Source organism: Wolbachia endosymbiont (group A) of Norellia spinipes (genome assembly GCF_964273535.1).
This window is the reverse complement of record NZ_OZ187006.1, coordinates 922,744-980,414: the sequence shown is the minus strand read 5'-3', so window position 1 is coordinate 980,414 and position 57,671 is coordinate 922,744. Positions and strand designations below refer to the sequence as shown.

At 35.4% G+C, this 57,671-nt stretch carries 59 protein-coding genes, 1 tRNA gene, 1 rRNA gene and 4 pseudogenes (2 of these 65 only partly in view); 29 read left to right on the top strand and 36 right to left on the bottom strand.

The window, feature by feature from the left end:
- Positions 1–905, top strand: the 3' end of a protein-coding gene (locus ACFZP3_RS04820; RefSeq protein WP_386086967.1) for an ankyrin repeat domain-containing protein. It extends 2,011 nt beyond the left edge of the window; 905 of the gene's 2,916 nt are visible here — the last part of the coding sequence; its start codon lies off the left edge, out of view; the stop codon is at positions 903–905.
- A gap of 621 nt (positions 906–1,526) precedes the next feature.
- On the opposite strand, the gene ACFZP3_RS04815 is transcribed toward ACFZP3_RS04820, so the two are convergent.
- From ACFZP3_RS04815 to ACFZP3_RS04735, 17 genes are all read right to left on the bottom strand, one after another.
- The gene (locus ACFZP3_RS04815) at positions 1,527–3,014 is read right to left on the bottom strand and encodes a recombinase family protein (protein WP_264706140.1); all 1,488 of its coding nucleotides are present in this window, start codon (positions 3,012–3,014) and stop codon (positions 1,527–1,529) included.
- Positions 3,008–3,442, bottom strand: coding sequence for a DUF2924 domain-containing protein (locus ACFZP3_RS04810; protein WP_386086966.1), 435 nt, complete (start codon positions 3,440–3,442; stop codon positions 3,008–3,010). The genes ACFZP3_RS04815 and ACFZP3_RS04810 overlap by 7 nt, the downstream gene beginning before the upstream one ends.
- Positions 3,443–3,446: 4 nt before the next feature.
- Positions 3,447–3,911 carry an ankyrin repeat domain-containing protein gene (locus ACFZP3_RS04805; RefSeq protein WP_386086965.1) on the bottom strand — a complete coding sequence of 155 codons (465 nt, stop codon included), beginning with the start codon at positions 3,909–3,911 and terminating at the stop codon, positions 3,447–3,449.
- A 33-nt stretch (positions 3,912–3,944) separates the two neighbouring features.
- Positions 3,945–4,598 (bottom strand): ankyrin repeat domain-containing protein, encoded by a 654-nt coding sequence (locus tag ACFZP3_RS04800; RefSeq protein WP_386087114.1) that lies wholly within the window; start codon positions 4,596–4,598, stop codon positions 3,945–3,947.
- Positions 4,599–4,777: 179 nt separating this feature from the next.
- A complete protein-coding gene (ltrA, locus tag ACFZP3_RS04795; RefSeq protein WP_386086776.1) occupies positions 4,778–6,079 on the bottom strand; it encodes a group II intron reverse transcriptase/maturase in 1,302 nt (433 codons plus the stop codon).
- 26 nt (positions 6,080–6,105) lie between these two features.
- Entirely contained in the window at positions 6,106–6,576 is a 471-nt protein-coding gene (locus ACFZP3_RS04790; protein WP_386086775.1) for a hypothetical protein, read from the bottom strand.
- A gap of 168 nt (positions 6,577–6,744) precedes the next feature.
- A complete protein-coding gene (locus ACFZP3_RS04785; RefSeq protein WP_386086964.1) occupies positions 6,745–7,905 on the bottom strand; it encodes a phage tail protein in 1,161 nt (386 codons plus the stop codon).
- Positions 7,905–8,705, bottom strand: a complete 801-nt coding sequence (locus ACFZP3_RS04780; RefSeq protein ID WP_386086963.1) for a baseplate J/gp47 family protein — start codon at positions 8,703–8,705, stop codon at positions 7,905–7,907. Before ACFZP3_RS04780 ends, ACFZP3_RS04785 begins: the two co-directional genes overlap by 1 nt.
- Before the next feature lie 2 nt (positions 8,706–8,707).
- On the bottom strand, positions 8,708–9,043 hold the full coding sequence (locus ACFZP3_RS04775) for a GPW/gp25 family protein (RefSeq protein ID WP_264735441.1): 336 nt from the start codon (positions 9,041–9,043) through the stop codon (positions 8,708–8,710).
- A gap of 7 nt (positions 9,044–9,050) precedes the next feature.
- Positions 9,051–10,142 (bottom strand): YhcG family protein, encoded by a 1,092-nt coding sequence (locus ACFZP3_RS04770; RefSeq protein WP_264735442.1) that lies wholly within the window; start codon positions 10,140–10,142, stop codon positions 9,051–9,053.
- Positions 10,126–10,380 carry a PAAR domain-containing protein gene (locus tag ACFZP3_RS04765; protein ID WP_226080738.1) on the bottom strand — a complete coding sequence of 85 codons (255 nt, stop codon included), beginning with the start codon at positions 10,378–10,380 and terminating at the stop codon, positions 10,126–10,128. The genes ACFZP3_RS04770 and ACFZP3_RS04765 overlap by 17 nt, the downstream gene beginning before the upstream one ends.
- Positions 10,377–10,841 (bottom strand): phage baseplate assembly protein V, encoded by a 465-nt coding sequence (locus ACFZP3_RS04760; RefSeq protein WP_047759504.1) that lies wholly within the window; start codon positions 10,839–10,841, stop codon positions 10,377–10,379. Before ACFZP3_RS04760 ends, ACFZP3_RS04765 begins: the two co-directional genes overlap by 4 nt.
- Entirely contained in the window at positions 10,828–11,307 is a 480-nt protein-coding gene (locus ACFZP3_RS04755) for a hypothetical protein (RefSeq protein ID WP_386086962.1), read from the bottom strand. Before ACFZP3_RS04755 ends, ACFZP3_RS04760 begins: the two co-directional genes overlap by 14 nt.
- A gap of 9 nt (positions 11,308–11,316) precedes the next feature.
- The gene (locus ACFZP3_RS04750; RefSeq protein ID WP_386086961.1) at positions 11,317–11,808 is read right to left on the bottom strand and encodes a phage tail protein; all 492 of its coding nucleotides are present in this window, start codon (positions 11,806–11,808) and stop codon (positions 11,317–11,319) included.
- A complete protein-coding gene (locus tag ACFZP3_RS04745; RefSeq protein ID WP_264378242.1) occupies positions 11,805–12,116 on the bottom strand; it encodes a hypothetical protein in 312 nt (103 codons plus the stop codon). The genes ACFZP3_RS04750 and ACFZP3_RS04745 overlap by 4 nt, the downstream gene beginning before the upstream one ends.
- Positions 12,116–13,120, bottom strand: coding sequence for a major capsid protein (locus ACFZP3_RS04740; RefSeq protein WP_386086960.1), 1,005 nt, complete (start codon positions 13,118–13,120; stop codon positions 12,116–12,118). Before ACFZP3_RS04740 ends, ACFZP3_RS04745 begins: the two co-directional genes overlap by 1 nt.
- A gap of 24 nt (positions 13,121–13,144) precedes the next feature.
- Positions 13,145–13,540 carry a head decoration protein gene (locus ACFZP3_RS04735; RefSeq protein ID WP_386086959.1) on the bottom strand — a complete coding sequence of 132 codons (396 nt, stop codon included), beginning with the start codon at positions 13,538–13,540 and terminating at the stop codon, positions 13,145–13,147.
- A gap of 164 nt (positions 13,541–13,704) precedes the next feature.
- On the opposite strand from ACFZP3_RS04735, the gene ACFZP3_RS04730 reads away from it, so the two are divergent.
- Positions 13,705–14,664, top strand: coding sequence for an IS110 family transposase (locus tag ACFZP3_RS04730; protein WP_253308968.1), 960 nt, complete (start codon positions 13,705–13,707; stop codon positions 14,662–14,664).
- A gap of 112 nt (positions 14,665–14,776) precedes the next feature.
- On the opposite strand, the pseudogene ACFZP3_RS04725 reads toward ACFZP3_RS04730, so the two are convergent.
- From ACFZP3_RS04725 to ACFZP3_RS04710, 4 genes and pseudogenes are all read right to left on the bottom strand, one after another.
- Positions 14,777–14,986: pseudogene (locus tag ACFZP3_RS04725) on the bottom strand (major capsid protein); the annotation flags it as partial.
- A 34-nt stretch (positions 14,987–15,020) separates the two neighbouring features.
- On the bottom strand, positions 15,021–15,398 hold the full coding sequence (locus tag ACFZP3_RS04720) for a head decoration protein (RefSeq protein ID WP_386086958.1): 378 nt from the start codon (positions 15,396–15,398) through the stop codon (positions 15,021–15,023).
- Between the two features lie 204 nt (positions 15,399–15,602).
- Complete coding sequence (locus tag ACFZP3_RS04715; protein ID WP_386086957.1) at positions 15,603–16,091, bottom strand: hypothetical protein; 489 nt, start codon at positions 16,089–16,091, stop codon at positions 15,603–15,605.
- Positions 16,092–16,149: 58 nt separating this feature from the next.
- Positions 16,150–17,337: a phosphoglycerate kinase gene (locus ACFZP3_RS04710; RefSeq protein ID WP_386086956.1), complete on the bottom strand. Its 1,188-nt coding sequence runs from the start codon at positions 17,335–17,337 to the stop codon at positions 16,150–16,152.
- A gap of 80 nt (positions 17,338–17,417) precedes the next feature.
- Here ACFZP3_RS04710 and ACFZP3_RS04705 point away from each other — a divergent pair, with 80 nt between their 5' ends.
- Together ACFZP3_RS04705 and lepB are read left to right on the top strand one after the other, a co-directional pair.
- Entirely contained in the window at positions 17,418–17,726 is a 309-nt protein-coding gene (locus ACFZP3_RS04705) for a hypothetical protein (protein ID WP_264688372.1), read from the top strand.
- A 94-nt stretch (positions 17,727–17,820) separates the two neighbouring features.
- Positions 17,821–18,567: a signal peptidase I gene (gene lepB, locus ACFZP3_RS04700; RefSeq protein WP_253309972.1), complete on the top strand. Its 747-nt coding sequence runs from the start codon at positions 17,821–17,823 to the stop codon at positions 18,565–18,567.
- Between the two features lie 7 nt (positions 18,568–18,574).
- Here the strand turns inward: lepB and hscA are convergent, their stop codons facing one another.
- Genes hscA through iscU form a run of 4 tightly spaced genes read right to left on the bottom strand, consistent with a single transcriptional unit; the run spans position 18,575 to position 21,595 of the window.
- Positions 18,575–20,359 carry a Fe-S protein assembly chaperone HscA gene (gene hscA, locus ACFZP3_RS04695; protein WP_386086955.1) on the bottom strand — a complete coding sequence of 595 codons (1,785 nt, stop codon included), beginning with the start codon at positions 20,357–20,359 and terminating at the stop codon, positions 18,575–18,577.
- Positions 20,337–20,795 (bottom strand): iron-sulfur cluster co-chaperone HscB C-terminal domain-containing protein, encoded by a 459-nt coding sequence (locus tag ACFZP3_RS04690; RefSeq protein ID WP_253309542.1) that lies wholly within the window; start codon positions 20,793–20,795, stop codon positions 20,337–20,339. Before ACFZP3_RS04690 ends, hscA begins: the two co-directional genes overlap by 23 nt.
- Positions 20,788–21,192 carry a HesB/IscA family protein gene (locus ACFZP3_RS04685; protein ID WP_264328899.1) on the bottom strand — a complete coding sequence of 135 codons (405 nt, stop codon included), beginning with the start codon at positions 21,190–21,192 and terminating at the stop codon, positions 20,788–20,790. The genes ACFZP3_RS04690 and ACFZP3_RS04685 overlap by 8 nt, the downstream gene beginning before the upstream one ends.
- 10 nt (positions 21,193–21,202) lie before the next feature.
- Positions 21,203–21,595, bottom strand: a complete 393-nt coding sequence (gene iscU / locus ACFZP3_RS04680) for a Fe-S cluster assembly scaffold IscU (protein ID WP_114516867.1) — start codon at positions 21,593–21,595, stop codon at positions 21,203–21,205.
- A gap of 190 nt (positions 21,596–21,785) precedes the next feature.
- Here iscU and ftsY point away from each other — a divergent pair, with 190 nt between their 5' ends.
- Positions 21,786–22,697, top strand: coding sequence for a signal recognition particle-docking protein FtsY (ftsY, locus tag ACFZP3_RS04675; protein ID WP_253309540.1), 912 nt, complete (start codon positions 21,786–21,788; stop codon positions 22,695–22,697).
- Here ftsY and radA read toward each other — a convergent pair.
- Positions 22,684–24,027 carry a DNA repair protein RadA gene (gene radA, locus ACFZP3_RS04670; RefSeq protein ID WP_386086954.1) on the bottom strand — a complete coding sequence of 448 codons (1,344 nt, stop codon included), beginning with the start codon at positions 24,025–24,027 and terminating at the stop codon, positions 22,684–22,686. The genes ftsY and radA overlap by 14 nt on opposite strands.
- A gap of 205 nt (positions 24,028–24,232) precedes the next feature.
- Between radA and ACFZP3_RS04665 the strand changes: the two genes are divergently transcribed.
- Positions 24,233–24,412, top strand: a complete 180-nt coding sequence (locus ACFZP3_RS04665) for a hypothetical protein (RefSeq protein ID WP_265016489.1) — start codon at positions 24,233–24,235, stop codon at positions 24,410–24,412.
- A 558-nt stretch (positions 24,413–24,970) separates the two neighbouring features.
- On the opposite strand, the gene ACFZP3_RS04660 is transcribed toward ACFZP3_RS04665, so the two are convergent.
- Positions 24,971–25,585: a hypothetical protein gene (locus tag ACFZP3_RS04660; protein WP_253309859.1), complete on the bottom strand. Its 615-nt coding sequence runs from the start codon at positions 25,583–25,585 to the stop codon at positions 24,971–24,973.
- A gap of 153 nt (positions 25,586–25,738) precedes the next feature.
- Between ACFZP3_RS04660 and ACFZP3_RS04655 the strand changes: the two genes are divergently transcribed.
- The 18 genes and pseudogenes from ACFZP3_RS04655 to ACFZP3_RS04570 form a co-directional block, all read left to right on the top strand.
- Positions 25,739–27,242: ribosomal RNA gene (locus ACFZP3_RS04655) — 16S ribosomal RNA — on the top strand.
- A gap of 100 nt (positions 27,243–27,342) precedes the next feature.
- A complete protein-coding gene (gene sdhC / locus ACFZP3_RS04650; RefSeq protein WP_253309858.1) occupies positions 27,343–27,720 on the top strand; it encodes a succinate dehydrogenase, cytochrome b556 subunit in 378 nt (125 codons plus the stop codon).
- Entirely contained in the window at positions 27,717–28,073 is a 357-nt protein-coding gene (gene sdhD, locus ACFZP3_RS04645) for a succinate dehydrogenase, hydrophobic membrane anchor protein (RefSeq protein WP_253309857.1), read from the top strand. Before sdhC ends, sdhD begins: the two co-directional genes overlap by 4 nt.
- 76 nt (positions 28,074–28,149) lie before the next feature.
- Entirely contained in the window at positions 28,150–29,412 is a 1,263-nt protein-coding gene (locus ACFZP3_RS04640; RefSeq protein ID WP_386086953.1) for a hypothetical protein, read from the top strand.
- Positions 29,413–29,529: 117 nt separating this feature from the next.
- Positions 29,530–30,819 (top strand): sugar phosphate nucleotidyltransferase, encoded by a 1,290-nt coding sequence (locus ACFZP3_RS04635; protein WP_265016488.1) that lies wholly within the window; start codon positions 29,530–29,532, stop codon positions 30,817–30,819.
- 133 nt (positions 30,820–30,952) lie between these two features.
- Positions 30,953–32,182: a lipoprotein-releasing ABC transporter permease subunit gene (locus ACFZP3_RS04630; protein WP_265017656.1), complete on the top strand. Its 1,230-nt coding sequence runs from the start codon at positions 30,953–30,955 to the stop codon at positions 32,180–32,182.
- Entirely contained in the window at positions 32,175–32,906 is a 732-nt protein-coding gene (locus tag ACFZP3_RS04625; protein WP_253309852.1) for a hypothetical protein, read from the top strand. The genes ACFZP3_RS04630 and ACFZP3_RS04625 overlap by 8 nt, the downstream gene beginning before the upstream one ends.
- Positions 32,903–34,123 (top strand): heme biosynthesis protein HemY, encoded by a 1,221-nt coding sequence (locus ACFZP3_RS04620; RefSeq protein WP_253309851.1) that lies wholly within the window; start codon positions 32,903–32,905, stop codon positions 34,121–34,123. The genes ACFZP3_RS04625 and ACFZP3_RS04620 overlap by 4 nt, the downstream gene beginning before the upstream one ends.
- A 209-nt stretch (positions 34,124–34,332) precedes the next feature.
- Positions 34,333–35,205: an ATP synthase F1 subunit gamma gene (gene atpG, locus ACFZP3_RS04615; RefSeq protein WP_386086952.1), complete on the top strand. Its 873-nt coding sequence runs from the start codon at positions 34,333–34,335 to the stop codon at positions 35,203–35,205.
- Positions 35,206–35,223: 18 nt separating this feature from the next.
- The gene (locus ACFZP3_RS04610) at positions 35,224–36,558 is read left to right on the top strand and encodes a TldD/PmbA family protein (protein ID WP_253309849.1); all 1,335 of its coding nucleotides are present in this window, start codon (positions 35,224–35,226) and stop codon (positions 36,556–36,558) included.
- Between the two features lie 174 nt (positions 36,559–36,732).
- Positions 36,733–36,984 carry a cold-shock protein gene (locus ACFZP3_RS04605; RefSeq protein WP_064124857.1) on the top strand — a complete coding sequence of 84 codons (252 nt, stop codon included), beginning with the start codon at positions 36,733–36,735 and terminating at the stop codon, positions 36,982–36,984.
- Positions 36,985–37,019: 35 nt separating this feature from the next.
- A complete protein-coding gene (locus ACFZP3_RS04600) occupies positions 37,020–38,246 on the top strand; it encodes a DEAD/DEAH box helicase (RefSeq protein WP_386086951.1) in 1,227 nt (408 codons plus the stop codon).
- Between the two features lie 204 nt (positions 38,247–38,450).
- Entirely contained in the window at positions 38,451–40,757 is a 2,307-nt protein-coding gene (locus ACFZP3_RS04595; RefSeq protein ID WP_386086950.1) for an AAA family ATPase, read from the top strand.
- 64 nt (positions 40,758–40,821) lie between these two features.
- Complete coding sequence (locus tag ACFZP3_RS04590) at positions 40,822–41,718, top strand: class I fructose-bisphosphate aldolase (RefSeq protein WP_253309992.1); 897 nt, start codon at positions 40,822–40,824, stop codon at positions 41,716–41,718.
- Positions 41,719–41,723: 5 nt separating this feature from the next.
- Positions 41,724–41,795 (top strand) — tRNA-Cys (locus ACFZP3_RS04585).
- Between the two features lie 138 nt (positions 41,796–41,933).
- Positions 41,934–43,001: a quinone-dependent dihydroorotate dehydrogenase gene (locus ACFZP3_RS04580; protein ID WP_386086949.1), complete on the top strand. Its 1,068-nt coding sequence runs from the start codon at positions 41,934–41,936 to the stop codon at positions 42,999–43,001.
- A gap of 90 nt (positions 43,002–43,091) precedes the next feature.
- Positions 43,092–43,790 (top strand): ribonuclease III, encoded by a 699-nt coding sequence (gene rnc, locus ACFZP3_RS04575; protein ID WP_253309845.1) that lies wholly within the window; start codon positions 43,092–43,094, stop codon positions 43,788–43,790.
- An 81-nt stretch (positions 43,791–43,871) separates the two neighbouring features.
- Positions 43,872–44,007: pseudogene (locus ACFZP3_RS04570) on the top strand (IS66 family transposase); the annotation flags it as partial.
- Between the two features lie 417 nt (positions 44,008–44,424).
- Here the strand turns inward: ACFZP3_RS04570 and ACFZP3_RS04565 are convergent.
- The 6 genes from ACFZP3_RS04565 to ACFZP3_RS04540 all read right to left on the bottom strand — a co-directional run bounded on the left by ACFZP3_RS04565 (position 44,425) and on the right by ACFZP3_RS04540 (position 48,841).
- Positions 44,425–44,967, bottom strand: a complete 543-nt coding sequence (locus ACFZP3_RS04565; protein WP_253309844.1) for a hypothetical protein — start codon at positions 44,965–44,967, stop codon at positions 44,425–44,427.
- A 109-nt stretch (positions 44,968–45,076) separates the two neighbouring features.
- Positions 45,077–45,607 carry a phospholipase D family protein gene (locus tag ACFZP3_RS04560; protein WP_253309843.1) on the bottom strand — a complete coding sequence of 177 codons (531 nt, stop codon included), beginning with the start codon at positions 45,605–45,607 and terminating at the stop codon, positions 45,077–45,079.
- 43 nt (positions 45,608–45,650) lie between these two features.
- On the bottom strand, positions 45,651–47,138 hold the full coding sequence (locus tag ACFZP3_RS04555) for a UbiD family decarboxylase (RefSeq protein ID WP_353282264.1): 1,488 nt from the start codon (positions 47,136–47,138) through the stop codon (positions 45,651–45,653).
- 18 nt (positions 47,139–47,156) lie between these two features.
- On the bottom strand, positions 47,157–48,005 hold the full coding sequence (locus tag ACFZP3_RS04550; protein WP_265016485.1) for an AAA family ATPase: 849 nt from the start codon (positions 48,003–48,005) through the stop codon (positions 47,157–47,159).
- Between the two features lie 109 nt (positions 48,006–48,114).
- Complete coding sequence (locus ACFZP3_RS04545; RefSeq protein WP_386086948.1) at positions 48,115–48,627, bottom strand: AAA family ATPase; 513 nt, start codon at positions 48,625–48,627, stop codon at positions 48,115–48,117.
- Positions 48,605–48,841: a hypothetical protein gene (locus tag ACFZP3_RS04540; protein WP_386086947.1), complete on the bottom strand. Its 237-nt coding sequence runs from the start codon at positions 48,839–48,841 to the stop codon at positions 48,605–48,607. Before ACFZP3_RS04540 ends, ACFZP3_RS04545 begins: the two co-directional genes overlap by 23 nt.
- 127 nt (positions 48,842–48,968) lie before the next feature.
- Between ACFZP3_RS04540 and ACFZP3_RS04535 the strand changes: the two are divergent.
- A pseudogene (locus tag ACFZP3_RS04535) lies at positions 48,969–49,750 on the top strand (DsbA family protein).
- A 194-nt stretch (positions 49,751–49,944) separates the two neighbouring features.
- A complete protein-coding gene (locus ACFZP3_RS04530; protein WP_386086946.1) occupies positions 49,945–51,135 on the top strand; it encodes a hypothetical protein in 1,191 nt (396 codons plus the stop codon).
- Here ACFZP3_RS04530 and ACFZP3_RS04525 read toward each other — a convergent pair.
- Positions 51,076–52,306 (bottom strand): annotated as a pseudogene (locus ACFZP3_RS04525) (IS256-like element ISWpi15 family transposase). The gene ACFZP3_RS04530 and the pseudogene ACFZP3_RS04525 overlap by 60 nt on opposite strands.
- A gap of 102 nt (positions 52,307–52,408) precedes the next feature.
- Between ACFZP3_RS04525 and ACFZP3_RS04520 the strand changes: the two are divergent.
- The gene (locus tag ACFZP3_RS04520; RefSeq protein ID WP_253307281.1) at positions 52,409–52,654 is read left to right on the top strand and encodes a hypothetical protein; all 246 of its coding nucleotides are present in this window, start codon (positions 52,409–52,411) and stop codon (positions 52,652–52,654) included.
- Positions 52,655–52,706: 52 nt separating this feature from the next.
- Complete coding sequence (locus ACFZP3_RS04515) at positions 52,707–53,306, top strand: TIGR02217 family protein (RefSeq protein WP_386086945.1); 600 nt, start codon at positions 52,707–52,709, stop codon at positions 53,304–53,306.
- On the opposite strand, the gene ACFZP3_RS04510 is transcribed toward ACFZP3_RS04515, so the two are convergent.
- The gene (locus tag ACFZP3_RS04510; RefSeq protein WP_386086944.1) at positions 53,299–55,944 is read right to left on the bottom strand and encodes a 2-oxoglutarate dehydrogenase E1 component; all 2,646 of its coding nucleotides are present in this window, start codon (positions 55,942–55,944) and stop codon (positions 53,299–53,301) included. The two genes, ACFZP3_RS04515 and ACFZP3_RS04510, sit on opposite strands and share 8 nt — an antisense overlap.
- 357 nt (positions 55,945–56,301) lie before the next feature.
- Here ACFZP3_RS04510 and ACFZP3_RS04505 point away from each other — a divergent pair.
- A protein-coding gene (locus ACFZP3_RS04505) for an IS630 family transposase (protein WP_386086489.1) occupies positions 56,302–57,163 on the top strand; the annotation gives its coding sequence in 2 pieces (ribosomal slippage) (positions 56,302–56,627 and positions 56,626–57,163; 864 coding nt in all).
- A 258-nt stretch (positions 57,164–57,421) separates the two neighbouring features.
- On the opposite strand, the gene ACFZP3_RS04500 is transcribed toward ACFZP3_RS04505, so the two are convergent.
- A protein-coding gene (locus ACFZP3_RS04500; protein WP_386086943.1) for an ankyrin repeat domain-containing protein crosses the window boundary here: on the bottom strand, positions 57,422–57,671 show its final stretch. 563 nt of this gene lie beyond the right edge of the window; the window shows 250 of its 813 coding nt (coding positions 564–813); the start codon falls outside the window, past its right edge; its stop codon occupies positions 57,422–57,424.

Sequence of the window (57,671 nt, the reverse complement as noted above, 5' to 3'; positions counted from 1 at the left end):
AGTTATTACAAGATTTACGCAATATTGAGTCTAATATTGTGAAAAAGGAGAAGAATTTTGACGTAAAAACTTACCTGATAGATATCTTTAAAATTTTATCTAGGTTCTATGAAGAAAAAGGGGATATTTCTAAAACAGACTTAGCTAAAGCAGCAGAAAAGGAAAGTAAAAAATTGGGGTTAGAAGGTAAATACAACTGGAGTAAGATTTTTGGTTTAGAGGAAGAAATTATTGAAAAGGCAGAAAAACAAGGTGATAAAGAGCAAAAATCAAACATACCTGATGACTTCTATTTAGGGCACGCAATCAATAATGGAAGCTGTTTTTTTGATTCATTCAGGCAAAGTCTGGAACAACAGAAGGGAATCAAAGTTACTGTAGAGCAGTTAAGGAATGAGTGTAAGAGATTTGCGCAAGACAATCCTCCAGAGTGGTTTATAAGTAAAATTGGCAATGACTTTGATGAGGTTGAAGGTGAGTTCGTAAATCGTGGAATTACGTGTAACCAATATATCAATAGCATTGGAAAGAATGAATTTTGGGGACGTTCCGATATCGAGGGCAGAGTACTTTGTGATAAGTATGGTGTGAAATTGCATGTTGCAGAAAGTAACCCATTGCACACTATTGATAAGCAACAAGATCCGTTCTTGCATCAGTTAATAGATAGCTCAGGATCAAAAGCAGGTAAGATAGATTATAGTCACAATAGTGTCTTACATATGGTAAATGGAGGCCATGATCATTTTCAACCCCTACTTTATAGAAATAAGGCCTTGGCAAAACAAACGCAAGAACAAAAAGATTCCTTATGCTATTCAAGCTTGCCAAGCTGTAGTATGGATGAGTTAAAGATAGAAAAAGCATCTCATCAACAGAAGGCACTGCTTGTAAGTAGACCATAGCTTTGTATATGATTTGTTACACAGCAATGATGGGAGAAGTTTATTTAGTAAGTTGAAAAAGAAACTATTTTATTTAAAAAGTTTACTTAATGTTTATGGATTTTCAAGTACACTCTCAGATTCAAAACTTACTATTACCCACAAATATAAATGTTTGTTGCATAGCTCTTAATGGCATAACTTTTGCTTGAAATAACTGTTTATATGGTGCAATTTACAGCTTTTAGTTGCTAAAATTATAACTCTTAGTTTAATAATTTTAATCTAATAAGCTTTCAGGTTAATAAAATTAAATTATTTGAGTAAATACAATACTATGTTTTTATTTGTGGGTAGTAGTAAGGATTCAAAAGGGGCTATAGATTGCTCAACATGTACTACTTTCTGGAGTTGTGTGCTGTGGTTTAGAGTATTGCTTTTTTTGATGTTTACAGAATTTTCCTCCAAATCTACCATTAAAATATGCAGCTAAAATTGGATACATTTTTTATCACTATTGCATCTGATATGCTAAAATCTTCATCATTTACATTGATATTTTCATATAATTGATTCTGTAACATTGATTTACTTTTCTATATCAATCTCAACATCTTTTGGCATGGCCCTTTTCTGTTGCTTTTATAAATCAAGACCGTAGAATTTCTCCAATTGCTCACTCCACAGCATCGGTATTTCTCTCAAATCAACTAATTTCAAATCTCTTGGCTGTCTCCCATTCACTATGTCTTCTTTAATCTTCGGAGCTAAATAATTTAATCTTAAAATTTGTTGTATGCGTCTTGTACCTATATTAATTTTGGCACTCAGTTCCTTCACACTTCCATATTTCCCCTCTTCTAGCTGACGTTTCCAGGAATGGGCTCTTACCACTGCTTTCAGTAGCGCATTATTTGTTTTTCCTTCTGGCTCTACTACTGTGCATTTGTTTCCTTTCTTCTTTATTGGTATAAACTTTTCCTCTGATTCAGAACTCACTTCTATTCCATCTTCCTTAACCATTACTCCCTTTATTAACTTTTTCACTACTTCTTTCTGCTTTCCAAAACTTAAATTTTTCCATTTTTCTTCGGTCTTTTCTCCCCGTTTTTCATATAGCTGCTCTGTCTTTCTCATCACTTCTTTTTCCACCTCTCCCGCTACTATAGTTCTGTTTATTGATTCACAACCTTTTCCCCTTAAATGGTTATTGCACACGTAATATCGGTACCTTTTATTTTCTTTTTTTGCATACGTTAGTGTCATATTTACACCACAGCTCTTGCACTTAATTATTCCCTTTAGCAACGCTTCCTCGTATTTCGCCTTTCTATATGGTTGATTCTTTATCAATTCCTGCGCTTTTTGCCATTTTTCCTCTTTTATTATTGCTTCATGCTTTCCCTCATACTCTTTCTCATAATGCCGTATTTTTCCCATATATATTGGATTTGTTATTATTCTTCTCACTGTCGCTTTTTTAAAGATATCTGATTTTGTTCTGTAACCTTGACTATTTAGCTCCCTTGCCAATTCTGCCATTGATTTTAGCTCCAAATATCTTTCAAATATGTGCCCTACTATTTTCGCTTCTTTTTCATTTATTATTAATTCTTTATCTTTTACATCATATCCAAGCGGTAAAGTTCCACCCATCCATAACCCCTGCTCCTTTGATGTTGCTATTTTATTTTTTACTCTTTCTACAATCATTTCTCTTTCTAGTTGTGCTGCTCCTGACAATACCGTTTGTACAAATTTTCCCATTGGCGTATTATTATCAAATATTTGTGTTACTGCTACAAAATTTACTCGGTGCCTTCTAAAAAATGACGTTACTTCAATGCTGTCTTTTGTTTCTCTTGATAGCCTATCTAGCGTATATACTACTACACAATCTACTTCTCCTGTTTTTACATCTTCAAATAATTCCTTTATTGCTGGTCTTTCTAAATTTTTCCCTGAATATCCACCATCATCGTACCTTTTTACCAATGCTACCCATCCTTCTCGGCTTTTTATATATTTTTCACATGCTACACGTTGCGCATCAAGACTATTAAATTTTTGTTCTAGACCATCTTCATTTGACTTCCTAGTATATATCGCACATCTTACCTCTTTCAGCATTCTTTCTCCTTATCTCTCATTCCAAATAGAAGCGGCCCATTGTAACTCATTCCCATTATTTTTCCGGCTACTGCTGACAATGACGTGTAAAACTCTTCTCTGTAGATTAAACCCTTATCTGTTACCATTACCGCATGCGTCTCTTCTCCTCTCTCTAATATTAGCTCTGTTCCTGCTACTGGAAGTTTGTCACTACTTATTCTTTTTCCCTTCTCTAGCCGATCTGCCAGATACTCCAGTCTTTTTGCTCCTTTTCTTGACATTTCTCCATACGCTTTTTCCTGCATTCTATAAGCTAATCTTGGTATCAGATATTTCTTTGAGTATCTAGGCGCTTCTTTCCCAAATACCTTCTTCCACGTTTTTCTCAGCTCATCCAAAGGTTTTCTCTCTAAATTCATTACTTTCTTTTCTACTTCTTTCTCCATATTTTTAGCCTTTCATAAATAACTTTTCAATTCTGTCTGTTTCTTTCTTTAATACCTCGGTTATCTCTTTACTATTTTTCGCATAATCCATTGCTGTCATTCCGAACTTATCTTCTTGCTCTATTTCTGCTCCTGCTTCCACTAACTCTTTTACTATTTCCACTTTTCCCACCATACATGCAAGGTGCAATGGAGTGCATTTATTGCCATACTCTTCAGCATTTACATTTGCTCCTGACTTTATCAATTCTCTCACGGTTTCTAGACGTTTTTCCGTTACCGCTAGATGCAGTGCTGTATATCCTTCTATATCTTTAGCATTCACATTCGCTCCTTTTTCGACTAGTAACCTCACTGTTTTTGCGTCTATTGCATAATGCAGAGCTGTTCTTCCATTCTCGTCTCTTGCATAAATATTTTTATATGAGTTCTCTAATAGTGACTCCTCTTTTTTACCCAGCTTTACCATAACTTACCCCACTTTTTCTTTAAATTTAAATCCCTAAGCCTTCCTTCTCACCCCCTCATCTATCATTTCGTTCACTTTGCTCATTATCTTGCTTGCTAAATTTTGACATTCTTTCTTTATTAGCGATTTGTCTCTCTTCCTTATTTCTCCTATCTCTATTATTTTTAGCTCCGGCATGTAGCTTCCATTCAACATGTCTGCTATTTCTCCCACTAGCCCCTCTATTCCATAGCACGTCAGTTCTCTACTTTTTGTTACTCCTCCTTTTTCTCTTAAAAATTTACTTGCCTTTTCACTCTCTTTGCTATCACATAGACAATACTTTTCACTTTCCCAGATATAGTACATTGGTGTTGCACCATATTTATTCAGTTGATTAACTTCAGCTCCGGCCTTTACTAGCTCTTTTATTATTTCAACTCCTGCTCCTCCTATTTTGCACGCAGAGTGCAGTGGCGTACATCCAGTGACATATTGAGTGGCATTTACTTCTGCTCCCGATCTTAGCAGCACTTTTATATTTTCTAAGCTTTTCGCAAATACTGCACAGTATAGTGGTGTATAACCATTTTTATCTCTTGCATTGATCTCTGCTCCTTTATTTATTAATAACCTTACTGTTTTGTAATCAGAGATTTCTACTGCTTGGTGCAATATCGTCTCTCCTTCTTCATTTCTTTTATTAATATCTTTAAATCCGTTACTTGATACTTCTTTAAAAAACTTACTCTTGCTAAAACTGTTCGGTAGAAGCTGTAGCTTTACTCCTCTCGTTTGAGTTTTATTACTACAACTCCCCCTAAAGAACCGTGCTTGCAGATTTCCCGCACACGGCTCATCAATATTAGTTTTCACAGTCGTCCCTCTTATGCATATAAAGAAAAATGTATTTTTGGCTTTGGTAATGGATTTACTTCTACGTAGTGTACAAACTGTTCCCAGGTCATACTCTTTTTCTGACTACGCCGATTTATCCATTTAAATGCTAGCTTTCTTACTGATGTGTAAAATTGTTTCAAACACCAATAATTTCCGCTAATACCAAAGTAGTTATAGTGTCCTGTTAATTTAGCCTTCAGTACTTGCCACCAATCTTTAAGTCGAATACCTCCGCGGACTATTTTCAACCACTCCTTGATTTCTTTTAGTTTTCTGGCTAGATTTAACTTTGAGGTTTTATGTCCCATTATTAATCTACCACGACGACTTTTTGCACCATAGTTCGTAAACCCCAGAAAATTGAAACTTTCCGTCCTTCGTTTCTCTCTTATCGCTTGTTGCCACTCCCTCTTGCCAAACTTTACTACTCTGGTCTTGTTTTCAGATACTTCCAACCCAAATTTATTTAGCCTTTGTTTCAGTAATTCCAGAAATTCTTCCGCGTCTACCTTACTTTCGCAACAAACCACAAAATCGTCGCAAAACCTTATTAGTTGTATATATCCTCTGGATCTTGGTTTAAATTTCTTTTCTATCCATAAATCCAACACATAATGTAAGTATATATTTGCTAATACAGGACTTACTATACCACCTTGGGGTGTACCTTGTTTTGTTGCTTCATAATTTCCAGCTTCGACTATCCCTGCCTTGAGAAACCGCTTTACTAACCACCGCAAATTTGGGTCAGTTATTCGTTCCCTTAGACATCTCATTAGCCATTTATGCTGTATATTATCGTAGAACTTCTTGATATCCACTTCTACAATGTAGTTTATTGGCTTGTACATAACTGCTTTATCTAGTGCATTTACCGCTTGATGACAGTTTCTTCCAGGTCGAAATCCATATGAGCTGTCCAGAAAGTTTGCCTCGTAAATATTTTCTAGTATCTTCTTCAGCATAATCTGTACTAATTTATCCTCGGTCGATGGTATTCCGAGTCCGCGTTTCTCTTTACTTCCAGCTTTCGGTATATATACCCTCTTTACTGGTTGTGGTTGATATTGCTTCCTCTTCATACTTTCTACTAGCACTTCGAGTTTCTCATTCAGATTTTCTCCGTATGATTCCACTGTTATCTGGTCTACTCCACAAGCCTTGTTACGCTTCAGTTCTTTATAACATCTCGCAAGATTCTCTGTATTTATCAGATGGACTAACGATGTGAATTTTAGTCGCTTATCTTGCTTTGCTCTTACTGCTATCTGGTTTAGTTTATTTTGCATGTTATTCCAACCTCCGTTGTATTGGCCTAGCAATCCCTATTCCAGTTACTATATTGCTGATCGCTTCCCCTTGTACGTGGCTTTCCCACATTCTGAGTACTATCAATCAGTCCGACTTCCCCTGCATCTTCCGCTAGTTCTTGCCTTTGTTGACTTGTTCCAGCGTACCTTTGTAGGAATGCATAGGATCTCCCAAGTTCACTTGAAGTCCATTTCAATACATGGCACGGTCTCAGATCCCGATAGAGTGAGTGATAACTTGCCTTTACGTTATCCTTCATGCTGTCTTCCATGGCCATGAAAATGTCGACCTCTATGTCTTCAGGTATTTCGGAACTCAATCCCTTCACTTTCGTTGTACCCTGCATTGTCCATCCCACTAGCTCTATTACACTCGTTACCTCATGCAACATAGTGGTCTGTTCCAAACTGTTGGCTAGACTTTGTTTGTGTTGGATTTTCACCAACTGTTCTCCAAGCACTTCTTGGCGCACCATTTCATACCTCACAAAATTAGCTTTTCTAGCGCCAGACAAATTTCTTATATTTACCTGCCGCTATTCAAGTCATGTCCGTTTTAGCATAAGAAAGCAAGTCTTTTTCTTTTTATTTCATACACTTTTACCTATTATTAATATAATATATGAGGATCTAAATATAAGTACTTAGCTTATTATACATATTACTTGACTATTTTTCCAACTTCTGTGCAAATGTCGATGTTCGTGCCACTTCAGTACTCCTGGATAAAATACTAAAATGTGCTTTTCTAATTCGTGTATTGAGTCTTTTTGCTCTGAATCCAAATCATTTTTATAGTAAACGTTGTGTTCTGCTAAAACATATTTTCTGACCTTCTGATCTGTATAATTTTCTAATTTGTAACGATGGATAATGCTGAATCTTTCTAAAATTGGTTTGTGTTTTAAATTCCAACGTTGCCATGAAAGTTTATCGTTTCCCAATACAAATTTATTTCCTTCTTCTTCTATGCTACCAACCGGAAAGCACGCATTTGTTTCTCCTAAGTTCCAACTGTCCGATAATACTATCTGCGCTTTAGCAAATTTAATCGATGGTAATAAGCTTTGAGTTAGAGGATACAGGGCTTTTAAGTTATACCACTGATGACTTCTTTCATAAATGCCTTGGTAATCCTTTATGTGAGGCTCTGTTTCTCCAAGTACTGCCACATCTAACCGATATACATCATTACTAAATGCTTGCTCATAATGAACACGAAAAGTACTAAACTTAAAACTTGGATTTAAGATTTTTAGCTCAAATGCGTTCTTTCTACCAAATGACAACACTGGTCCATCTTTTTCAACTTTTCTACCTGAATAGTCTGACAATAAGCTGCCGAATAAACTTTCATCTAAAATAAACCTATCAACGTTATAGTGATCATTGAAAATCCTCATTAGCCGCGATCTTGCTGGTAACGATAGTTTTGCAAGTTCTACTACTGCATCCACAAAAAAGTCATTTGGAACATCTTTTATTCCTATCTGTAATTCAAAAAAGTGCTTGCCAGGTGGCTCCTCAATAATTGTAATATCTTCTATATTTGCCCATTTTAGTGCTATTTTTAGTGATGCTGGAGTTCCTCTCAGTCTTTGAAATTTTACTCCTTCTACTACGGCTTTTCTTCTATCTTTTACCCAACGCAGTATCTCTTCTAAACCATATTCTTCTATTATCCACGGCAATGTTTCTTCTTTAAGACTAAACTTAAATCCTCTGATACAGTTTGGATCTACTTTATAATCTATCGCATCTACTAGCGCTCTTTCCTGCCTTGTTGCATTTGGTGGCAGTAACATTAATTCAACTCAATCTTTAAATTTCTCAAATTTGCACATTCATTTCCCAGAACCACAACATCCTCTTTTGGCTCGATTAATTCTACGTTTTCTACACCATCTACAAATAAATTCGCTATTATCCATGATCTTGTAACATTCCATCCCAGCCTTCTACTTGCTTCAAACTTCTTGATGAACTGTTCCTTAATTTCCTCCTTTGATATTACAGAACTTATGCTCATTCTGCTGTCAATATCTATTTCCGTAATATTGCAACCAATTACTGTTACTGTATCTGTTAAAACCCTTATATCATCTCTATTAACTTGCTTTCTTACAATTTTAAGTAGCTCTTCTAACACTATGCCAGTTATGGATAATTCTGTTGATAAGATTGAAATTTGTACTTTCCCTGGTATAGGTGATTCTACTAGTGCATCTTTTACTCTACTATCTGCTGACAGTGCATGATATTTATAATATTCCTTACTTCCTCCTGTTGACCAACCTGCTATCTTTGCTTTAATTCTTTTTCTAAATCGTTCATCATCTTCTTCTTTTTGCCTCTCCACTCCATAAAACTCAGCTAAATTATCAAGATCTTCTCCTGTCGCAAATTTTAGTAAATTGCTCTTTACTGATTCATTTATTCTTTGTCTTAGTAACAATTCCCTCCATGCTGCTACTTCTAATACCTTCATCGCTGGGTCACTTTCTACTAACGCTGAAAAGGTTTCATCTCTACACACTAACTCCTCCTTCATTCTGGAAAAGATTTCCTCATAGCTTAGTTTTTCAATAATATTAGATGTCTGCATTTCTAAACAACTACTCCACTAATACCTATGAATTTGCCTTCTGAAAGATACATACCTTCAAGTACAAGAGTCATTTTTCCTTCTTTAGCTTCAGCAATCTTTACTTTTTCTAACTTAAATCTCTTCTCAAATTTCCCCAGTGCTTCTGCTGTTGCTGCATAGATTTCCAAAGTTAAATCTCTATTTATTGGCTTATCCACCAATTCAAATAATCTTGAGCCATAATCTCTCCTCATTATTCTACTGTTTACTGGAGTGGTCAGTATATCAATTATCGATTGCTTTAAGTGCTCTATTCCTTCTAACGCTTTTCCTGTTTTAGCATCCATTCCTCTCATATATTTTTCATGGCTCTGACTTAATACTTGCATGTTTTTCACGTGCTATAGAAATAGCCTTTCTCAACTTCTTTTCAAGAATTTCTTTAGAAGGAAGCTGTGTTAAATACTGTGCAACATGAATATTAGAGCCTTCGAGTTCAAGATATTCTATATCCTCTTGATCCTTATCAGCACATAAAATAATCCCTAACGGTTTTTCTTCACCTGCTTTTCGTTCATTTTTATCTAACCAATTTAAATACCATTCCATCTGTCCTTTATAAGCTGGTTCAAAGCGACCTATTTTTAGTTCTATTGCTATAAGACGTTTTAATCCTCTGTGAAAAAATAGCAGGTCCAAATACCTGTCAGTTGTTTTAGTACTCATCCTTTTTTGACGTGTTACAAAACAAAAATCACTCCCAAACTCTTGTAAAAATTTTGTCAATTCATCCAAGATTGTATTTTCTAGATCAGTCTCACTATAACTTGATGGCAATTCCATGAAGCTAAGGAAGTATGGGTCATGAAAAATGAATTCTGTTGCTAACATATTTTCTTCACGTAAATTTTTTATACTCCTTCTTATAAACTCTTCAGGTTTTTTTGCTAGCGCTGTACGTTCATACAACATAGTATCGATTTTACTACGTAGTGCTCTAACACTCCACCTTTCAATACGACACATTTCTATATAATAATTACGCTTCAGCTCATCAGAAATTGCAATAATTTCTACAAAATGTGACCAACTCAATTGTTGTGACAGTGTCGCGACAATTTCTTGATCAGAAAAGAATTTAGAAAATTGCACCATACGAAATAATGACGCTCTATCAAAACCACGTCCATATTTAATCTGAAGTTCTTTTGCAAGTTGGGAGATGATTTGCTTCCCATAATCTGCACGTTTGTGCTTTAGAATATCTTGATCAATTCTGGAGCCAATTTCCCAGTTTAACAATACTAGAGTAGAATTGAATTGAACAGAAAGATGATTCTTTGCTCTATCTATTAAATTACTAATGTCTCCTAATAGGCTAGTAGTTATATCCATATTCATAACTTTACTTTTGGTAAGTATAGCAGATGGTTTATTTTTATCCTGAAAAAACATTACTACTACCACTTATTACTTTAGAACCACAAGATATTGAATCTCCAACTCTTCCTATACTATAGCCATTTGCAAACACTTTTTTTGATCCTTCAATTAATACTCTACCTTCTGTAAAATTATCTCCTTTTCGGCAAACTGGCTTACCATTTACAAAAACATTGTTACTGCCGCTAATGCAGAAATGTGGTATAGCTTCTCCACAGCAGTCTCCTAACCTCACTATTCCTTTGTTCAATTTAAGTCGATCCTTTCTGCTTTCAGTTTGATTCCACTTTTTGTCATTTCTATCTCTGATTTTCCTACTTTGAAATTTAATTTATCCACTACAGAAATTTCAAGATTCTTGCTCTCTTTGTCATACAATAACTTTGTTCCATCTTGAAATACTAAACTGTTAATCATTTCACTATTCTCTGGAGCAGAATAATTTTGCTGATATATTCCAGCTAGTACTACTCCTAATGATAACTCTCCCAATGGTGACAATATTACTACCTGTTCATTTATGCTTGGTGGTAGCCAGCTTCTTTCCTCTCCTGCTCTAGAAGTTATCCATGGAAGAAAATCTGTTAAAAGTTCTCCTATCTTCACTCTTACTTTTGCTTTCTCATAATCTACTTCTTTTACAACTCCTATTCGTACAATGTTTGCTAACTTTCTTTGCAGCTCTGAAATAGCAAAATTACTCTCTAACATTTTCTTCTATTATAATCGTATGTGGCTTAATCTTATTTTCTGTCCATATCGATTTACCTAAATGAAGCTGATGACTCCAATCAACCATCCACACCAAATATGCATCTAATTCGGGTCTAAATCCATCAGGCTCTGCAGAGAGAAATTCAGCAGGAGAAATATTTTTTACGTTCCAAGTATTTTTATTTACTACTCTTGCTACTTCTGCTGCTAATGACCTTACAACTAACGAGGAATACTCGACTGTTCCATCAACTACAATTCTCGCTTCAAATCTTGCTTTCAGGGCTAATTCCTCTGTTCCAGGATCTTTTCCCGATTCTAAACTCACAAGCTCTACAAATACCGCTGGCGCTAATAATTCTTTTCTTATTGCTGGATAAATTTCACATGTCTGTATAGACGGTATTTCTTCCTTCAGTGTGCTGCAAATTGCTTGATGTAAATCTTTCCAGAACTTTGTCATGCATATAATTTAACTCATGTAATGTATAAAATATTTTTCAAATACCTTTTCAACTTCATAATTAACAAGATTCCCTATTATCCTTGAAGCCTCTGGTTTCAGTGACAATTTAACTTCCTTTATTGGCAATGCTGCTCTTCCTTCACGTTTAAAAATACCGCTATTTCCTTTTGGCATAACTGCTGCAAATCCTCCTATAAACTCATGCTTTCCTACTTTCGATCCTCTTCTTGTTTTTTGTATTTTACCAATTGTTGATGCTCTAATGTCATAGAGATTTGCTCTAATCAACACGTCTAATCTGCTAGTTTTCGCCTTAAAAATTCTTAATCTCTTTCTTATCAAACTTAATTTTACCTTCTTTTCCTCACTGATTTCCTTAGCTGCTTGCGCTTTTAACCATAGTGCCGTTTTGTTTAACGCTTTTATAGCTGCCAGTTTTATTTTCTGCTCTTTTCTTTCAATATTGGAGATTATTTCATTAATATTGTTACTAATCAAACACTTTCTATTGCCTCAATTTTCCATATTTTACTTGAAGAATCTTTTAACGGTGGTTCAAAAATCTTGTAGAACCTTTTTTCAATCTTGATATAATCACCTATGCTAAAGGAAGTAACGTCCTGATCACGTATTTCTATAGAAGCAATTTGCTGAGTTAATTCTCCACCTGCACCTAAAGAGTACGTAGTCTCAGGACGTTTAATTAGCACTTTTATTTTACGAATGCCCTCCTTATTTTTATTACAATATATGGCTTCCACTCCTAGATGATCAAAACAATCTTCTAATAATCTTCCTATATTCATCAACTAGAACTAATTTTTACCAAAACGGCCGGACGATGGCACATTGGCAATGGATTCGACTGCGTATGCAAATCAGTTCCTCTATCAAACCTTCTTGGCTCTTGTTTTGCATAGAGTGGCTGTCCAAGAGTATTTACTGTCTCATTAAAATCTGCTGGTGCAAAATATGTTGTAAATGTGCTTGCTGTTCCTAGTGGAAAACAGTGCCCTGTATCTTTCTCAATAAATCTTCTAACCGTTCCTTCAGGGTCAGTTGCTTGCCCTCTATATTCCTCAAACGTTATGCCACAAAATGTAAACCCTGACCTCATATCATTTCGAAGTGCTGCTCCTTCTTGCCATCTTTCATATGCTTCTTTTACTTTTGCATGAGAAGTTAGTGCATCAAAAAACTCAGGGCTTACCAAGGCATGAATTCCAGTCATATATTCACCACTTAGGTTATCTTCTATATGCCGCAATACTTCCAGACACTTACGTTTTACATCTGTTGTTGCTGTTCCCAGTGCAAAATTTACTACTTTTGGTGTTATTTCAAATTCGTTGTACAGATTTAATAATTCTGACCCATCAGCATCTAAAATTATTCCCTTCAGCGCTCCCATTCGCAAATGCTCTAATGTTATTGCATGTTTGTTTCTCATTAGCTGCAAATGATCAGTTATTACATCTGCAAGCGCTTTAAGTTCACTCTCTGATCCAAATGCCCTTATTCCTTGTACTTCTTCTGGCAGCACTACATCATCATGCGGAATATGCGGAATCGTAAATGTTCTTACCTTTCTTTTGCCACGTTTTCCTACTGTTGCTGGTGCTCCGGGTAGCTGCGTTGGTAATAAACTTAATACTCCGTTGTGTTCTTCTATGGTAATATGTCTAAATCTTACTGACCTACTTGGAAACAAATTTAGATTTTCAACTCGTCCATAATTTATCGGCAATATATTCATCGCATTTGTTAGTGCCGTCATGCTAAATGCTGTATTTGTAAATGGATTTTGCATTCTTTTTCTCCTTATTAATTTAAGTTACACTCCCTTGCGGATAATGATCCCTCGTCCTTCAAGTTGCTTTATTGCTGCATTTTTCTGCTCTTCAGTGATATTTGCTGGCCACACAATTGCATGATCTGCTAGTATTGCACCACGAGTAATAATTACTGCTTTGGCATTTTCTGTCGCATTTACATCACTTACTATTGCACCTATTGCTGTTTGTGTGCCATCTGTTCCAACAGGATTAAGTACTCTAATAAAACCATCTTCCGTCTTTTTGGCAACTACTGCACCAAGCTTAAGATTTTGACCTTTAGCTACTGTTATTTGATCTCTTGAATATAGGTTGGACACTTCATATTTCAGAAGATCGCCTTGTATGTTAAAAACAAGTTCATAAATATTACAAAGTGGTAATATTAAGAACATGCAGAGAAGAGGAACCGTAGATCGCCTTGGTCATAAAGGACCGTAATTTAGCAAGGTTCTCTTCCCTGATTATTTACTGAAAAGTTCCGAACAACTGATTGAGCTTTTAGGCTCGTATATAAGGGTGGAAAATGCAGTATTACATGTTATTCTATGGAGGAATTATGAATTTATCAAATATCATTGCTGGTATTGATGTTAGCAAAAATAAACTAGATATCCACATTCATCCACTTGGACATTATAAAGTATTTGAAAATAACGTTCAAGCTATTGATCAAATACTCGACTTTTTGCATTTACATAATGTAATCAAAGTTGGACTTGAAGCAACTGGTGGGTACGAAAAATTATGTGCTTATACTTTACTAAGCCATGGTTTCGAAGTATATGTAATTCAACCTAGATGGGTGAGAGACTATGCAAAAAGCCTTGGTATTGCTACTAAAACTGATAAAATAGACTGCAGCATTATCTCACGTTATATTAATAATACAGATATGCGCGTTACTCCTTTAAAAGTTAGTAATGTTGACTTCTTGAGGCAAAAGCTATCTCGTAGAAATCAACTAGTAGAAATGGCAAAAATACAAAAAACTCAAGCTCATCAAGTAACTGATATATCCATAATCAAACAAATGGAAGAGCTACTTGTCATATTACAGAATCAAATTCAAGTTTTAGAAGATGAGATGATTGAGTTGATTGAACAAAGTCAAGAGCTTAAAAAAAAATACATATCAATAACTAGTATACCAGGTGTAAGTAAAATCACAGCTATTACTATTATTTGTTATCTGCCAGAATTAGGAACTCTTCAAAGAAAGCAAATATCTAGCATTGCCGGAGTTGCACCTTTTAATCGAGACAGTGGTTTTAATAAAGGAAAAAGGTGCATTCAAGGCGGTAGGTCACAAATTAGAACAGTCTTGTATATGTGTATTCTTAGTGCGCGGAAATGGAATTCTTTCATAAAAACTTTTTTTGATAGGTTACATAATCAATATAAAAAACCATATAAAGTTGCTTCCACTGCTGCTATGAGAAAGTTACTTTTACTTGCTAACTCTTTAGTAAGAGATGACAGGGTTTTTACTGAGGAATACAGCCCTAAGTCTGCTTAGATCCAACACTAGCAGATTAGTGTGGATGTGGATAAGTGCGCTTACACAGACTGAAAGCACTTATCCACATCCACACTTTTTAAAAGAATTTAAATCAAATATTACAACTTATTTTTCCAACAGTTGCTGGTGCTCCTGGAACTTGAGTTGGAAGTAGTGCTAAAAAACCGTTTTGTTCTTCAATGGCAATATGGCGAAACCTTACTGATTTACTCGGAAAAAGTTTTAAACTTTCAGTTCGACCAAAACTAATTGGTAAAATATTAATAGCTCCAGTTAATGCTGTCATATTGAATGCTGGATTTGAAAGTGGATTTTGCATAATGTTTAGCTCCTATTAAAAATTAATATAAAATTCAGATTCCTTTACGGACAATAATACCCCTCTCTTCAAGTTGTTTTATTGCTGCTGTTTTTTGCTCTTCAGTTATATTTGCTGGCCAGACAATTGCATGATCAGCAAGTAAAGCTACGCGAGTAATGATTACTGCTTTAATATCTGCATCTTTACTATTTACATCGTTTATAATCACACCTATTGCTGTTTGAGTACCATCTGTGCCTAGCGGATTTAGAGCTCTTATAAAGCCCCCATCATCTGTCTTTTTGCTAACCACTGCTCCAAGCTTTAGGTTTTGTTCCTTAGCAACAGTAATTTGGTCACGTGAGTATAGATTTGATGCCTCATATTTTAAGAGGTCACCAAGATTATTTGGTTCAGTTATACAAGACATGTTTTTCTCCTGGAAATTTTGGCTGATAAAGTTATTAATTTTGTTTTTTCCGCTGAATTTGTAGTTGCTATAGTCCGCGGAATAGCTTTAGCTTTGTAGGTTTATATATTTTGTCGTGCCTTGGCTGCCTGCATCAATAAATCCTCCGAAATTACGTAAAATATGTTAAAAGCATCTTTGGCTTTATAGCCCACCAAGTAAAAATTATTTTTCAGTATTTTTCATTTCTCTATTGACTTTTAACACAACTGCTAATTTATCGTTTGGCTCACCACAAAAAATATGTCCAAACCCTATAGTTTCTTTTTCACTTTCACTATTTGTAAACCAAATGTTAGCCAGTTCATCTTTAAATAACTCCAAATCCGCATCTGGCGTAATCACTTGATGATCAAGCTTATCATATATTCCTTTCACTACTTCTTGATGCTGCGGACAACTAAGTAAAATTTTGAAATCTTCTTTATCTGGATGTGCTCCCCAATCTCCACAAACTTTCAACACTCCTCTATCGAAGTCAGTTAATTCTGGAAACGGTGGTATATAACCTGGTTGTGAACTGAAAAATGGTTCAAAATTGACCTTAACATTTTCTTCTACATAACTGGTGTGAAAATAATGATCCTTAATATAAAAAATAAATCCTATTATTGGTATTATTAAACACAAAATTAGTTTAACTGTCTTCGACATAATCACGTTCACAAAAAAGCTAGCTTATAAGAAACAATTTAAAAAAGTTTTAATCTAATCATTTTTGCAGAGCAGCAACTCCCGGCATTTCATCACCACCCAGCCAACTTAAAAACGCTCCTCCACCAGTGGAAACATATGTAAAATCCTTATCGGTAAGGCCTGCAGCGCTTATTGCAGATAGACTATCACCTCCCCCTATTATGCTGGTTAACTTTCCTTTGTGCGTTAAGTCACTTACGACTTTCATTACCCCTATTGTACCACTTGCAAAAGCTGAATGTTCAAAAACACCAATAGGTCCATTCCACAGCAGAGTCTTACTGCTTGCTATTATACTGCTTATTGTACTCAAAGTTTGTGGTCCGATATCCAAAATTATATCACCGTCCAAAATGGACTCAGTTCTTCTTGAAATACTAGTGCTGTAATCAGAGTTTACTGCAACCAGAACGTCTTCTGGCACAACTATTTTGCAATTGTTTTTATTTGCTGTTTCAACAATATTATGTAGAAGGTCGTCAACACCATTTTGAAAGAAAGATTTTCCTATATTTACTTTGCTAAATAACAAAAAATTATTAGCAATTGCACCTCCGAGAACTAGGTAATCAACCTTTTCTGTTAGCTTTATAAGCATTTTTATCTTAGTTGACATTTTGGCTCCCCCAACTATCGCAGTAATAGGTTTAGCTTTAAACGATACAGCTTTTTCAAGATACTTTAGCTCATCTTGTAAGCAAAATCCCGCGTAGGAAGGTAAAAACTCTGTAATGCGTGAAATAGAAGCGTGAGCTCTGTGAGAGCAAGAAAATGCATCATTTACATATATATCCGCTAGAGATGCTAGTTGTTTGGCAAAATTTGAGTCACTCTGCTCTTCCTCTTTATAAAATCTTAGATTCTCTAGTAATATTATATCTCTTGCATCCATAGCACTCACTGCTTTTTGCACTTTTTCACCAACGCAATCATCAATGAATTTCACTTTTTTATTTAGTAACTGCGATAAAGTGTCAATTACATTTTTTAGCGACAGATTATTGTCTCTGGCCTTTGGGCGTCCGAAATGCGATATAATAATAATCTTTGCACTTGCATTCACTAAATACTCAATAGTAGGCAATGCTCTCAAAATACGAGTGACGTCACGAATTTCTCCATCTTTTATAGGAACATTTAAGTCAACTCTGAGTAAGACGGTTTTATTGTGAAGATCACAATTTTCTATACTAGGTATATTCATTGTAAAACTAAAGCTATAAAGCCACTATACAGCAGTTTGACCTAAAGTAAAGTTTTAAGTTTACGAACGTTTAAGGAAATTTGCATCCAGATGGTGTCATGAAAGTAGCTGACACTGGTTCACTCTATAATGGTGTCATCCAAGTAGCCGACACTGGGATCCAGGTTGCTTACAAGCAAATTAGCATAGAAAGTGGTTACAACGTTTTCGATGAGATTGCAGGAACCAGTGTCAGCTACTTGGATGACACCATTCTTTTTTCTGGATCTCAGTGTCAGCTACTTTCATCTGCCACCTGCAAATTGCAATGTTCGTACAGTTATGTGTCACGCTACTTGGATGACACCGTTGAAAGAAATGAACCGCCTTTTCAAAATTGTTTTGAATAGAGGAATAACATTCACAAGTAAAATTTCATATTACCATTTTTTAATTTATGTATTATAATAAGCTTAATCTATAAGAAAAACAAAGTTGGAAAAGTTGGAAGAACTAAGCAAAAACTGGGTGATAAGAACGGGAAGATTTTTATCTTCATTGTTTTTTTTACTGTTGATTGCGCTATCAATACGTAGTTTTTTATTCGAGCCATTTCATATACCTTCTGGTTCAATGAAAAGCACCCTACTTGAAGGGGATTACATTTTTACTAGTAAATATTCATACGGTTACAGTAAACACTCATTTCCATTTTCTCCAAACATTTTTAGCGGCAGGATTTTTTATACCCCTCCAAAGCGTGGCGACATAGTAGTTTTCAAACCCACAAGAAACGACAGTATCCGATTTGTTAAGCGAGTAATAGGAACACCAGGCGACAAAGTGCAAATGATAGAGGGAGAATTATACCTAAATGATCAGAAAGTAGAGCGAAGGCAAATTGAAAGTTTTTTTGATTATGAGTCAAATCGTAACATACCAAGATATATAGAAACGCTTTTAAGTGGCAAGGAGCATGAGATTTTGGTAGATAACATTTCTAATAAGCTATCATATAACACTACGGTTTATTATGTACCTAACGATCAATTTTTTGTTATGGGAGACAATAGAAATAATTCTTTGGATAGCAGGTTTCCTGAGGTTGGTTTTGTACCAATGGAAAATATCATTGGGCGTGTAAGTATAGTTGGTTTATCGTTTAAATTGGGGAAGGTCGATTGGTTACCATTTAATTTCAGGTTACCTGTTGCTTTGAGATTAAATAGGGTATTGCACAAGGTTGTGTAAGCTTTTTCTACCTATTTGTTAATTCACATAACTCTAAAGAAGAATTTTCTAACTCGGCGATAGTGTTGTTAATTTCATTCAAGTCATTGCCTTGTAAAGCGTTTTTTGCATTTTGTAATAGGTTTTTCAACTTTTGATCAGTGGAAAGGTTATTATTGTTTTCAACCAAGTGTATGAGTTTATTTCCATTAATTTTAGCACCTGCAAGGGAACGAGCCTTCATATCTTCATCAAAGCTGTTTATTGACTGGTTAACCATATTTTGAACATCAGCTTTACTCAAGCCAAAACTTGAATTTACTTTAACTGTCTGCTCAATTCCAGTAGTTTTTTCTCTTGCAGTAACAGTCAAGATCCCGTCAACGTTAACTGTAAATTCTATTTCAACTCTTGCAGAACCTGCAGGCAGTGGCGGTATACCTTTTAGTTCAAACTGCGCTAGAGATTTGTTATCCTCGATCATTTCACGTTCTCCCTGACAAACGTGAATTTTCATTGCTGGTTGCCCATCAACATAAGTTGTAAACTCTTTTATCTCTGAAACTGGTAGTGGTGTATTTCTTGGTATGATTTTTTCAACTATGTCTCCCATAGTTTCTATGCCAAGTGATAAAGGTAAAACATCCAGGAGAATATTCCTATCTTTTGAGCTCGAAGTTAAATCATGAGCCTGCAGAGCTGCTCCCATGACAACTGCTTTATCTGGATCCACGTCATTCAGTACTTTATTTCCAAAGAGCTTGACTAGTGAATTTTGAACCAATGGTGTTCTAGTTGCACCACCAACTAAAATTACTCCTTTTATATCATCAATTTTAAGATCTATGTCGCTTATAGTACGAGTGACTATATTGATAGTCTTATTAACTAAAGGACTTATTGCCTGTTCGAACTTCTCTCTAGTTATTTCACATTCAAATGGCTTGCCGTTAATGTTAAAGCCAAAAGTGCCTGATGCATTTTCACTTAAGTATTCTTTCGCGGTACGGATATTGCAGGTTCCAGCGTTATGTGTTGGAATGACATTAAGGTGTGTTGTCGACTCCTTGTTTAAACCTACTTTTTCTCTATACTTATCAAGTACAATTGAACTCAGAAGATGATCAAAATCATCACCGCCGAGTTTGGTATCACCACCAACCGCAAGGACTTGAAACACTCCTTGATGTAATTTCAATATTGAAATATCAAATGTTCCTCCACCAAGGTCGTAAACTGCATATATTCCGCTGCTGTTGTTCTTTTCAATGGAGTAAGAAAGTGCAGCAGCAGTTGGTTCATTAACGAGACGAAGAACTTCTATGCCAGCTAATTTTGCTGCATATTTAGTTGCGTTACGTGCTGAATCGTCAAAGTAAGCTGGCACAGTGATCACTGCTTTTTTTACTTCCATTCCTGTAGACTTTTTCACCCTCTCGCATAAAGCTTTTAATATCTCAGCAGAAATCTCAACAGGAGTAAGATACTTTTCCTCTGAGCATTTTACTCTAATAACTTTTTCACTTTCGTTATCTATTTCAAAATTGAGGCCTTCTTTATTTAATTCTTCAACACTTTCACCCATTAAACGCTTTATTGAGTAGATTGCATTTTGACCGACGTCACAGCCAGTTTTCAATGTATTATTTTCATACGAAATAACAGAAGGCAGTAGCTCTCTTCCCTGCTCATCTTTAAATATCTCCACGTTGCCAGCTTTATTTACCATAGCAATTAAAGAGTTAGTAGTGCCAAGATCTATACCAAAAACTACTTCACTTGAATTTGGTTCAGAAATTTGAATTGGTTGCATTCTTTTTCACCTCCTCAAATGACTTATATAAATATTTCAATCTTAAGACTTGTGTAGCAGCTCCATCAAAATTCTTTACAGCAAAAGTGTTAATTAGGTTTTTAACGCAATCTTTTATTTTTTCATCAACCATCCTACTTGCAAATTGTAGATCATCGCAGTCCAGCAAATATTCTCTTATTTCCATTGATTCATTTAATATTTCAGAATTTGGATGATCCTTTGGGCTTTCCACACCAAAAAGATTCAACAAATGCTCGGCACGTTTTAGAGGTGACTTTAGCACCTGATAAGCTTTGTTAATATTAATTATATTTTTAGATTGTCCTTCGTTTATATCAGTCCTGCTTAGCTCAATATATTTTTTCTCTAACTCATCAAAGCTGATGTTGAAAGTTGGTTCAATTTCAAACAATGTAAAATAGCTGCTAGACATGAAAACTCTCTCCACAACCACATTTTCCTTTCTCATTAGGATTTTTGAAAACAAAACCCGATGAAAATTTTTCTTCTACATAATCCATTTCAGAGCCAAGAATAAACATGACAGATTTTGGATCGATCAACACTTTAACTTTTTGGTCATCACTGCAGTTTTCCTCAATTATCGACTCTAAAGGACGAGTATCATATGCATATTCAATATCATATTTTAAACCAGAACATCCTTTTTGTTTAATTAGCACTCTTATTCCTATTGCTTCTTCCGGTTTCTCAAGGTTAGTATGCTTCTTTTGGTCCAATAAATACCTTATCCTTTCTACTGCTTTCGCAGTTATAGTAATAAGTTTTTTATCTTTCTTTATAGCGTTTACTCCTTGATATTCACTCATGCTTTAGTTCTCAATGTCCACCTTTACTTTGTTTGCTTTGATAATCATGAATAGCAGCCTTTATAGCATCTTCAGCAAGCACCGAGCAGTGTATCTTCACTGGAGGTAAAGACAACTCTTCCACTATTTGAGTATTCTTTATCTGTGTAACGTCACTGATGGTTCTTCCCTTTATCATCTCTGTTAACAAGGAACTTGAAGCAATGGCAGAACCACAACCAAAAGTTTTAAATTTTGCATCTTCAATAACACCTTTGTCATTGACCTTTATCTGCAATTTCATTACATCACCGCACGATGGTGCACCAACTAAACCAGTACCAACATTTGGATCATTTTTATCCAGAGAGCCAACATTCCTTGGATTTTCGTAATGATCTAAAATTTTCTCATTATAACTCATAAAATTACCTGTGAACCGCTATTCTACATTATAACATATTTAGGTTAAAAACTAAAGTGAAATACACTAGTTTTGTGTATATTTTACTTACAAAATATTACGAAAATGAGTATATTTACTTTACAAATTCACGTAGTGCATGTCATTCTCTATATTGTAATTAAGTTTGTAATTTAAAAGGAGTATTCTCTTGAGTTTATTTGGTAACCTTTATAAAGGCTTGTTAAAAACTTCTTCTCGCTTTAGCGACGGGGTGAAAAGTATTTTTTCTGGCAAAAAAAAATTAGATCAGTCGCTTTTAGATGAGCTAGAAGAATTGCTAATTAGCATGGATATTGGTCATAAAACTTCCAAGTTGATTATTGACAGGCTCACAAGCATCAAATTTGACAAGGAAGTTGAGTATAATATTATCTCGCAGCAGTTAATGAACGAAATAGAAGCTATATTGAGCCCAGTTGTGCAACCGTTAATTTTGAATAAAAAACCACATATAATAATGGTATGTGGAGTAAATGGTAATGGTAAAACCACAACTATAGGTAAGCTCGCATATAAATATAAGGAGATGGGAAAGTCCGTTATGCTTGTTGCATGTGATACATTTAGAGCTGCTGCTAGTGAACAATTAAACATTTGGGCAGAACGTTCTGATTGCTTGATTGTTACTGGAGAGCATGGTAGCGACTCTGCAAGTGTGGCATATAGAGCTGTGAGTCAAGCTATAAAAGATAACGTTGATGTTGTTCTAATTGACACAGCAGGCAGGCTACAAAATAATGTGAACCTTATGGAGGAGTTATCAAAAATATATAGAACGATAAAGAAATTGGATGACACTGCCCCTCATGACGTTATTTTAGTTCTTGATGCAACTACCGGCCAAAATGCTTATAGCCAATTAGAGGCATTTAGTAAGATGGTTAGTGTTACCGGGCTAATCATAACAAAGCTAGATGGCACCGCTAAGGGCGGAGTAGTAATTGGACTTGCAGAAGCTTATAAGGTAAAGTTACATGCTATAGGAATTGGTGAAAGTATAGAGGACTTAAAGGAGTTTACTAGTAAAGAGTTTGCTGAAGCGTTATTTAATTGTAATTAAAGACTTCTCTTAATTCCCTTACGTGACCAAGCTTAATTATCTCAATATCATGAGAAGAGTAATTACCATTTTTAGGCATAATTGCTTTTTTGAATCCTAACTTTTGTGCTTCTTTTAGTCTAAGATCAGCATGCGAGACATTCCTAATTTCTCCTGAAAGTGCAACTTCACCGCAGATTATTGAAGAAGTTGGCAGCGGTAAATTTACTACACTTGAAATAAGGGAAGCAGCAACAGCAAGATCAGCCGATGGTTCCTGTATTTTGAGTCCCCCTGCAATGTTTAGGTATACCTCTTTATCATGCAAAAACATTTTACAGCGAGCATTTAGCACCGCGATGATCATAGCCAATCGATTAATATCCCACCCAACTACTGCCCTTCTTGGGGTTGCAATATTAGTCCCTGCTATCAACGCTTGAACTTCCATTAAAATTGGTCTTGAACCTTCAATTCCTGCAAATACGGCGCTGCCAACTACTTCTCTGTCATGGGCCATCAGAAACAATGATGATGGATTATCAACAGGCACAAGTCCTGCTTCAGACATCTCAAAAACACCAATTTCATTTGCAGGGCCAAATCTATTTTTAATAGTACGCAAAATACGGTATTGATTGCTATTTTCACCTTCAAAATATAATACCGTATCTACCATATGCTCCAAAGTTTTAGGTCCAGCTATTTGCCCATCCTTAGTTATATGACCAACTATTAAAAGAGAAACACCATATTGTTTTGCAAGAATGGTTAATTCATGGGCACAAGTACGAACCTGAGTTACAGTTCCTGGTGCCGATGTAATTCTGCTATCATACATTGTTTGTATAGAGTCAATTACTAAAAATTTAATGCTTTTATTTTCCTTTATTGTTGCTACTACATCAGTTAAAGACACTGTAGATAAAAGCTTAATTTTAGGTTCATTTATCTTAAGACGCTTTGCTCTGAGGCTCACCTGCTCTAAAGATTCCTCGCCAGATACATAAAGACATTCAAAAGAGGAAAGTTGCACAACATTAGCTGCAATTCTAAGCAAAAGGGTAGATTTTCCAATACCAGGTTCGCCTCCAATTAGAATGCTAGCACCTTGAACGATACCCCCACCAAAAACTCTATCTAATTCTTCTACTCCTGTTAGAAAACGACTTGGAGTGATAATTTCGCTACCCGATAACGCCTTTATTAAAATTGGCGCAGATATACTTCTTTTGCCCGTTTTTACTGCTATTTCTTCAACAACTGTATCCCAATTGTCACATGCAATGCACTTTCCTACCCACCTACCAGTGCTATGACCACAGGATTGACATACATATACAGTTTTCATCAAAGCCAAAATTATTTTGTTATAATTGTAATGAAAATTAGCTGAATAGGCGAAGTAAATCTAACCACTGAGTCTCACAAACGTTTTGGTGCGAAGATAATTGTCATAAGTTGTGCCATTTAAATTCATGCACAATAATTGCACGAACGCTTCCCTCTAGGATCCAAGTAGCCCATTCTCCTGTCATTCCAGTAGCATCCTTTTTTTGTCATCCCAGTGCCCAGACTACTTGGATCCAGGAAAAAGAATGATGTCATCCCAGTGCCCCGACACTGGGATCCAGAAAAGTTTGCTTGTAAGCAAGCAAACTAGCATAGAAAGTGGTTACAACATTTTCGATGAGATTATATGGAAAACTGGATCCCAGTGTCAAGCACTGGGATGACAGCAGTCCTACGTCATACCGCGATTCATTCGCGGTATCTCTTAACATAGATCCCGCTAACAAGCAGCGAGATGAAGATTATCGTTTAGCTATAAATATTTAAGAAATTTACCAAACGAAAAAAAAGGCAAAAGAAGCCCTAGTCATTGTCTATTTTCAGTATTTGGCGTTTTTTAAGTCTTAAACACTGCAACTAACCTACGCTGCAAATGTTTAAGAAATTTACTAAGCAGAAAAAAAGGCAAAAGAAACCCCGTGTTAGCTAGTTGTCACTCTCTAATCCTGCAAATTGGCGTACTATACTGTCTTAAACGACTTATAAGCGCGTTTCAGCTTATATAGGTAAAAACCCAGAAATGTTGTGAAGAAATAAGGTGCACATAGTGCAAAAAATTAAAAATAAGACGCCAACTACGTTGTTTTCTTGCTGTTTAATCTGCACAGATGAAGATAACTGAATACCTTCACTATCATGATAAGGGGGATGGCGGAGTTTGTCAAGGAAGTTTTTTCGTTTCTAACGGTTGTTGCCAAAAACTATACAAAAAGTCTAATGAGTTAACTTCCATATATCCTGAGTAGTTCTTGTGCATTAGCTTTGATTAGGATAGGGCATTTTCTGTCATTTAATAGGGAACGCAATATTTCAGTTGCACCTTTAATGTCGTTATTATGTATCTTTACTACAGCGATAGCTTCTTGGCTTGAATAAGGATACACTGCACTTGATTCTAAATTATCAATTTTATCTTTATTTATTTTTTCACCGTTGGAGTGAAGTAAGCTCATTACCTCTAAGTATTGTGCTAACTCACGCAAAACATTAGGAGCATCTTTATCATCTGCCAAATCATTATAAATAGATGCTGTGTTTGTTGGCATTGAATCTGAGATATGATTGAATGCGTGTTCAAAATTTGCTAAATACCCCCAATTTGAATCTATTTCTTCTAGCAGCGGCTTATTATCTTTTTTAAAGAATAATACTTCGTAAAACTTGTCACCCGCAGTTATAGATTGTTTTGTGTTATCAATGTTGCGCAATAAGTATAATGTGATGCCAACTAACATTGGTGCGAGTGCAAGCAGAAAGATGTATTTTTTCATGGTAATATTCCAAATAGTTATATATTTATACATTAATGCTTTTGATTTGCAAAAACATATTGACATAGTGATTATATCACATAATAATGTTCTCAAAGTTGTTTGAATAGTTGGAGATTAAAATATTTCTAAAGTAGAAATAAAGACAGCAGTATTAAGCTAAATTATTTTTTGTCGGATTTATCCGATGTACCCTCAACCTTTTATAGGTTGAAGTCTAAATTTGAGAGTTTGATCCTGGCTCAGAATGAACGCTGGCGGCAGGCCTAACACATGCAAGTCGAACGGAGTTATATTGTAGCTTGCTATGGTATAACTTAGTGGCAGACGGGTGAGTAATATATAGGAATCTACCTAGTAGTACGGAATAATTGTTGGAAACGGCAACTAATACCGTATACGCCCTACGGGGGAAAAATTTATTGCTATTAGATGAGCCTATATTAGATTAGCTAGTTGGTGGAGTAATAGCCTACCAAGGCAATGATCTATAGCTGATCTGAGAGGATGATCAGCCACACTGGAACTGAGATACGGTCCAGACTCCTACGGGAGGCAGCAGTGGGGAATATTGGACAATGGGCGAAAGCCTGATCCAGCCATGCCGCATGAGTGAAGAAGGCCTTTGGGTTGTAAAGCTCTTTTAGTGAGGAAGATAATGACGGTACTCACAGAAGAAGTCCTGGCTAACTCCGTGCCAGCAGCCGCGGTAATACGGAGAGGGCTAGCGTTATTCGGAATTATTGGGCGTAAAGGGCGCGTAGGCTGGTTAGTAAGTTAAAAGTGAAATCCCGAGGCTTAACCTTGGAACTGCTTTTAAAACTGCTAACCTAGAGATTGAAAGAGGATAGAGGAATTCCTAGTGTAGAGGTGAAATTCGTAAATATTAGGAGGAACACCAGTGGCGAAGGCGTCTATCTGGTTTAAATCTGACGCTGAGGCGCGAAGGCGTGGGGAGCAAACAGGATTAGATACCCTGGTAGTCCACGCTGTAAACGATGAATGTTAAATATGGGAAGTTTACTTTCTGTATTACAGCTAACGCGTTAAACATTCCGCCTGGGGACTACGGTCGCAAGATTAAAACTCAAAGGAATTGACGGGGACCCGCACAAGCGGTGGAGCATGTGGTTTAATTCGATGCAACGCGAAAAACCTTACCACTCCTTGACATGGAAATTATACCTATTCGAAGGGATAGGGTCGGTTCGGCCGGATTTCACACAGGTGTTGCATGGCTGTCGTCAGCTCGTGTCGTGAGATGTTGGGTTAAGTCCCGCAACGAGCGCAACCCTCATCCTTAGTTACCATCAGGTAATGCTGGGGACTTTAAGGAAACTGCCAGTGATAAACTGGAGGAAGGTGGGGATGATGTCAAGTCATCATGGCCCTTATGGAGTGGGCTACACACGTGCTACAATGGTGGCTACAATGGGCTGCAAAGTCGCGAGGCTAAGCTAATCCCTTAAAAGCCATCTCAGTTCGGATTGTACTCTGCAACTCGAGTACATGAAGTTGGAATCGCTAGTAATCGTGGATCAGCATGCCACGGTGAATACGTTCTCGGGTCTTGTACACACTGCCCGTCACGCCATGGGAATTGGTTTCACTCGAAGCTAACGACCTAACCGCAAGGAGGGAGTTATTTAAAGTGGGATCGGTGACTGGGGTGAAGTCGTAACAAGGTAGCAGTAGGGGAATCTGCAGCTGGATTACCTCCTTGGGCTTTGCGCATAACTTACCATTTTTAATGATGGTGTTGTTATGTGCTATACTGCTGTCTTTACTTCTACTTTATTTTAATTTCCCAATAACGAAATTTTATGAGTGATAGGCCTCTTTCTCCACATTTACAAATATATAAAGTACAAGTTACTAGTTTTTTCTCTATTATGCACAGATTGACTGGTATCTTGCTATTCCTTTTATTAATGATACTTTCTTGGTATTTCATATTACATGTTTACTTTCCTGAGTTACTTATAGTAAGGTACTTAAATGCATTATTATTCACTCCTGTTGCTAAATTAGCTTATGTCTTATGTTTTGTAAGTTTTGTATATCATTTTCTTAATGGTATTCGTCATTTATTGTGGGATGTTGGGCTTAATTTAGAAATTACTGGCGTTTCAAGGAGTGCTATACTGCTGACAGTAACGCTACTTCTTTCTACTATTGCTTTTTTATTTATGTTTATATGAGTCAATCTGGAAATTCAGTACATCATTGGTGGGTCCAGCGTGTTTCTGCAGTAATTTTACTGCTCCTGTTTCCTTGGTTTATCTATTCATTTTCTTGCGCATTTTATACTGATAGCTCTTTGTCTTTTAGTGAAAAATTTATTAATCACCCTCTAGAGCTTTTATTTTTTGTTGTATTGTTGTTTTGCATTTTTTGGCACGCAGTTCTTGGAATGCAGGTAGTGTGTGAAGATTATATACACAGCGTATCTCTAAGGATTTTCACAATTACATGCATAAAGTACTTATCAAGCATTACTTATATAACCCTCGCTTTTACAATCTTTGTCTTCTACAGGCATATTTTCTTGTAAAATTGCCAATTCTGTGTTAATATATTATTAGTGTACTAGTTTTATCATTGAACTATAGTGATTTTGGTTTAGCAATATGTTAGAGACATTGAAAAAGTGGGGAATAGACCTTACGCTAAAGGTGAAGGATCTATTTAGTTCATCTGAGTCTCAAGTTTATGTCAAAGACCTTAGAAAGGTAATGATATATGAGGATGGACGAAAGTGTCAATATCCAAAAAATTATGATCAGATTGTAGATTCTGGGAGAGTTGTAAAAAAAAATGACAAGCTTGTAAAAAATAAAGACGGAAATCCAGAGTACCAGCTTATATATAATGAATACGAATTTGATCTAGCCTTGGTTAAGGAAATTGATAAAAAATCTTACTTTACTATTGACTTTTTAGTTAGTAAAGGTAGGCGTGAGGTTAATGATTATAGTAAATTTTATAAGCCATTTAAGTTTTCAAAAATAGATCTTGAAAAACATTTGCCGGTCTTTGAGGTTGATACTAAGTTACTTAGATTAACTAATTCTTCTTTTCTTGCTAAAAAAGGTTGCTTCATCAATGATGACACGGGAGAAGTTGATGAGAAAGATAGAGATGAAAAAGGAAGAAATGGAAAATTACTATACACTAGTGATTACAAGAAGCTAAGCACCCATTTTTCAGAAATTAGAGATCAGAATAATAACTTGGAGCTAGATAAAAGTCTTATATCTGTTCCTATTATTTTCGTTGCAAGCTTGGCTAAAGTTTGTACTAAATTGTTGACTTCTCTTCCTATAAAGTTAGGGGAGTATTTAATAAGCGAACAAAACCCAATTGCAAAGTCTTTTGGCTATCTTTTGTTCACCCCTGCAATGGCAGTAAAAAATTTAGTGAATATGGGAGCTACCATACTTAAGGCTCCAATTTTATTATTTGTAGCAGATAAGAAGAAGTATGGTGATGCTTACTTCACTATGTGGAAACACCAATTGAAAGGATGTTGGGAAGAAGCAAAAAGTGACTTTAATGTTATTAAAGGTGGAGAAAGGCTAAAGCCAGGGCAAAAGGATCATAAGCCACTTAGTATAGTGGGCACATGGGATGAGCTTAATGCTAGAAGGCCAGGTATTGAAAAAGACTTAGAGAAGCCGTCAAATAAAAGTAGTGAAAGTATAGATAAATCTAGAGAACCAGATATTGGAAAAAGCTTAAAGAAGGAGAAGTTGCAAAACAAAAGTAATGAGAAAATAGCTGCGTCTAAAAAAGCAGATGTTGAAAAAGTGAGTGATACTCCTCATGTTAATGAAGTACTAAGCAGACGGAGTTCATTTCAAGACGAAAAATTTCAATTACCTCCTCGCTAACCGGCCACTACTTTAAATTAACATTTACTTTCTTTATTAACTATTCCACAACAAAAACTTGCATGCATTTTACTATTAGCATAAGATGTTAATTATTTAATTAATTTTCTTAACTATATGCGCCCTGTAATACTATGTGGTGGTAGTGGCAGCAGACTTTGGCCTTTATCGAAGCCAAAGCAATTTCAAAAAATATTTAGCCATAACACTATGTTTCAGAACACTTTATTGAGGCTAAAAAGTGGTTATATGCCACCCATAATTGCCACAAATATACAGTACGAGTCGTTAGTGAAGAAGGAGTTGCATGCGCTGCGAGAATATAAAGTGATTTTCGAACCAGTGAAAATTGGAACAGCAGCAGCGATATTAATTGCTGCGCTTCTCTGCAATGAAAACGAGATAATGTTAATTCTGCCTTCAGACCATTTTATAGGTGATTTGAATAATTTTTATGCTTCTGCTCACAAAGCATCTCAGCTAGCTTCTGAAACTAACTCTATAGTTACGTTTGGAGTTAAGCCTCATGAATTCAATTCTGAATACGGCTATATAAATGCAGTTTATGATCATAAGGAAAAGTATCATATAGTAAAGGATTTCATAGAGAAACCTGAGCATGTATTAAGTAATGATTATTATTGGAATTCTGGAATATTTGTGTTCAAAGCAAAACGCTATATAGATGAGATCAAAAAATCTGCCCCGACTCTTTATAATTTATGTTTTGCAAGTGTGAAACATTTCACACCGCAAGAGAGATTTCTGTATTTAAAACAACGAGATTTTGCAGGAATTGAAGGCGTCTCTATTGATTACTTGGTAATGGAAAAAGCAAAAAACGTTGCAATGATAGAAGCTAATTTCGATTGGCTGGATGTTGGAACTTGGAATTCAGTTTTAGAATTGAGTGAGAAGTTTACGTCGTCATTCCGACATGTAACAAAAAAAAGAGAGCCAGTTTCAACGACAGAAAGTAATAAAAATTTATTGGGTGGAGCTTATAAGCAACCAAACAAAAGCCTAATATCGTTTATTAATAAGGTTAAGAAAGCAAAAGCGATAAGAAGAGAAATCAAGCCATGGGGATTTTGTAGTATAATTTTAATAGGCGAAAATTTTCTTATAAAATATCTTTTTATAAATCCATTAAGCTGCACTTCTAAGCAATTCCATCACTATAGAGATGAATACCATATAGTACTATCGGGAGTTGGGTATGTTAGTTTAGGCGACAAAGAATATGCTATAGTAAAAGACCATATGATAGAAATCCCAAGGGAAGTTTCCCATAGGATTGAAAATAGAAGCACAAGCTCTCCACTTGAAATAGTTGAATTTCAGATAGGAGAGCATTTATCTGATAATGATATAGTGAGGTTGGATGATGTATATGGAAGATTTTGAAATTCTAATGTTAAAGATACTCTATAAGTCTGCTAAATTTAAAGGAGTAAAAATATCTAGTTTTCAAATAAAGAAAAGTCTACAATTATACGAAGTTTCAAGAATATAATGTTTAACCTCAAAATATTTTGTAATGTCCATTGCCTTTGAAATTACTATGGCTGCTTGCTATTTGCGAGCGAAAAATGCCAGATTTTGCTCTATAACGACTTTGTTCTCTATTATCGGCATTGCCCTTGGAGTTGCAACACTAATAGTGGTGATGTCTGTGATGAACGGATTCAGAGCAAAGTTGCTTGACTCAATACTTGGCATTGATGGCCATATTAATGTTTATTTTGATAGGAACATAAATTCAGATTACTGCACAGTTTCGAAATCGATTGAGAAAATTCCTGGTATATTAAAAGCTACTCCTATGACCAATGATCAAGTTATTATTGTAGCAAATGGTAAAATTGCAGGTAGCGTAGTGCGAGGTGTGTCAACTAAAGATTTGCTTGATAGTACTACCATTACAAATAATGTAATTATAGGTGATGTAAAAAAATTTGATGAAGGGATAATAATAGGAGCACGATTGGCAGAAGCTTTGAACGTTGACTATGGCGACAAAATTACGTTTATATCATCTGAAGAATTTGATGCATTACTTGGTGAAATGCCGCGAATGAAAAAATATAAAGTTATAGCAATATTTGATATGGGTATGTTTGAGTATGATAATACCTTGATATATATGCCTCTAAAATCAGCACAAGCCTTTTTTAATTATGAAAATAGCATAAAAAATATAGAAGTACTTGTAGACGACGTTACTAGAGCTGGTAAGCTTGCAGATGCTATAGAAAAAGAAATAGGAATGAAAGCTGAAAGTTGGCAATCACAGCAAAGCCATTATTTTAGTGCTTTAAAAACTGAAAGAAATGTGATGTTTTTAATTCTTACTTTGATTATAGTTGTAGCAGCGTTTAATATTATCTCAAATTTAATGATGATAGTGCAAGAAAAGAAATCCGCGATTGCAATTATGCGTACATTTGGTGCAACAAGTGGAAGCATTATGCGCATATTTTGCGCTTGTGGTCTATTAATCGGTTTTACGGGAACTTGTCTTGGCTGTATTATAGGTGTCGTTTTTTCTCTCAATATCGAAAGTATTAGAGTGTTTTTAGAAAACATTACTAACGTCAAGCTGTTTGATCCTATGATATACTTTTTTTCAAGTTTACCGGTGATATTAGTCCCTCAAGATGTAGTAAGTATTTCTGCACTTGCGTTACTCTTATCATTTTTAGCGACAATTGCTCCTGCATTGCAGGCAGCTGCACAAGATCCTGCGGAGATACTACGTTATGAATGATACTCAGCAAAAGTACATAGGTTGGTTCTTAATTGTATTGTTATTTACCGGTTACATCACAATAAATAACATAATCTTTTTTAAAATAAGTCAGCAAGAAAGCGAAGACAATATAAATGTTTTAACGGAAAAAATAGATGAATTCAGAATGTCACTTGAAGTTAATCAATCCAGGGTAGAAAAAAAGATATTTGACTTAAAGAGAGGTCTGCACACTCAATGTGAGCAAGGTGATGGTAGCTCAAGGTATAAGAACCTCGCAAGATTGCTGCTACTTGTAGTTAAAATGAAGAATTCGTTATTGCGAGAAGCAAAATTTGATAATCATATAAATTCAATAAAGCCTTTGATATCAGAGCTTGATGATCCAGAGATAGAAAATGCAGTAAATGAATTGGAAAGTTTGAAAGAGGTAGATACTTTACGTGAGTTGAAGTTATCTTTTGAGAAGACCATTGCTGTTATTAACTACAATAAAAGTACATTGTCTAAAAAAATCATTTCAAACTGGATTAGAATACAAGATAAAAATGACCCATTAAGGGCAAAATTCGCAGAAATTGAGGAGTCAATAAACGATAATGATTGGCAAAATATAACTGTTACAGTAAGCAATTTAACGCATTCAGAATTCAAGCCATGGCTAAATAAATTGAATGGTTTTATTGTAGCTTCTAAGAATATTTCAACAATATATCATCACTTATTACAATATATCTCATGATTTATTTTATAATTTTCGCTCTTTCGTTTTTATTTGGCATATGGGTCAAGGTAAGTGGTGAAGTAATAAAATTGGAATTAGGCAATTACACTATAAGTATTGATCTATATTTCATTATTTTTACTTGTGTAGTTTTATTATTTTTATTAATTACACTTGTACGCTTTTTTTCCTCCATTTTATCAACATTTGCCAACATAAGAAATAGAAGAAGGGATAGGGAAGAATTGCTTCTCTTTGAAGCTTTTTTTAGCATAGACTTAGACAATATAGAGAATGCTGAAAAGCTAGTTAAAAGTCTAAATGAGAAGAGTGATAAGTTATCTTTAATAAAGCTCTTTAACTCAGGTAAGACGGGAAATTACAGCTTTTTCAGTAACGGTTTAACAAACGTTGCAAATAAAAATCGTAACTTAGCTCTACTTCTGGCCAATAAGCTGATTGTTCACCTCAAACAAGAAAAAGTAGTCTTTCAAAAATTTATAGAATATTGCTCTAGTTCAATTAATGATAAAATGCTATCTATTCCCTTTCAAATAGAGCATTGCATATTGAAAGAAGATTGGATTAATGCAATTTTGAAGTTGAGGGAAGCAGTTAAGTTCAATATTTTTCTTCCCTTTGACCATAAAGAAATGTTTGCAGTTTTTTATTGTGCTTTGGCAAAACAATATGAAAGTAAAGGGGATTTTAAAGGGGCTATAAAGTCTTTACTCAGAGCACAAAGTTATTATGCAACTTTTCGGCCCATTAATTATTTAAAGGCAGAATTATATATTAAACTTGGAAAAATCAGAAAAGCTTCTGCAGTGCTAGAGGCAGAATATGCAGTAAATCCTACTCCTCAGTCAGCTAAAATGTACATCAATTTAAATAGTAAAGGTGCTGAAAGACTATACAACTTACGCCCTGATTATTATTTTAGTTACTGTTTACTTGCTTTGTCCTCAATGAGTTCAGGTAAATATGATCTTGCAAGTCAATATTTAGACACTGCTATGAAAAAGGCTAATTACATGTCAATCTACTTTATTGTAATACAACTTAAGGTTACATTGCAAGAACACGACAAGGTAATTTATTGGCTAAACAAGATGGGCTCAGAAGCTTTGCCTGATCCGGGCTGGAAGTGTAAAAATTGTAACAGAGAACTAAAGCAATGGGATCATAAATGTTCAAATTGCAATAGTTTTAATTGCGTTTATTATATATTATAAGGTTCCACAAAGTGTGATGATAATAATATATGGGAAATTACCATCAAAGACCTCTATTGAACAATTTTTGGAGTAGATCTCTTAATATAACCCTTATTTCAAAATAATAAACCTGCAAGTTTTTTAGTTAGACTTGGTTCTAATGTCAAAAAAACTTGCTTTTAGACACTAACAATTATATATTTTAATAAATCAGGGTTGTATACAAAATGAAGAGCTTAAAGGAATTATCCTTAAGAATTAAGAATATTAGGTCTGTACAGAAAACCACGAAAATAATGCAAATGGTTTCTGCAGCAAAGTTATTACAAAGCCAAAAGAAATTATCAAATTCAAAATTATATATATCTAAGCTGCATAGCATTATTTCTTCATTAATGCTATCAGCTGATCAAAAATTACTGGCAAAAATTCTAAATATCAGTAATGACGGTTCTTACCTAGTATTCATTGTTGCATCTGATCGTGGCTTGTGCGGCAACTTTAACTCTTCTATTGTCAAATTTAGTCAAGAGCGTGTAAATAAGTCAATCGCAAATGGCAAAAAAGTAGATATTGTATTTCTTGGTAAAAAAGCTTTTGATGTAGGTAAAAATAGGTTTGACTCTAAAAGTATCTTAAAAATTGAAAATAGTAAGGGGATCACGTTAAAGCACGTAGAAGCTTTGGTTGGTGGTATAGATCTAAGTAAATACGATAAAGTTAAAGTTTTTTATAGTAAATTCTATAATACCTTCACGCAAAAACCAATGTTGGAAACAATAAAACCATGGAGTAAAGACTCATCCTTGATTGATAACTCTCTGGCTGGTCCAACAACAGATTACGGCTATGAGTATGAACCACAAAATATTGAATTTATTTTAAAATCTTTGATTCAGGATTACGTTGTAATTGCTCTTTACTCTGCTTTACTTGAAAGTGCAACAAGTGAGAATAGTGCTAGAATGGTTGCTATGGAATCAGCAAACAGAAACACTAAAGAGATGCTGAACAAACTAGCATTGCTTTATAATCGTTCTCGTCAAGCAGCAATTACAACTGATTTAATTGAAGTTATAGGTGGTGCAGAGTCTTTATAAAAATCTAAGGAATAGAAAATGAATATATTAAATATTGCAGCAGATATCACTAAATTAATAAAAAAGCAGAATCAAGATGCGGAAGTTACAATATATGAAACTAATAAGACTTCAGTTTCTCAGCGTCTATCAAAAATTGAGCAAATATCACAATCTAAAAATTGCACTGTAGGAATCAGAGCTATAGCAGGTAAAAACAAAGCTGCGTATATTTCTACAAACGATTTGAATAATCTTAGTGATACGGTAAGCCAAGTGGTAGAAATGGCAAAGAATGCGCCAGAAGATCCTTGCATTAATTTTGCTGTAAATGGTAGTAATTATATCTCTTCTGCAGATTTAAGTATCTCAGATAATAATGTTGTAACCGTTGATAACCTAAAAGAAATTGCTGAAGCTGCAGAAAATTCAGCCCTTGCACATAAGAGTATCACTAATTCTGAAGGAGCCTCTTCTTCATACGCTTTAGTGAATACAGTATTATCGACTGTTTCTGGTTTTATTGGCTCGTTTAGTAAATCAACCTTTGCTAATCAGGTCTCTGTTGTTGCTGGAAGAGAAAGTGAAATGAAGGTTGGTTACGATTATGATATAGCATGTAATTTTAGTGATTTAAAGTTGCCAGAGTTAATGGGAAAAGAAGCAGCAAAAAGAGCAGTTGATCAATTGAATTCACGTACAATTAAAACTGGTAAATTTCCAGTTATTTTTGAAAAAAGAGCAGCAAAAGGGCTAGTAAAAAGTTTTGCTTCTGCTATAAATGGGAGCAGTATTATAAGCAACAGTTCTTTCTTGAGGGGTAGTTTAAACGCTCAGATTTTCAACGATAGAATTAATATTGTCGATGATCCATTGTTGCCAAGAGGCATAGCATCGAGACCATTTGATGGAGAAGGGATAACTAGCAAGAAAAATATATTTGTAAAAAACGGAATATTACAAAATTGGATTTTAGACTTATACTCGGCTAGAAAATTAGACTCAGAAACAACCGGAAGTGCAACTCGTGCAAGTAATGCTGCAGTTATTCCTGCAGCTAGTAACCTCTACATTGAGAATGGTAATGTATCGTTTGAAGAATTAATTCAGGAAGTGAAAGAGGGAATATATGTAACTGATTTATTTGGTTTTGGTGTTAATTTAATCAATGGCGATTACAGCCAAGGCGCTTCCGGATTTTTTATAGAAAATGGAAAAATAACGTATCCAATACATGAGATTACCATTGCTAGCAATTTAAAGGATATGTTTAGCAATTTAGTCGTTGCAGATGATCTAACTTTTTGTGGGCAATTTAATTCACCAACGATTAAAGTTAGCGAAATGACGGTTGCAGGTTCGCTTAACGATTAAAAAATTTATTTGCATTAAGTACAACAATTGTGTATTATTGTCATGTAATGTTAAGAATAGACTATGGAGTATAAAGGTTTAGTTTCAATAGCTAAGCTTAAAGCATTCTCAATCGTAATTTCAAAGTTTTTCATCACATTAGTAATGTTAATTAATAATTTAGGAGTTGTTTAAATGGAATTTGGTAATGTAAAATGGTTTAATGCCGAAAAAGGCTATGGTTTCATCAAGCCAGAAGGTAAAGGGGGTGACGTTTTTGTACATATTAGCACGTTGGAACGTTCAGGAATAAGGCCTGAGACACTTAAAGGAGAGAATAAAGAGAAGGGGATAAAAGGAGAAAGGGTGAGTTATGAGGTTAAAGAGGAGCGTGGTAGAAACGGAGAAGATAAAAAATCTGCAATCAATTTAAGATTGGAAGATTAATCTATTATGAAGTCTTTTAATAGGGTTAACGTATTGTGAATAATTTTTATGAGATGGGTCTCGCAGCTTCGCTTACACAAGCTCTAGATAAAAATAATCTTTTCGTCCCAACTCCGATTCAAATACAAGCGATTCCCTTAGCGCTACAAGGTAAAGATATTCTTGGGTCTGCTCAAACGGGAACTGGAAAAACTTTGGCATTTGCTATTCCGTTGGTTGCTAAGTTGCTGAATGAGCCTAACACTGGTTCAGCTTTAGTCATCGTGCCAACCAGGGAGCTTGCGCATCAGGTAACAAATGAGATAAGAAAACTCTTATTTCAAAATTCTGCACTAAGGGTCGCTTTATTGATTGGTGGTGAGCCTATTTTTAGGCAGCTAAATCAGCTTCAGAAAAAACCACAAATTGTAATAGGTACTCCTGGTCGTATTATAGACCATATTGAGCGTAAAACTTTGATTACTCGCAATGTTAGCGTTCTTGTGCTTGATGAAACGGATCGTATGTTTGATATGGGCTTTGGAATTCAAATTGAAGGGATCATGAAATATCTGCCAAAAATACGGCAGACTCTTATGTTTTCTGCAACTCTTCCTAGTGATATAGTTAAACTTACTGAGAAGTACCTTAATCGACCAGAACGTATTTCTGTTGATTGTGAGACTACAACTTCTGTAAAAATTAAGCAAGAGATTGTTTATGCATCAGAATCAGAAAAATATGAAAAGCTTGTTACACAACTATGTCAGCGCGAAGGATCAATCATTATCTTTGTCAAAACAAAGCAAGGAGCGGATCAGCTAGCTAGCAGATTGCACAAAGATGACTATAGCGCTTTAGCAATTCATGGTGATTTAAGGCAGCACAAGCGCGAAAGGGTCATTAATTCTTTTCGTCGTGGCCGCAATCAAATCATGGTTGCAACAGATGTTGCTTCTCGCGGCCTTGATATTCCCCACATTCAACATGTTATCAATTATGATGCACCACAATCGCAAGCTGACTATATTCATCGTATAGGCAGAACTGCACGTGCTGGAGCTGAAGGGCATGCGCTATCTTTTGTTACACCTCAAGATAAGAGAAGACTACCTGCATTGGCAGACAAAGAAGGAGAGCCAAATTTTGATTGTAGTGTGCAATTTAAAAAACGTAATAGCAAAAAGGTCTTTAAAAGGCCAAGTACGTTAAAGACTAAATACGGTAGAAAAAAGATCAATGCATTTAAGAAGAAAAGCAGAGTACTAGAAAAAGCATATTAAATAGGATTTACCTACAACTTGATAAGCGTAAAACTCGTCATTCCGCTACTCATTAGCGGAATCTATGTTGAGATATCGCGGTGCTATGACGTAGATCCAGAGTGGGGATTCAAATTGGCTACAGCGAACTGCTGGATTTCAATTTTTTTAATAATTGTGTGCTATTCATTATATATGAGTTCCCACTTTTAAAGAGAATAGGAGATGATTTCCAAAAACTTAGAGGCAAGTTTGAATAGAGCGCTACTCATTGCTTCTAATTTTAATCTAAAATATGCGAAAGTAGAACATTTATTGCTGGCGTTAACTAAAGACGTGGATGTAAATTACGTTTTATCAAGATGTAATATCAGAGCCGATGAAATCATCAATATGGATAACATTCTATCAAGATGCAATATTAAGGCTAATGATTATAATAATAATATAAAAGGGTTTTTACAAAGCAGTTCTGAATTGATTATCAGTGGAGTTAAACCTAGCTCAATGTTTCAATGCATAATACACAGAGCAATAATACGGGCTCATAGCTTGGGAAAAAAAGAAATAAATGGAGCAAGTGTTCTAGTAGAAATTTTGTCTGGGCAAGATTTATACGTTGAAGATCTATTGCAGAAACAAAGTGTGAAAGATTCCAATTTGATTTACCATATATCTAATATGAAATACTTGAGCGATATAGATGAATACACCACCAATCATAAAGTAAAACTTGATAAAAATAATGACGCTCCTACTACAGTAAATAAAGGTGAGCTACTAAAAGATGAGGAAGTTCTACAAAGTTATTGTAAAAATTTAAATGACTATGCAAGAAGCAAAAAAATAGATTATGTTATTGGTCGTGATTATGAATTAAATCGCACTATAGAAATATTATTGAAGCGTAGAAAAAACAACCCTTTATATGTTGGAGACCCAGGTGTTGGCAAAACAACAATAGTTGAGGGTTTGGTACTCAAGATCATTGAAGGCAGTGTTCCGAGTGCGCTCAGGTCCAGTATAATTTATGCTTTGGATTTAGGATCACTCCTTGCAGGGACACGCTACAGAGGTGATTTTGAAGAGAGAATAAAATCTATAATAAAAGCGATTGAGGCAAAACCAGGTGCTATCCTTTTTATTGACGAAATACACACTATCATTGGAGCAGGTTCTACAAGTGGTAGCTTTCTTGATGCAGGTAACCTACTCAAACCTGCGCTTGCAAGAGGTACACTGCGTTGTATAGGTGCAACTACATATAGAGAATACAGCACTAGTTTTGAAAAAGATAAAGCACTAGCGAGAAGGTTTCAAAAAATTAATGTTAAAGAATCTTCTGTTAATGAAACGATAAAGATACTAGATGGTATAAAGCACTACTATGAAGGGTATCATGGAGTATATTATACAAAGAATGCCATTAGGTCTGCGGCTGAACTTTCGCATAAGTATATTACTGGGCGAATATTACCTGATAAAGCGGTTGATGTTATTGATGAGGCAGGGGCATATTGTAAATTGCTAAGAAACAGGGGTAAAATTGTAAATAGTAGAGATATTAAGAATACCATTACTAGAATTACAAATGTGCCTTGCGGATCTGAATCTGATGATTTGCAGAAAGTAAAGTCTTTAAAAGCTAATCTAGAAAAGGTGATTTTTGGCCAAGAGCAGGCAATAGAATCTCTTGTTAATTCTATTAAAATTGCTAAATCTGGGTTGAGAAATTACAATAAGCCTTTAGCAAATTATCTTTTTGCAGGGCCAACCGGTGTTGGTAAAACCGAGCTAGCAAAACAATTAGCAGAAAGCATGGGCATGAATCTTATACGCTTTGATATGTCCGAATATATTGAATCTCATACGATATCAAGGATGATTGGTTCTCCTCCTGGATATGTAGGTTATGATCAGGGTGGATTACTCACAGAGTCTGTATCTAACAATCAATATAGTGTTGTGCTGCTTGATGAAATTGAAAAGGCCCATAGCGATATCTATAATATATTGCTACAAATTATGGATTATGGTTGTGTTACAGACACTTACGGACGTAAAGTTAACTTTTCCAATATAATTTTAATTATGACAACTAATGCAGGAGCAGTTGAACGCAGCAAAAGTTTTGTTGGCTTTGGACATAAAAATTTTAACATTGGTGATAGCGAAAAAGCAATAGAACAGGTTTTTAGCCCTGAATTTCGTAATCGTCTTGATGCGATTATTTCTTTTTCTGACTTAAGTACGGATGTGATTTTGCATATTGTGGATAAATTTGTTCTAGAACTGAAAAAGCAACTGACGCAAAAAGGCATAAACTGCTTGGTAGAGGATGAAGTGAAATCTTATCTTGTACAAATGGGTTATAGTAAGGAAATGGGAGCACGTCCGATAGAGAGACTTATTGAAAAAGAGATAAAAAGTTACTTAGCGGAAGAAATACTGAATCGTAAATTAATAAAAGGAAAGAAATTAAGAATCTATATGAATAAAGTAGAAAATAAAATTGCTTTTAATATAGTTTAAAATCCTTGTATTGAACTTCATCTTTGTTACAATTTATAACTTAAATTTAATTTGAATTATAGTGATAAGTGATAAAGTAAAACAAGTCCTAAGCTACTACGAAAGTGAAAACCCCGGGGTAAAAGCAAATCTTACTCGTATTCTCATGCATGGAAAGCTTGGCGGTACTGGCAAGTTAGTGATTCTGCCAGTAGATCAAGGATTTGAGCACGGGCCAATAAAAAGCTTTGAAGTTAACCCTGATGCTTATGACCCACATTATCATTTTCAGCTTGCAGTTGATTCGGGAGTAAGTGCATATGCTGCTCCACTTGGTATGATTGAAGCTGGTGCTTCAACTTATGCTGGAATGCTCCCACTTATTTTGAAACTTAATAGTTCCAACTCCTTACATTCAAAAAATCTGACTTCTGATCAAGCAATAACCTCTTCTGTGAAAGATGCACTGCGTTTGGGCTGCTTGGCTGTTGGATTTACTATATATCCTGGTTCTGCTAAGTGTTTTGATATGATGGAAGAAGCCCGTGAAATCGTAGCTGAAGCCAAATCTTATGGGCTTGCAGTAGTGCTATGGTCTTATCCACGTGGTGAAGGAATTTCCAAAGAAGGTGAAACAGCAGTTGATGTTATTGCCTATGCTGCGCACATAGCAGCTTTACTTGGCGCTAATATAATCAAAGTAAAGCTTCCAACTAGATATTTAGAAAAAGAAAAGATAGAAACAGAAAATATTGAATCATTATCTAAAAGAATTGAATATATTAAAAAATCTTGCTTTGCAGGGAAAAGAATAGTAGTTTTTTCTGGTGGCGAATCGAAGGAAGTAGATGACATATGCAATGAAGCGAAAGAAATTAAGCAGGGAGGTGGTAATGGTTCAATCATTGGACGTAACACTTTTCAACGCAAAAGGGAGGAAGCTTTATCTATGCTAAAAGATATAATGGATATCTACACATAAAAAACGGCTGGGTGGCAGAATGGCTTATGCGGAGGACTGCAAATCCTTTTATACCGGTTCAATTCCGGTCCTGGCCTCTTTCATTTTCTATATCTTGTAAAAGTTGCTCAATTCAACAGTAGCTTTAAGTGTGTAACCTATAGAGAAAGCTTGTCCATTATTCATAAGTAAAATCAATTTCTTTTCAAGTTATGGTTATACTCTTATAGCGTTTCATGGTAAAAAATAAACTAAAAATAAGCAAAGTGTTTTACAAAATGATATTACGTAATTTATTGTTTTTACTGCCGCCTGAAGTTGCTCACTCTTTGGCAATCATGGCATTAAAGAAAATACCTTATAAGAATCCTATAGAGCTACCAGAATCTTTGAGTGTGAATTTTTTTGGTAATAAGCTCAGAAGCCCCGTGGGCCTGGCTGCAGGTTTTGACAAGAATGCAGAAGTTATAAGGCCTATGCTTTCATTTGGTTTTGGGTTTATTGAAACTGGTACTGTAACTCGTAATCCACAATATGGAAACAAAAAACCAAGAATTTTTCGGTTAATTAAAGATCAAGGGGTAATTAACAGATTGGGATTTAACAATAAAGGAATAGACTATTTTCTTAAACAAATAGATGAAACCAAGCTTGATGACTGCATTTTTGGCATAAATATAGGAAAAAATAGTGCATCGAAAGACCAAATTAGTGATTATGTTGATTTAATAAAGATGGTATATGGAAAAAGCAATTATATAGTGCTGAACATCTCGTCTCCAAACATGCCTAATTTACGCAATCTGCACAATAAGCAAGAATTATCGAAATTGTTGAAATCCATCCGGAAATCAATTGATAATTCTAAATCCATACCAATAATATTAAAAATCTCACCAGATATAGATCAGCAAACGAAAGAAAATATCGCTGAGCTTGCGTTGGAATATAAGATTGACGGATTAACAGTAAGCAACACTACGGTAAGTAGAGATAATCTGCATTCCCACCACAACGAAAGTGGCGGATTGAGTGGCAAACCACTGTTCAAACTTTCAACCGAGTTATTGGGCGATATGTACAAATTTACTAAGGGCAAAATATTATTGATAGGGTGCGGAGGAATCTCAAGTGGTGCTGATGCATATAAAAAAATAAAGGCAGGAGCCTCTTTGGTGCAGTTGTACACTGCTCTCATATACCACGGACCTCAAGTTGTAAACAAAATTAATCTAGAACTTGCAGAACTAATAAGGAGAGATGGATTTAGTAACATTAGTGAGGTGGTGGGTTGTATACATTAATTTTGGAAGTTGGTGGTATTATTTTAATAAAATAAGACTAATTCTCTGGTATAAAGGTGGTAGAAAGTGCTTTTCTTTTAAATAATGGGTATGAAGAGTTTGAATGATGCAATATCTAAGATCATTGATTATAAATTTACAAATTATGCAATATTAGAAGAGGCACTAACTCACCCAAGCGTAAATAAAAGGAATAGCAAAAACCAGATTGTAAGCTACGAAAGACTAGAGTTTTTGGGCGATAGTGTTTTGAATATGGTCGTATCTGCCATACTGTTTAAACTATTTCCTGAAGAAAAAGAAGGAGCATTGGCAAAAAGAAAGACGGATTTAGTTTGTGGCAACACCATTGCTAATGTTGCTAAAGAAATAAAATTAGGCAGCTTTATCATCATGAATAATAGTGAACGCTGCAATGGAGGAAGATGTAACCTAAAAAATTTAGAAAACTCGCTTGAAGCACTAATAGGTGCAATTTATATTGATGGCGGACTTGAAAATGTTGAAAAATTTATTACCCAATATTGGGAAAAGCTAGCTAAAAGCATGCTTGACCCCCCTCAAGATCCTAAAACCTCACTGCAAGAGTGGACTCAGAAAAACAAATTGCCTTTACCAGAGTATGAGCTTGTAAAACAAACTGGACCAGCACACAATCCTGAATTTACTATATCAGTTTGCATAGAAGATTATGGTAAAGTTTCTGCATGTGCTTCTAGTAAAAAGATTGCTGAACAAAAAGCTGCTGAGTTGATGCTAGAAAAAATTGGAAAAGACGCTTCAGTTTAGGCAAAATAGGCATTAATGTAAGTTTTAAGGAAGCTAATAGCGTTTAGGGGAAATGGTCAATTTAAGGAGAAGCATAGTATTATTCATAAAAAAGTTGATCTACCAAAAATTAAGCCTTATGTAGTGGAATATCAATGGCCATTGTTGGAGATGCGGAAAAAAAAGAAGTAGCAAGTTACCAAAAGGTGTTATGCCAGATACATTTGGTCCAAGAGTTGTTTTGTGAAGTTGACAGAGTCAAGGAGAATGAAAGTTTTAAAAAATAGCATATTTTTTAATTATAAAAATTTAATATTAACTGATATAGCTAACCCAAGAAAGGTTTTCCTACGTCATACCGCCGCGGTATCTCAGCATAGATTCCGCTAACAAGTAGCGGAATGACGAATTTTTGTTTTTCAAATTATCGGTAAATCTAAGTCAGTTTAGCTATATTATCTCTCACACCGCTTAGCTGAACAGATACCATAAAAGATAGCTAGAAAGCAATTGCACTTGCAGCAAATTTCAAGATACAAGCTTCTGTATTTATTTTAAATTAAAAAAAGCTCAAGAAAAATAAAGTCAATTTTTGACGTCCCAAATATTACAGAATGTAATTGATTGATTGAGTAAAAACCAGTGAACGGTCAGGTTAAAACATGTTTTTAAATTTTTGCCAAAATCCTGGTTTATTATCATTAACCTTTGTAAATGTTATATTTAAACTGTATTTCGGATCATTTGGCACGTCGTATTTTATGCTAAATGTTGAAACTTTATCGTTATTGTAAATATGTACATCATCATATGATAGCTTTGTTGTGTAACACTTTACATGCTTTTGCTTATCATACACTAAATCACCTGACTCCCTTTCTAGTTCCACAAATTTCGTTTTTTTCTGACATTCCTTCATTTTTATTAAATCCTTATCTAGTGATATTGAAACTGGCAACGTATTTCCAGCATATTCTTTAGCTAAAAGTTCACTTTGAGGATACATTTTTATTTCCCTGCCAAAATGTGAGTCTATGAAATTATTACTCCAAAATTTATCGCCAGAATGCACGTACTCATCAGTAGCATACGGCACCCCACCATAACTGCATTGAACTTTGTAATCTCCAACACCGTTGTTTTGAAAAAAATCATGAATGGCAGTGTAGCTACCGTCAGCATCATTTATATAATCCATTACTTTATTCCTTAAACTTTTAGTTCATTATATCATAATCATTATGTCAATCAATCAAAAAAGCTCTCTCTTGCTGTTTTTAGAACTGATTTTAAGCAAGCGCTCTCGATTAGTTGGGAGCGTATTTATAAGATTGTGACATTCGTGCCTCCCAGTTTTTCACATACTGCTGAATCAATTCAGGATAATCTGTAATAATTAATAAATTTTCAGCATTTCCTTTTTTAGCTGTCTTACTAAGGTTAAATGACCCTGTGATGACTTTTTGATTGTCAACAATCATTATCTTATTATGAGCAATCTTTGGCTTATCATCGATCCAAATTGGTACTCCACCTGAAAATAATTCATTTATAACACTATATTTTGAGTAGAGTTGCGATTTATCTAAGATGACTTTAACATCAACACCGCGTTCTTTAGCATTAATCAAAGATTTTGCAACTGTTCCAAGAGTAAATGTATATTCTTGAACTAAGATAGATTTTTTAGACTGATCTATTACGCTGATTATCGGTACAGCACAATCTTCTCCAGGTGAAAAGCAAACCGTAGCTTTTGGGCAGGGCGAAAATATAAAACCCGCATAGTAATACAGAGAAAAACACATTAACAAGAATAAAAAGTGAAAAAGCCTCACAACAACCCACCCCCGGATATACGGCGATAGGCTACATCATAATTTAATCACCTGTCAATCCATATTCTTCCCACTTCTCCATGACTTTTCTTACTATTTCCTCACTCATTTTAATTTTCTCTCCCCATTCTCGTTTGGTTTCAGGCGGGATTTTATTTGTTGCATCAAATCCCATTTTACCTCCAAGTCCACTTTCAGGGGAAGCAAAATCTAAATAATCAATAGGTGCGTTCTCTATTGTGATTGTGTCACGCACAGGGTCCATTCTCGTTGATATTGCCCACATCACTTCCTTCCAATCACGTACATTTATATCATCATCAACAACGATAATAAACTTCGTGTATAAAAATTGCTTTAGAAAGGAAAGTATGCCCATAACAATTCTTTTTGCCTGCCCTGGATAAGACTTTTTTATCGATATCACCGCTATTCTATATGAACAACCTTCTGGTGGTAGATAAAAATCCACTATCTCTGGAAATTGATTGATAAGAATGGGCACAAAGATTTCGTTGAGCGCTTCACCAAGAATTGATGGTTCATCAGGTGGCTTGCCAGTGAAAGTGCTGAGATAAATTGGATTTTTGCGCATAGTAATTGCAGTAATATTAAATTCTGGAAATTGCTCAACAGAATTATAGTAGCCGGTGTGATCTCCGTATGGCCCTTCATCTTGATATCTATCCAAACTTACATAGCCTTCCAGAACAATCTCTGCATGAGCTGGCACTTGAAGCGGAATAGTCTTACAATTTACAAGCTCAAGCGGTTTTTTGCGCAGCAACCCAGCAAATTGGTATTCTGACAATGTTTCTGGCACTGGAGTTACCGCAGCAATAATTGTTGCAGGATCACTACCGATCACAGCAGCAGCAGGAAATTTCATATTTTGTTCCTTCTCTTTCCATCGTTTGTGGTGACCTGCACCACCACGATGTGCAAGCCAGCGCATTAGAGTCGTTTTTTTATCTATAACCTGCATACGATATATTCCAAGATTGAAATTATCTTGCTTGTCTTCCGTTGGGCCTTTTGTCACCACAATTGGCCAGGTGATAAGTGGTGCAGGTTCATTTGGCCAGCATGTTTGAATAGGTAGCAAACTAAGATCCACCTCATCCCCAGTTAGCACCACTTCTTGACATGGAGCCTTGCTCACAACTTTACTTCGCATCGACAATACAACTTTTAGTAAAGGAAACATTTTCACGGCATCTTTGAAGTTTTTTGGTGGCTCAGGTGATCGCAAAAATGCTAAAAGTTTACCAAGATCTCTTAGTTCACCAGGGTTTATGTTCAACCCCAATGCAATCCTCTTAATAGTACCAAATAAATTCACCAAAACTGGAATCGAATTTTTACCGTTTTCCGTGACAACATTTTCAAAGATGATAGCTGGTCCTTTATTTGACAAAACCCTACGGTGAATTTCTGTCATTTCAAGAACTGTTGAAACTTCCTCCTTAATCCTAATCAGATCTTTTTTTTCTTCTAAGGCTTTAATGAAGTCGCGTAAGTTGGTGTACATATTAAAATTTAAAATAACTTAAAACAAGTCTTCTAGTGTAATCACATGATGTATCGTATCTTTTAGATATTGGTTCTCAGAAACTCCATTTGCAGCAATTAACACCCAGAATATTTGCTTCTTTGATTTCGTTTTTTCTCTATAAATTGCTTCTTTTCTTTTTAATTGTTCGACAAATTCCTTTGTTACTGTATAAGGTTTATCACTATATTTTATCTCACAGAGCATTACACATCCATCTTCTCGATCGAAAACTAGATCTATTTGAGCACCAGACTCTTTACTGTATTTTTCTGGTTGATATTGCCAATCTCCACATATAACTGCTATATGCTCTATATCTAATTTTTTTCTAATTACATTGGCATGTTTAAAACACACTGCTTCAAATGTTTGCCCTGTCCATGTTTGCCAAGCTGGTTTCTTTATTGCTAACTCCCAATAGTGAGCATCACTTATTATTGCCCTTTTTGTTACTTCCTTAAACGGCTCAATCCACGTTAGATAAAATAATACATATTCGTCCATTACCCTGTAATATACTCCTCTCTTTCCCTTGTTCAATGGTAAAAAACCACCAATAAATCCTGCTTCTTCTAAACTCCTTAATTTAGCAGTTAAGCGACCACCCTCAGTGATTTTAGTCGCTTTTATAAGTTCTTTTCTGCTTATCCCTTTTGGCTTTTTTGCAATCGCACGAATGATATTTAGATATGTCTCTGGCTCTTCATACAAGGAGTGAAACAACATATCAAATTCATCAAATAACAAACCACCCTTCTGAAAACAGATCATATTAATGTTTTGTGCTGCTGATAATCCTTTACTTACTTCCTTAAGGTAATGTGGTATTCCTCCAATAGCCATATAGATCTGTAATATCTGCTGGTGATTAAGGTTGATTCCTAAATATCTTAGATACTCTTTAGTTTCACGTAAGTTAAAAGGCTGCAAAGGTATCCTTGCGGTAATGCGGTTATGCAACCCCCCTTTTGGTATAAATTATATTTTCCAACATCCAAGAAGCTGCTGAACCACATACAACCAAGATAAGCTTCTTTCGGTTTGTCCAATGTATATTCCAAAAATATTCTAACGTTTCTAGAAAACGAGACTTTCTTGTAGCTAACCATGGAAGTTCATCAAAAAATAAGACAATGTGTTCATTCTCATGTGTGTTATCAATAGCAAGTGTTAATTGTTGTAATGCATCCAGCCACACTTCAGGCAAAGCAATTTTTGCACCTTTATAAAAAGTATTTGATAACGACTGTGTAAAAATTGCAAGTTGTTCCTGCATAGTACCATTATTAAGACCTGTTTGTTCAAATAAAACATCGGCATGTTTACTGAAAAATTGTTTTATTAGGTACGTCTTACCCACACGACGCCGACCATACACTGCAATAAACTCAGCAAATGGGGAAAAGAGAAGCTTACTTTCTAGAATGGCTATTTCCTTTTCTCTACCAATTATTGGTTCGCTCATATAATTTACCGCCGCATTTGTTAGCATTATACACGGCGGTTATAAGATGATCAACTTTTTTCACCACCATGTTTACAGTTGTTATACGCGGCGGTAAAAGATAGAGCATCTCATAATTGGCTATTCTGGCGATGGTTTGGTCATTTGCATCACCAAGTCTTCTGATGAGCTTTTCAGTAATGTGCTTGAGTTCCATTGTACGTAAAGTTTGCATTTGAGGCAAAACTGGTTATAAAATACACTTGATATAAATGTTTTCATATATTAATATTAGATGCTTCTTTTAATATACAGATAAATGTGTACTAAAGTTTTATGTTGTAGGTTTTTAAATAAATTGTATGTCTAGAATATCGTTTTTATTGATCCTTATACTGGCAGTAGCAAGTTTACCAGTAATAAACAATTGGCTTTCAAATCGCAGCCAAATGCTAAGCGATGATTATATAGGTGAGAAATTAGATAATTATATAAGTAGAAATTTTGATAAGATCGTAAAAACTCTCAAAGAGGAATCGATTAAAAGTAGTTACGCTGCTCGAGATAATGTGACCAAAAGTAAAATTTCACAATACAAGGATCAAATATTTGACCTTACTTATCCTTACTCCGGAAATGAAAATAGTAGTGTTATAGCTGTAGGTTTCTTTGACTATTCTTGTGGATATTGCAAGACTATAAAAGACGATATAAAACAGTTAATTAACGACGGTAAAATTAAGTATATCTTTAGGGATGCTCCAATACTTGGTAATGACTCTTTAAGGGCAGCAAAAAGCGCTTTAGCTGTTTATTTTATTGATAAAGAAAAATATTTCGACTTTCACTATTCTGCTTTAAGTCACAAAGGAGGATTTTCAGACGAAAGCATATTGGATATAGTGAAAAGCATAGGGATTGATGAGGACGATTTTAATAATTCCATGAAAAATAACGCGGACAAAATTGAGCAAATGATAAATGGCAGTAAGCTCCTAGTAAGAGATTTGGGAGTAGGGGGCACACCTTTTTAATAATTGGGGATAGTCTGTTTGTAGGAGCAACTGATTTGAATGTATTACGCAAAAAAGTAGATGAATTAAGTCGCAAGCAAAAACTAGCTTCAGCGATTAATTTGCTATAAAATTTTATTTTTTTACTTGACAACGTAAACGAATCTAATTATGAATGTGATAAATAGCAGTACGTATAAGATACGCAGTAGCTCAAGAAAAGCAGGTGATGCCTACAGTCGAGCATAACCTTAGCCTGCAAAGGTTGACTAATCCATTAAAAAGTGTTAAACTTAACATATAGCTACCATTCTGAGGTTACAATATGAAAGAGCCTAATTATACAAGAGAACCAATTGCTCTTTTTCGACAAATCAAAGAAAAGAAAAAATCAAGTGATTTACTGCATAATTTAAAAAATGCTTGTCCCAAAAATCTAAACATAGGAATTGCTATAAAGACAGGAGATTGCTTTTTTGACTCCGTGGCTCAAGGGTTGAATGAGTTAAATATAAAACCTGGTTATCGTTTTACCGCAAAATCATTAAGAAAAGATTGTGCAGATTATGCTGAAAACAAAAAGGACTCACGATGGGTTTTTAATGAAATAACAAAAAATATTGCTGAAGGATATGCTGTACCTATGATAGGTTCAAACGGAAATGTAATGAAAGATAACCAGAACAATATTATACCAGACAATATTGCATCTTTTGATAGATATTTAAAAGATATTAGAAGTATGGCTACAGAAGCTAGCCCACCTATATGGGGTCGCCCAGGGGTTGAAGGGAGAATGATATGTGATAATTATGAAGTGGAGCTTTATATTTATTCAATAGAGGAAGATAGTCAAAAAGTTACAGTAACTAAAATTACAGCACATGATGATGATCTAGAAGTTTTTATACAAGATGTGAATCTTGATCAATTAAAGATAGATAATAGTAAAAAAACTGTAGGAGTAGTGAATTACATGCAACATTTTGTACCACTCCTTAGTGGAATTTCTGAAGATATAAAAGAAGATCAACAAGTTTCTAGTGAAGAAATTTTTAGTACAGATAAAAGAGTTCCTCCTTCTAATCAACCAGAGCAAGAAGTACAACAAGAAAGAATTAATACCAGCACTAATGCGACTGTTTATACGGATAAAGAAATCCCTTTTTCTCATCAACTAGAGCAAAAAACACGACAAGAAGGAATTAATGCCAGCGCTAGTGCGACTGTTTATACGGATAGAGAAATTCCTACTTCTAATCAATCAGAGCAAAAAGTACAACAAGAAATAATTAATACCAGTACTAGTGCGCCGGTTTTACAAATTCACATAGATAAAGAAATCCCTTCCTCTCATCAGCAAGAACAAAAAACACAACAAAAAGAAATACAAAAAAAATTAATTAATAATTACAAGAAAGAGGGAGTGTTAAATAAACTGTGTCAAACCGCATTTTTAGTTCAACTCAATTTTCAATTTGCCAGGAAAGAAAACATCAAGTTGAGAGATAGTTAATGCCCAATCATGTACAGGCATCGTCCACTTTTCCTCTGCCTTCTTTATAGCACAATATACCTGCTTATACAAGGCATTTATGCTGGTAAATGAGCCTTTGGTCTTAGTGAATTTCCTAATTTGCCTATGTAGCCCCTCTATGGGATTGGTGGTGTAGATTATCCTCCTAACTGGACCAGAATACTTAAAATAACCAGACAAGTTTTCCCAATTATTCTGCCAAGATTTTATAACCATAGGGTACTTTGTGCCCCATTTTTCATCCAATTCCAACAGATAATTCTCGGCAATTTCCTTGCTTGAAGCTTGATATACCTTCTTTAAATCGCTCAAAAAACTCTTCGCATCTTTACTGGCCACATACTTCAGTGAGTTGCGTATCTGATGCACTATACACATCTGCACTTCCGCATTAGGAAAGACACTGTTTATAGCTGCAGGAAAGCTTTTCAGCCCATCAACGCAGGCAATAAGGATATCTTCTACTCCTCTTTCTTTGAGGTCATTTAGCACTCCCAACCAGAAGTTAGCTCCTTCACTTTCAGCCAAATAAAAACCTAATACTTCTTTTTTGCCATTTTGATCTATGCCTAATATGTTATACATGCATTTACTTACGCAATGCCCGTCCTCTTTGACTTTAAAAAACCATGAAAACTATCGGATATACAGACTGCAGCGGGCGACTACGCCATTCGTTGATTACTGGTAGCAATTTGTCAGTAATACTTGATATCTCTGCCGCCGATATTTTGTGATCATAAATTTCCTCAACATGTGACACTATATCTCTATAGCCCATACCACTGGCAAATGTGCTCAAAATCTTCGTTTCAAGCTCTGGATGTAAGTTTGTTTGCCTTTTTTTGACTATTTGTGGTTCGAAACTTCCTTCCCTATCTCTTGGCGTCAAAAGCTCAAATGACCCTGCGCTTGTACGTAAAGTCTTTGCATTCCTCCCATTTCTTCGATTATTCTCTTCGCTTTCAGCCGACAAGTGGTTTTCTATTTCACCTTCCAGGCTTACCTCCAGCAACTTTTTTATAAACGGTGTTAATGCTCCATCTCTTCCTGTCAACGGTCTTCCTTCTCGTATAGACGACAGGATATTTGTTTCTAATTCTTTATAATCTACCAAACCGGTAGTTCTGTTTACTACTTTCTGACTCATTGTCAAACCTCCATTTTTTTATATCAATTTATTACTTTTTTTTCGGTTTGACACAGTTTATTTAATACTCCCAAGAAAGAAGCTGTTTATGGCACAGTTGCTGTGATAGCTGCTATAGTATTCACAGCATCTGCTATAGCTGCTATCATTACTCAAGCAATTCCTTTTGCATGTCTTACTGGAATTGCTTTAGTCGTTGGATGTGTTTGTGTATATCAATTAACGCAGAGTCATAAGAACATTAACGAACTGAAAAGTGAGTTAGAAGAAAATAGTACCCTTACTTTTCTAGAAGAAATAGGATTAAAAATGCACGGTCTTATTAATAAAGCAACTTTAAAAATTTAAGATCTTTCCTGTTTTACTACACCACCTCAATTTTACTTTCATAGGAGGACATATGTCATTCACAGAAATTAGATTTCCAGAAAATATATCTTATGGTTCCACTGGAGGACCGGAATTTTCCACTGACGTTGTAACAACTCATAACGGTTGTGAACAGCGCAATATCAATTGGTCTCATGTACGCACTAGATACAACATAGCTTACGGGGTCAGATCAAACGAGCAGCTAACAGAACTCATAACATTTTTTCATGCACGAAAAGGTAAAGCAATAGGGTTTCGTTTTAAGGATTGGTCAGATTTTATAGCCATTAATCAAAAGATTGGTATAGGAGATAACAAAAAAACGACTTTTCAGCTAATCAAAACTTATGTAAGTGGGGAAGATAAGCATATACGCATGATCAAAAAGCCAGTACATGGGACAGTAAAGATTTATTTAAATGGTAAAGAAGAGAGTGAATATTCAGTAAATTATTCAACGGGAGAAATAACATTTATGAAGCCACCAGTAAAAGATGCGATAATCACTGCGAGCTTCGAATTTGATGTGCCCGTGCGCTTTGATACAGATTACTTAAACGCTTCTATTGATGACTATGGAAGCAATAGCTGGAATAACATTCCACTAGTAGAGGTGAAGTTTAATTAAGCTGCTTTAAAATTTCCTCCTGTTGCTGAGTGTGAACACTAGCATAACCACATGCAGGAGATGCAGCAGCAGGTCTTGCGATACACTTAGGTCTTTTTGCTTGAATATTGAGGTCAGATAACACCTCGTCTATCAATGGGTTGACAAAAAACCATCCCCCCATATTTTTTGGTTCTTCTTGACACCATATAATTTCAGCGTTCTTGTACTTTTCAAGTTCGCTGCTTAATTTATCGGCTGGAAACGGATAGAATTGTTCTAAACGTATCACTGCTATATCGTTTATTTTTTGTGTTTCAAGCATTTCAATTATATCGTAATAAACTTTACCACTGCATATTACAACTTTAAGTATTTCATTATTTGAAACTAAACCTGTTCTACATTCTGGAATTACCGTGAGGAATTTTCCTTCAAAGTCAGATAGGTTAGAAACTGCTCTTTTATGACGCAATAGTGATTTAGGTGTAAACACTACTAAAGGCTTACGAAAGTCTCTATGCATTTGTCTGCGTAAGACATGGAAGTAATTCGCCGGAGTGGAACAATTAACTACCTGCATATTATCCTCTGCGCAGAGTTGCAAAAATCTCTCTATACGTGCGGAGCTATGCTCAGGTCCTTGCCCTTCATAACCGTGGGGCAACAATAGAACTAGACCGCTTGATCGCAACCACTTTGTTTCTGCAGATGCGATAAACTGGTCGATCATAATTTGTGCACCATTTGCAAAATCACCAAATTGTCCTTCCCAGAGCACCAGTGAATACGGAGAATCAAGACTATATCCATATTCAAAGCCCATTACAGCATACTCTGATAAAGCGCTATCTATGACCTCAAAGTGAGCTTGCTTTTCATTTATATTGTTTAGCGGAATAAACGCTTCTTCTGTTGCCTGATCAACAAGCCTTGAATGACGGTGCGAGAAAGTCCCACGACCAGAATCTTGTCCTGATAAACGCACTCCTATTCCTTCTGTAAGCAGTGACGCAAATGCAAGACTTTCGGCAGTTGCCCAGTCTATATTGCTACCAGAATTTATGCTGTCTATTCTTCCATCGAGTATTTTTCTAACCTTATTGTTAATGTTAAAGCTACTTGGAATATTGCTATTTATATGCACACCCAATTTTTTCAACTCATCTGGCGGAACACCAGAATCCGTGTAGTATTCGCTCAAATCGTTCAGCTTTGCTCTTCTTAATTTTGACCACACTCCACCGAACCAGTCAGCTTTTTTTGGAGTGTAAGTCACTGATTCAGCAAGACTTTTATCTAATTTTGCCCTGAACTCACTGCGCAATTTATTTACTTCATCGCCATCTAATACTTTCTCTGCAGTCAATTTTTCTTCATACAATGTTCCAGGAGTTTTATGTTTTGATATCAGCTTATACATAAGTGGCTGAGTGAAATTCGGTTCATCGCCTTCATTATGGCCGTATTTGCGGTAGCATATTATATCAATCACTACGTCCTTTTTAAATTTCTGCCTATATTCCATCGCCAGACTTGCAGCAAAACTCACAGCTTCCGGGTTATCTCCATTCACATGGAAAACCGGAGCTTCTATTGATTTTGCTATGTCAGTGCAATAAAAAGAGGATCGTGCGCAGCATGGGTTAGCAGTAAAACCAACTTGATTGTTTATAACAATGTGCACAATACCACCCACTTTATAACCTTCAATGTTGCTTAGGCTCAAGGTCTCGGCAACGACACCTTGACCGATGAAAGCCGCATCACCATGAATTGATATGCCAAGCACAGACCTTATATTCTGTTTTGCTCTTATTCTTCCAGCCAAAACCGGATTCACCGCTTCAAGGTGAGATGGGTTAGGGCATAAACTTAAATGTATTTTTTTGCCACCTGTAAGTGCTCGATCAGAAGAATAGCCAAGGTGATATTTAACATCACCAGACACCTCAAGACCACTTGGGTATGCAAGGTTGCCTTGAAATTCAGATAGCATTGCCGCATATTCTTTGCCCATAACTTTGGTTAGAACATTGAGCCGTCCGCGGTGAGCCATGCCAAGGACTATTTCTTCAATACTAAAAGCTGCAGAATCACTAATAATTTTTTCAATAGCAACGATAGCTGATTCCCCACCTTCGATAGAAAAACGTTTATATCCAGGAAATTTCATATGGAGAAATTGCTCGAACATCTCAGATTCGATCAAGTGCCTCAGGATTTCCTTTTTATCTTGTGAACTCAGCGTATAGGTTTGATTTTCGATCTTTTCCTGCAGCCATATTCTCTCCTCATAAGAGGAGATATGCATAAATTCAAAACCGATATTCTTGCAGTAAATATCTCTATAGATTTCAGCGTCACTTGCCGGAGATAGATTTGAATATTTTTGGTAATCTATTAATTGATTCTCACTTGGTGACAATGGGTTTAAGTCTGCAAAAAAGTGACCATAGGACCTGAAGAAATTTGCTAAACTAGAAACTGAATCATCTACCTTAGTTGCATTGCAGGGCTCTGCTTTATTAACTTCTAAATTGCTTGAAAAAATTCTATACCAATCTTCCCCGATTGATTTATCGCCCTGCAGATAACGGCTATACATTTCTTCCACAAATTCTGCATTATCACCATAAAGGCAGCTTAAATTCGACATAATCACTATAAAAAGTATCAAATACTTATAAGTATAACTTAAGTTTTTTAAAAAAGAACTTTTTTAGTTTCTATACGTCATACCGTGATTTATTCACGGTATCTCATCCGCTAACAAGTAGCGGAATGACGATTTATCAGCAATCTAAGTCATACCGTGATTCATTCGCGGTATCTCTTAGCATAGATCCCGCTAACAAGTAGCGGAATGACGAATTACTATACCACCGCGAACCGTCATACCGCCGTGGTATCTCTTAGCATAGATCCCGCTAACAAGTAGCGGGATGACGAATTATAGCTCTTCTCATAATAATCCAAACAAGTTAAGATATGGATTTATGGTAGTGGGGTTTGTATGCCAGCAGCGTATAGTTACGATTTAAGGAAAAAAGCAATGGAGGCATTGGATGAAGGAGAAAGTAGAGCAACTGTTGCAGAGAGATTTAAAATTGGAAAAACGACTCTATATGAGTGGCAGAAAAGGCGTAAGGAAACGGGAGATTTTCAGTCAAAAAAGCCTGGAAGCGTAGGATATAACCATAAAATTACTGACTGGAATGTTTTTACCAAATTTGCAAAAAACCATGGTGGCAAAACTCAGTCAGAGATGGCTAAACTCTGGGGTAATATCAGTCGACAAACGATTCACCGCGCACTTAAAAATATTGGATTTACAAGAAAAAAAGACCTACGGATATAAAGAAAGAAATGAAGGAAAGCGAGCTCAATTTTTAAAGGTTATAGCAACAAAACGTCATGAAAATCTTGTATATATTGATGAATCTGGAATAGATAATACAGAAGACTACCCATACGGATATTGCAGAAAAGGAGAGAGGTTTCATTCATTAAAATCAGGTAAAAAAACTCAGCGTGTCAGTATGATTGCAGCTCTAAATAAAAGGAAGATCATTGCTCCATTGACCTTTGAAGGATACTGCAATAAGGATGTTTTCGAGGCTTGGTTTGAGCAGTTTTTAACTCCAATTTTAAGGTCTGGCCAAACTGTAATTCTTGATAACGCTACATTCCATAAATCTAAAAAAATAGATAATCTTGCTAGAGGAGTTGGTGCTGAAATTCTTTATCTTCCTCCATATTCTCCAGACTTTAACGAAATTGAGCATAATTGGTTTGCTATAAAGAATAGAGCTAGAAAAAATATCCCTATTTTTAAGTCTTTCCGTCAAGCTGTTGATTCTGCTTTTTTATTCTGACTATTATGAGAAGAGCTATACTATACCACCGCGAACCGTCATACCGTGATTTATTCACGGTATCTCATCCGCTAACAAGTAGCGGAATGACGGTAAACCTAGATTACTTTAGCTATAATTATTAAGCTGCACCTGCTGGATTTGGTGATTGACTATTAAGAAATTCTGCTCTAGCTTCGGTAAAATCTGGTGAGGGTTTTGAAAAAAACGCAGTTTTTATTGCACAGTATGCGCAATATAATGCAACAGCAGCAGTACTTACTGTAAAAATGGCAAACCCGATTTTATCTGCTTTTCTGAAATCTCCAACTGCAGCCTCAAGTGCGCAGCAGATACTAAAAAGCGAAAAATCACTATACCACCAGAGTATAGTAACACCGTATCACGATCAACGGCACCAAATAGCTGCCCAACTTTACTGTTGTGTTCAGCATAATCTACTGGTCTTTTATTGTAATGATCTTTTAAGTCTGGGTTAGCGCCTTTCCTCAACAGCAATTTTGCAATT

Coding starts and splice junctions, on each gene's coding strand:
- radA (WP_386086954.1), bottom strand. CDS start 24,027: ATGAAAACTGTATATGTATGTCAATCCTGTGGTCATAGCACTGGTAGG.
- ACFZP3_RS04760 (WP_047759504.1), bottom strand. CDS start 10,841: ATGTTAGAGAGTAATTTTGCTATTTCAGAGCTGCAAAGAAAGTTAGCA.
- ACFZP3_RS04605 (WP_064124857.1), top strand. CDS start 36,733: ATGGAATTTGGTAATGTAAAATGGTTTAATGCCGAAAAAGGCTATGGT.
- sdhD (WP_253309857.1), top strand. CDS start 27,717: ATGAGTCAATCTGGAAATTCAGTACATCATTGGTGGGTCCAGCGTGTT.
- ACFZP3_RS04545 (WP_386086948.1), bottom strand. CDS start 48,627: ATGAGCGAACCAATAATTGGTAGAGAAAAGGAAATAGCCATTCTAGAA.
- hscA (WP_386086955.1), bottom strand. CDS start 20,359: ATGCAACCAATTCAAATTTCTGAACCAAATTCAAGTGAAGTAGTTTTT.
- ACFZP3_RS04720 (WP_386086958.1), bottom strand. CDS start 15,398: ATGTCTTGTATAACTGAACCAAATAATCTTGGTGACCTCTTAAAATAT.
- ACFZP3_RS04595 (WP_386086950.1), top strand. CDS start 38,451: ATGATTTCCAAAAACTTAGAGGCAAGTTTGAATAGAGCGCTACTCATT.
- ACFZP3_RS04530 (WP_386086946.1), top strand. CDS start 49,945: ATGAAAGAGCCTAATTATACAAGAGAACCAATTGCTCTTTTTCGACAA.
- ACFZP3_RS04635 (WP_265016488.1), top strand. CDS start 29,530: ATGCGCCCTGTAATACTATGTGGTGGTAGTGGCAGCAGACTTTGGCCT.
- ACFZP3_RS04770 (WP_264735442.1), bottom strand. CDS start 10,142: ATGTTTTTTCAGGATAAAAATAAACCATCTGCTATACTTACCAAAAGT.
- ACFZP3_RS04580 (WP_386086949.1), top strand. CDS start 41,934: ATGGTAAAAAATAAACTAAAAATAAGCAAAGTGTTTTACAAAATGATA.
- ACFZP3_RS04515 (WP_386086945.1), top strand. CDS start 52,707: ATGTCATTCACAGAAATTAGATTTCCAGAAAATATATCTTATGGTTCC.
- sdhC (WP_253309858.1), top strand. CDS start 27,343: ATGAGTGATAGGCCTCTTTCTCCACATTTACAAATATATAAAGTACAA.
- ACFZP3_RS04550 (WP_265016485.1), bottom strand. CDS start 48,005: ATGGCTATTGGAGGAATACCACATTACCTTAAGGAAGTAAGTAAAGGA.
- ACFZP3_RS04510 (WP_386086944.1), bottom strand. CDS start 55,944: ATGTCGAATTTAAGCTGCCTTTATGGTGATAATGCAGAATTTGTGGAA.
- ACFZP3_RS04685 (WP_264328899.1), bottom strand. CDS start 21,192: ATGAGTGAATATCAAGGAGTAAACGCTATAAAGAAAGATAAAAAACTT.
- ACFZP3_RS04780 (WP_386086963.1), bottom strand. CDS start 8,705: ATGCAGACATCTAATATTATTGAAAAACTAAGCTATGAGGAAATCTTT.
- ACFZP3_RS04660 (WP_253309859.1), bottom strand. CDS start 25,585: ATGTCAATATGTTTTTGCAAATCAAAAGCATTAATGTATAAATATATA.
- ACFZP3_RS04620 (WP_253309851.1), top strand. CDS start 32,903: ATGATTTATTTTATAATTTTCGCTCTTTCGTTTTTATTTGGCATATGG.
- ACFZP3_RS04735 (WP_386086959.1), bottom strand. CDS start 13,540: ATGTTCTTAATATTACCACTTTGTAATATTTATGAACTTGTTTTTAAC.
- ACFZP3_RS04625 (WP_253309852.1), top strand. CDS start 32,175: ATGAATGATACTCAGCAAAAGTACATAGGTTGGTTCTTAATTGTATTG.
- ACFZP3_RS04755 (WP_386086962.1), bottom strand. CDS start 11,307: ATGACAAAGTTCTGGAAAGATTTACATCAAGCAATTTGCAGCACACTG.
- ACFZP3_RS04730 (WP_253308968.1), top strand. CDS start 13,705: ATGAATTTATCAAATATCATTGCTGGTATTGATGTTAGCAAAAATAAA.
- ACFZP3_RS04775 (WP_264735441.1), bottom strand. CDS start 9,043: ATGAGAGGAATGGATGCTAAAACAGGAAAAGCGTTAGAAGGAATAGAG.
- ACFZP3_RS04785 (WP_386086964.1), bottom strand. CDS start 7,905: ATGTTACTGCCACCAAATGCAACAAGGCAGGAAAGAGCGCTAGTAGAT.
- ACFZP3_RS04715 (WP_386086957.1), bottom strand. CDS start 16,091: ATGTCGAAGACAGTTAAACTAATTTTGTGTTTAATAATACCAATAATA.
- ACFZP3_RS04555 (WP_353282264.1), bottom strand. CDS start 47,138: ATGTACACCAACTTACGCGACTTCATTAAAGCCTTAGAAGAAAAAAAA.
- ACFZP3_RS04690 (WP_253309542.1), bottom strand. CDS start 20,795: ATGTCTAGCAGCTATTTTACATTGTTTGAAATTGAACCAACTTTCAAC.
- ACFZP3_RS04540 (WP_386086947.1), bottom strand. CDS start 48,841: ATGCAAACTTTACGTACAATGGAACTCAAGCACATTACTGAAAAGCTC.
- iscU (WP_114516867.1), bottom strand. CDS start 21,595: ATGAGTTATAATGAGAAAATTTTAGATCATTACGAAAATCCAAGGAAT.
- ACFZP3_RS04640 (WP_386086953.1), top strand. CDS start 28,150: ATGTTAGAGACATTGAAAAAGTGGGGAATAGACCTTACGCTAAAGGTG.
- ACFZP3_RS04745 (WP_264378242.1), bottom strand. CDS start 12,116: ATGAATATAGGAAGATTATTAGAAGATTGTTTTGATCATCTAGGAGTG.
- ACFZP3_RS04630 (WP_265017656.1), top strand. CDS start 30,953: ATGTCCATTGCCTTTGAAATTACTATGGCTGCTTGCTATTTGCGAGCG.
- atpG (WP_386086952.1), top strand. CDS start 34,333: ATGAAGAGCTTAAAGGAATTATCCTTAAGAATTAAGAATATTAGGTCT.
- ACFZP3_RS04810 (WP_386086966.1), bottom strand. CDS start 3,442: ATGGAGAAAGAAGTAGAAAAGAAAGTAATGAATTTAGAGAGAAAACCT.
- rnc (WP_253309845.1), top strand. CDS start 43,092: ATGAAGAGTTTGAATGATGCAATATCTAAGATCATTGATTATAAATTT.
- ACFZP3_RS04815 (WP_264706140.1), bottom strand. CDS start 3,014: ATGCTGAAAGAGGTAAGATGTGCGATATATACTAGGAAGTCAAATGAA.
- ACFZP3_RS04610 (WP_253309849.1), top strand. CDS start 35,224: ATGAATATATTAAATATTGCAGCAGATATCACTAAATTAATAAAAAAG.
- ltrA (WP_386086776.1), bottom strand. CDS start 6,079: ATGCAAAATAAACTAAACCAGATAGCAGTAAGAGCAAAGCAAGATAAG.
- ACFZP3_RS04740 (WP_386086960.1), bottom strand. CDS start 13,120: ATGCAAAATCCATTTACAAATACAGCATTTAGCATGACGGCACTAACA.
- ACFZP3_RS04790 (WP_386086775.1), bottom strand. CDS start 6,576: ATGGTGCGCCAAGAAGTGCTTGGAGAACAGTTGGTGAAAATCCAACAC.
- ACFZP3_RS04710 (WP_386086956.1), bottom strand. CDS start 17,337: ATGAATATACCTAGTATAGAAAATTGTGATCTTCACAATAAAACCGTC.
- ACFZP3_RS04565 (WP_253309844.1), bottom strand. CDS start 44,967: ATGGATTATATAAATGATGCTGACGGTAGCTACACTGCCATTCATGAT.
- ACFZP3_RS04805 (WP_386086965.1), bottom strand. CDS start 3,911: ATGGTAAAGCTGGGTAAAAAAGAGGAGTCACTATTAGAGAACTCATAT.